This window comes from Nonomuraea sp. NPDC050556 (genome assembly GCF_044457355.1).
In the GTDB taxonomy this organism is placed as follows: domain Bacteria; phylum Actinomycetota; class Actinomycetes; order Streptosporangiales; family Streptosporangiaceae; genus Nonomuraea.
Genome location: NZ_JBITGU010000001.1, coordinates 3,747,044 through 3,803,362, shown reverse-complemented (window position 1 = coordinate 3,803,362; position 56,319 = coordinate 3,747,044). Strand labels below are relative to the sequence as shown.

53 protein-coding genes and 1 riboswitch (1 of these 54 running past the window's edge) are annotated in these 56,319 nt (G+C 69.9%); of the genes, 35 read left to right on the top strand and 18 right to left on the bottom strand.

Annotated elements, in window-relative coordinates:
- The 4 genes from ACIBG8_RS17980 to ACIBG8_RS17965 form a co-directional block, all read left to right on the top strand.
- On the top strand, window positions 1-606 hold the 3' end of the coding sequence (locus ACIBG8_RS17980; RefSeq protein ID WP_397343850.1) for an alpha/beta fold hydrolase. Its footprint begins 699 nt before the window's first position; only the last 606 of its 1,305 coding nucleotides appear in the window; its start codon lies off the left edge, out of view; its stop codon occupies window positions 604-606.
- A 17-nt stretch (window positions 607-623) separates the two neighbouring features.
- Entirely contained in the window at window positions 624-3,788 is a 3,165-nt protein-coding gene (lysX, locus tag ACIBG8_RS17975; RefSeq protein ID WP_397343849.1) for a bifunctional lysylphosphatidylglycerol synthetase/lysine--tRNA ligase LysX, read from the top strand.
- Between the two features lie 58 nt (window positions 3,789-3,846).
- The gene (locus ACIBG8_RS17970) at window positions 3,847-5,907 is read left to right on the top strand and encodes a protein kinase (RefSeq protein ID WP_397343848.1); all 2,061 of its coding nucleotides are present in this window, start codon (window positions 3,847-3,849) and stop codon (window positions 5,905-5,907) included.
- 67 nt (window positions 5,908-5,974) lie between these two features.
- A complete protein-coding gene (locus tag ACIBG8_RS17965) occupies window positions 5,975-6,697 on the top strand; it encodes an SIMPL domain-containing protein (RefSeq protein WP_397343847.1) in 723 nt (240 codons plus the stop codon).
- Here the strand turns inward: ACIBG8_RS17965 and nadA are convergent, their stop codons facing one another.
- Window positions 6,698-7,828, bottom strand: a complete 1,131-nt coding sequence (gene nadA, locus ACIBG8_RS17960; RefSeq protein WP_397343846.1) for a quinolinate synthase NadA — start codon at window positions 7,826-7,828, stop codon at window positions 6,698-6,700.
- 84 nt (window positions 7,829-7,912) lie between these two features.
- Here nadA and ACIBG8_RS17955 point away from each other — a divergent pair, with 84 nt between their 5' ends.
- Window positions 7,913-8,560 carry a hypothetical protein gene (locus tag ACIBG8_RS17955; RefSeq protein WP_397343845.1) on the top strand — a complete coding sequence of 216 codons (648 nt, stop codon included), beginning with the start codon at window positions 7,913-7,915 and terminating at the stop codon, window positions 8,558-8,560.
- Here ACIBG8_RS17955 and ACIBG8_RS17950 read toward each other — a convergent pair.
- Window positions 8,546-11,203, bottom strand: coding sequence for a TIR domain-containing protein (locus tag ACIBG8_RS17950; protein WP_397343844.1), 2,658 nt, complete (start codon window positions 11,201-11,203; stop codon window positions 8,546-8,548). The two genes, ACIBG8_RS17955 and ACIBG8_RS17950, sit on opposite strands and share 15 nt — an antisense overlap.
- 123 nt (window positions 11,204-11,326) lie before the next feature.
- Between ACIBG8_RS17950 and ACIBG8_RS17945 the strand changes: the two genes are divergently transcribed.
- The 3 genes from ACIBG8_RS17945 to ACIBG8_RS17935 all read left to right on the top strand — a co-directional run bounded on the left by ACIBG8_RS17945 (window position 11,327) and on the right by ACIBG8_RS17935 (window position 13,969).
- Window positions 11,327-11,680, top strand: a complete 354-nt coding sequence (locus ACIBG8_RS17945; RefSeq protein WP_397343843.1) for a HesB/IscA family protein — start codon at window positions 11,327-11,329, stop codon at window positions 11,678-11,680.
- A gap of 398 nt (window positions 11,681-12,078) precedes the next feature.
- Complete coding sequence (locus ACIBG8_RS17940) at window positions 12,079-13,065, top strand: carbohydrate kinase family protein (protein WP_397343842.1); 987 nt, start codon at window positions 12,079-12,081, stop codon at window positions 13,063-13,065.
- Window positions 13,066-13,129: 64 nt separating this feature from the next.
- On the top strand, window positions 13,130-13,969 hold the full coding sequence (locus ACIBG8_RS17935; RefSeq protein WP_397343841.1) for a hypothetical protein: 840 nt from the start codon (window positions 13,130-13,132) through the stop codon (window positions 13,967-13,969).
- 28 nt (window positions 13,970-13,997) lie between these two features.
- Here the strand turns inward: ACIBG8_RS17935 and ACIBG8_RS17930 are convergent, their stop codons facing one another.
- From ACIBG8_RS17930 to ACIBG8_RS17920, 3 genes are all read right to left on the bottom strand, one after another.
- Window positions 13,998-14,429, bottom strand: coding sequence for a CBS domain-containing protein (locus ACIBG8_RS17930; RefSeq protein WP_397343840.1), 432 nt, complete (start codon window positions 14,427-14,429; stop codon window positions 13,998-14,000).
- Window positions 14,430-14,772: 343 nt separating this feature from the next.
- Window positions 14,773-15,018 (bottom strand): sulfurtransferase TusA family protein, encoded by a 246-nt coding sequence (locus ACIBG8_RS17925; RefSeq protein WP_397343839.1) that lies wholly within the window; start codon window positions 15,016-15,018, stop codon window positions 14,773-14,775.
- Complete coding sequence (locus ACIBG8_RS17920) at window positions 15,015-16,148, bottom strand: cysteine desulfurase family protein (protein ID WP_397343838.1); 1,134 nt, start codon at window positions 16,146-16,148, stop codon at window positions 15,015-15,017. The genes ACIBG8_RS17925 and ACIBG8_RS17920 overlap by 4 nt, the downstream gene beginning before the upstream one ends.
- A gap of 299 nt (window positions 16,149-16,447) precedes the next feature.
- Between ACIBG8_RS17920 and ACIBG8_RS17915 the strand changes: the two genes are divergently transcribed.
- The 4 genes from ACIBG8_RS17915 (at window position 16,448) to ACIBG8_RS17900 (ending at window position 20,537) form a co-directional block, all read left to right on the top strand.
- Entirely contained in the window at window positions 16,448-17,131 is a 684-nt protein-coding gene (locus tag ACIBG8_RS17915) for a cytochrome c oxidase subunit II (RefSeq protein ID WP_397343837.1), read from the top strand.
- Window positions 17,128-18,795, top strand: coding sequence for a cytochrome c oxidase subunit I (gene ctaD, locus ACIBG8_RS17910; protein WP_397343836.1), 1,668 nt, complete (start codon window positions 17,128-17,130; stop codon window positions 18,793-18,795). The genes ACIBG8_RS17915 and ctaD overlap by 4 nt, the downstream gene beginning before the upstream one ends.
- Window positions 18,795-19,208 carry a cytochrome c oxidase subunit 4 gene (locus ACIBG8_RS17905; RefSeq protein WP_397343835.1) on the top strand — a complete coding sequence of 138 codons (414 nt, stop codon included), beginning with the start codon at window positions 18,795-18,797 and terminating at the stop codon, window positions 19,206-19,208. Before ctaD ends, ACIBG8_RS17905 begins: the two co-directional genes overlap by 1 nt.
- A 135-nt stretch (window positions 19,209-19,343) precedes the next feature.
- On the top strand, window positions 19,344-20,537 hold the full coding sequence (locus tag ACIBG8_RS17900; RefSeq protein WP_397343834.1) for an Ig-like domain-containing protein: 1,194 nt from the start codon (window positions 19,344-19,346) through the stop codon (window positions 20,535-20,537).
- Between the two features lie 201 nt (window positions 20,538-20,738).
- Here the strand turns inward: ACIBG8_RS17900 and ACIBG8_RS17895 are convergent, their stop codons facing one another.
- From ACIBG8_RS17895 to ACIBG8_RS17885, 3 genes are all read right to left on the bottom strand, one after another.
- Window positions 20,739-21,464 (bottom strand): sensor histidine kinase, encoded by a 726-nt coding sequence (locus ACIBG8_RS17895; protein WP_397343833.1) that lies wholly within the window; start codon window positions 21,462-21,464, stop codon window positions 20,739-20,741.
- A gap of 201 nt (window positions 21,465-21,665) precedes the next feature.
- On the bottom strand, window positions 21,666-22,712 hold the full coding sequence (gene trpD / locus ACIBG8_RS17890; RefSeq protein WP_397343832.1) for an anthranilate phosphoribosyltransferase: 1,047 nt from the start codon (window positions 22,710-22,712) through the stop codon (window positions 21,666-21,668).
- 6 nt (window positions 22,713-22,718) lie between these two features.
- Window positions 22,719-23,117, bottom strand: coding sequence for a hypothetical protein (locus ACIBG8_RS17885; protein WP_397343955.1), 399 nt, complete (start codon window positions 23,115-23,117; stop codon window positions 22,719-22,721).
- Between the two features lie 190 nt (window positions 23,118-23,307).
- Here ACIBG8_RS17885 and ACIBG8_RS17880 point away from each other — a divergent pair, with 190 nt between their 5' ends.
- Genes ACIBG8_RS17880 through ACIBG8_RS17865 form a run of 4 tightly spaced genes read left to right on the top strand, consistent with a single transcriptional unit; the run spans window position 23,308 to window position 27,531 of the window.
- A complete protein-coding gene (locus ACIBG8_RS17880) occupies window positions 23,308-23,955 on the top strand; it encodes a heme-copper oxidase subunit III (RefSeq protein WP_397343954.1) in 648 nt (215 codons plus the stop codon).
- A 14-nt stretch (window positions 23,956-23,969) separates the two neighbouring features.
- Window positions 23,970-24,779 (top strand): c-type cytochrome, encoded by an 810-nt coding sequence (locus tag ACIBG8_RS17875; protein ID WP_397343831.1) that lies wholly within the window; start codon window positions 23,970-23,972, stop codon window positions 24,777-24,779.
- On the top strand, window positions 24,776-25,885 hold the full coding sequence (locus ACIBG8_RS17870) for a Rieske 2Fe-2S domain-containing protein (protein WP_397343830.1): 1,110 nt from the start codon (window positions 24,776-24,778) through the stop codon (window positions 25,883-25,885). Before ACIBG8_RS17875 ends, ACIBG8_RS17870 begins: the two co-directional genes overlap by 4 nt.
- Window positions 25,886-25,890: 5 nt before the next feature.
- A complete protein-coding gene (locus tag ACIBG8_RS17865; RefSeq protein ID WP_397343953.1) occupies window positions 25,891-27,531 on the top strand; it encodes a cytochrome bc complex cytochrome b subunit in 1,641 nt (546 codons plus the stop codon).
- A gap of 316 nt (window positions 27,532-27,847) precedes the next feature.
- Here the strand turns inward: ACIBG8_RS17865 and ACIBG8_RS17860 are convergent, their stop codons facing one another.
- Window positions 27,848-28,135 (bottom strand): Lrp/AsnC family transcriptional regulator, encoded by a 288-nt coding sequence (locus ACIBG8_RS17860; RefSeq protein ID WP_397343829.1) that lies wholly within the window; start codon window positions 28,133-28,135, stop codon window positions 27,848-27,850.
- 36 nt (window positions 28,136-28,171) lie between these two features.
- Window positions 28,172-29,902: a DEDD exonuclease domain-containing protein gene (locus ACIBG8_RS17855; RefSeq protein ID WP_397343828.1), complete on the bottom strand. Its 1,731-nt coding sequence runs from the start codon at window positions 29,900-29,902 to the stop codon at window positions 28,172-28,174.
- A gap of 83 nt (window positions 29,903-29,985) precedes the next feature.
- On the opposite strand from ACIBG8_RS17855, the gene ACIBG8_RS17850 reads away from it, so the two are divergent.
- The gene (locus ACIBG8_RS17850) at window positions 29,986-31,170 is read left to right on the top strand and encodes a serine/threonine-protein kinase (protein ID WP_397343827.1); all 1,185 of its coding nucleotides are present in this window, start codon (window positions 29,986-29,988) and stop codon (window positions 31,168-31,170) included.
- A 78-nt stretch (window positions 31,171-31,248) separates the two neighbouring features.
- Here the strand turns inward: ACIBG8_RS17850 and ACIBG8_RS17845 are convergent, their stop codons facing one another.
- The 3 genes from ACIBG8_RS17845 to ACIBG8_RS17835 are packed head-to-tail and all read right to left on the bottom strand — an operon-like array spanning window position 31,249 to window position 33,364.
- Window positions 31,249-32,676, bottom strand: coding sequence for a PH domain-containing protein (locus tag ACIBG8_RS17845; RefSeq protein WP_397343826.1), 1,428 nt, complete (start codon window positions 32,674-32,676; stop codon window positions 31,249-31,251).
- Entirely contained in the window at window positions 32,673-33,155 is a 483-nt protein-coding gene (locus tag ACIBG8_RS17840) for a PH domain-containing protein (protein ID WP_397343825.1), read from the bottom strand. The genes ACIBG8_RS17845 and ACIBG8_RS17840 overlap by 4 nt, the downstream gene beginning before the upstream one ends.
- Window positions 33,152-33,364 carry a hypothetical protein gene (locus ACIBG8_RS17835; RefSeq protein WP_397343824.1) on the bottom strand — a complete coding sequence of 71 codons (213 nt, stop codon included), beginning with the start codon at window positions 33,362-33,364 and terminating at the stop codon, window positions 33,152-33,154. Before ACIBG8_RS17835 ends, ACIBG8_RS17840 begins: the two co-directional genes overlap by 4 nt.
- An 88-nt stretch (window positions 33,365-33,452) precedes the next feature.
- Between ACIBG8_RS17835 and ACIBG8_RS17830 the strand changes: the two genes are divergently transcribed.
- Window positions 33,453-34,616 carry a sensor histidine kinase gene (locus ACIBG8_RS17830; RefSeq protein ID WP_397343823.1) on the top strand — a complete coding sequence of 388 codons (1,164 nt, stop codon included), beginning with the start codon at window positions 33,453-33,455 and terminating at the stop codon, window positions 34,614-34,616.
- Complete coding sequence (locus ACIBG8_RS17825) at window positions 34,613-35,269, top strand: response regulator (protein WP_397343822.1); 657 nt, start codon at window positions 34,613-34,615, stop codon at window positions 35,267-35,269. The genes ACIBG8_RS17830 and ACIBG8_RS17825 overlap by 4 nt, the downstream gene beginning before the upstream one ends.
- On the opposite strand, the gene ACIBG8_RS17820 is transcribed toward ACIBG8_RS17825, so the two are convergent.
- Window positions 35,195-36,319: a phosphotransferase family protein gene (locus ACIBG8_RS17820; protein WP_397343821.1), complete on the bottom strand. Its 1,125-nt coding sequence runs from the start codon at window positions 36,317-36,319 to the stop codon at window positions 35,195-35,197. The two genes, ACIBG8_RS17825 and ACIBG8_RS17820, sit on opposite strands and share 75 nt — an antisense overlap.
- A 121-nt stretch (window positions 36,320-36,440) precedes the next feature.
- Here ACIBG8_RS17820 and ACIBG8_RS17815 point away from each other — a divergent pair, with 121 nt between their 5' ends.
- The 9 genes from ACIBG8_RS17815 to ACIBG8_RS17775 all read left to right on the top strand — a co-directional run bounded on the left by ACIBG8_RS17815 (window position 36,441) and on the right by ACIBG8_RS17775 (window position 44,548).
- Window positions 36,441-37,754, top strand: coding sequence for an NYN domain-containing protein (locus ACIBG8_RS17815; protein ID WP_397343820.1), 1,314 nt, complete (start codon window positions 36,441-36,443; stop codon window positions 37,752-37,754).
- A gap of 86 nt (window positions 37,755-37,840) precedes the next feature.
- Window positions 37,841-38,812, top strand: a complete 972-nt coding sequence (locus ACIBG8_RS17810) for an NlpC/P60 family protein (RefSeq protein WP_397343818.1) — start codon at window positions 37,841-37,843, stop codon at window positions 38,810-38,812.
- Window positions 38,813-39,120: 308 nt separating this feature from the next.
- A riboswitch (cyclic di-AMP (ydaO/yuaA leader) is annotated at window positions 39,121-39,281 on the top strand.
- Between the two features lie 77 nt (window positions 39,282-39,358).
- Window positions 39,359-39,859 carry a C40 family peptidase gene (locus ACIBG8_RS17805; RefSeq protein WP_397343817.1) on the top strand — a complete coding sequence of 167 codons (501 nt, stop codon included), beginning with the start codon at window positions 39,359-39,361 and terminating at the stop codon, window positions 39,857-39,859.
- Window positions 39,860-39,931: 72 nt separating this feature from the next.
- Window positions 39,932-40,585 (top strand): hypothetical protein, encoded by a 654-nt coding sequence (locus ACIBG8_RS17800; protein WP_397343816.1) that lies wholly within the window; start codon window positions 39,932-39,934, stop codon window positions 40,583-40,585.
- A 2-nt stretch (window positions 40,586-40,587) separates the two neighbouring features.
- Complete coding sequence (locus ACIBG8_RS17795; RefSeq protein WP_397343815.1) at window positions 40,588-41,844, top strand: M48 family metallopeptidase; 1,257 nt, start codon at window positions 40,588-40,590, stop codon at window positions 41,842-41,844.
- A complete protein-coding gene (locus ACIBG8_RS17790) occupies window positions 41,841-42,980 on the top strand; it encodes a glycosyltransferase family 4 protein (protein ID WP_397343814.1) in 1,140 nt (379 codons plus the stop codon). The genes ACIBG8_RS17795 and ACIBG8_RS17790 overlap by 4 nt, the downstream gene beginning before the upstream one ends.
- Window positions 42,981-43,006: 26 nt before the next feature.
- Complete coding sequence (locus ACIBG8_RS17785; protein ID WP_397343813.1) at window positions 43,007-43,543, top strand: toxin-antitoxin system HicB family antitoxin; 537 nt, start codon at window positions 43,007-43,009, stop codon at window positions 43,541-43,543.
- Between the two features lie 43 nt (window positions 43,544-43,586).
- Entirely contained in the window at window positions 43,587-44,372 is a 786-nt protein-coding gene (locus tag ACIBG8_RS17780; RefSeq protein WP_397343812.1) for a DUF4097 family beta strand repeat-containing protein, read from the top strand.
- Entirely contained in the window at window positions 44,369-44,548 is a 180-nt protein-coding gene (locus ACIBG8_RS17775; RefSeq protein ID WP_397343811.1) for a hypothetical protein, read from the top strand. Before ACIBG8_RS17780 ends, ACIBG8_RS17775 begins: the two co-directional genes overlap by 4 nt.
- A gap of 317 nt (window positions 44,549-44,865) precedes the next feature.
- Here the strand turns inward: ACIBG8_RS17775 and ACIBG8_RS17770 are convergent, their stop codons facing one another.
- The 4 genes from ACIBG8_RS17770 to ACIBG8_RS17755 form a co-directional block, all read right to left on the bottom strand.
- Window positions 44,866-45,678, bottom strand: a complete 813-nt coding sequence (locus tag ACIBG8_RS17770) for a carbohydrate ABC transporter permease (RefSeq protein ID WP_397343810.1) — start codon at window positions 45,676-45,678, stop codon at window positions 44,866-44,868.
- Window positions 45,675-46,547, bottom strand: coding sequence for a carbohydrate ABC transporter permease (locus ACIBG8_RS17765; protein ID WP_397343809.1), 873 nt, complete (start codon window positions 46,545-46,547; stop codon window positions 45,675-45,677). Before ACIBG8_RS17765 ends, ACIBG8_RS17770 begins: the two co-directional genes overlap by 4 nt.
- A gap of 33 nt (window positions 46,548-46,580) precedes the next feature.
- Complete coding sequence (locus ACIBG8_RS17760; protein ID WP_397343808.1) at window positions 46,581-47,885, bottom strand: ABC transporter substrate-binding protein; 1,305 nt, start codon at window positions 47,883-47,885, stop codon at window positions 46,581-46,583.
- 921 nt (window positions 47,886-48,806) lie between these two features.
- A complete protein-coding gene (locus tag ACIBG8_RS17755; protein ID WP_397343807.1) occupies window positions 48,807-50,534 on the bottom strand; it encodes an AMP-dependent synthetase/ligase in 1,728 nt (575 codons plus the stop codon).
- A 67-nt stretch (window positions 50,535-50,601) separates the two neighbouring features.
- Here ACIBG8_RS17755 and ACIBG8_RS17750 point away from each other — a divergent pair, with 67 nt between their 5' ends.
- The 7 genes from ACIBG8_RS17750 to ACIBG8_RS17720 are packed head-to-tail and all read left to right on the top strand — an operon-like array spanning window position 50,602 to window position 56,247.
- Complete coding sequence (locus ACIBG8_RS17750) at window positions 50,602-51,369, top strand: metallophosphoesterase (RefSeq protein WP_397343806.1); 768 nt, start codon at window positions 50,602-50,604, stop codon at window positions 51,367-51,369.
- 21 nt (window positions 51,370-51,390) lie between these two features.
- On the top strand, window positions 51,391-51,825 hold the full coding sequence (locus ACIBG8_RS17745; RefSeq protein WP_397343805.1) for an SRPBCC family protein: 435 nt from the start codon (window positions 51,391-51,393) through the stop codon (window positions 51,823-51,825).
- The gene (locus ACIBG8_RS17740; RefSeq protein ID WP_397343804.1) at window positions 51,822-52,991 is read left to right on the top strand and encodes an ArsA family ATPase; all 1,170 of its coding nucleotides are present in this window, start codon (window positions 51,822-51,824) and stop codon (window positions 52,989-52,991) included. The genes ACIBG8_RS17745 and ACIBG8_RS17740 overlap by 4 nt, the downstream gene beginning before the upstream one ends.
- The gene (locus ACIBG8_RS17735) at window positions 52,984-53,415 is read left to right on the top strand and encodes a hypothetical protein (RefSeq protein ID WP_397343803.1); all 432 of its coding nucleotides are present in this window, start codon (window positions 52,984-52,986) and stop codon (window positions 53,413-53,415) included. The genes ACIBG8_RS17740 and ACIBG8_RS17735 overlap by 8 nt, the downstream gene beginning before the upstream one ends.
- Before the next feature lie 12 nt (window positions 53,416-53,427).
- Complete coding sequence (locus tag ACIBG8_RS17730) at window positions 53,428-54,360, top strand: ROK family glucokinase (RefSeq protein ID WP_397343802.1); 933 nt, start codon at window positions 53,428-53,430, stop codon at window positions 54,358-54,360.
- A gap of 9 nt (window positions 54,361-54,369) precedes the next feature.
- Complete coding sequence (locus tag ACIBG8_RS17725; RefSeq protein WP_397343801.1) at window positions 54,370-55,062, top strand: endonuclease/exonuclease/phosphatase family protein; 693 nt, start codon at window positions 54,370-54,372, stop codon at window positions 55,060-55,062.
- A 42-nt stretch (window positions 55,063-55,104) separates the two neighbouring features.
- Complete coding sequence (locus ACIBG8_RS17720) at window positions 55,105-56,247, top strand: hypothetical protein (protein WP_397343800.1); 1,143 nt, start codon at window positions 55,105-55,107, stop codon at window positions 56,245-56,247.
- Window positions 56,248-56,319: the final 72 nt, after the last annotated feature.

The window sequence follows — 56,319 nt, the reverse complement described above, 5'->3', positions numbered from 1 at the left end:
CTGGCCAAGGACCACACGGTGATCCGCTTCGACCGCCCGGGACTGGGCGACAGCCCGGCGAGCCCCACCCCACCCACCCTGTACGGCGAGGCCGCCCGCCTGGCGGCGCTCGCCCCCGGCCACCCCCAGCGCGTCACCGTGGTCGCGCACTCCATGGCCGCCTGGCACGCCGAGGCGTTCGCCCGGCTGCACCCCCTGCGCGTCAGCGGCCTGGTCCTGGTGGACCCGAGCTGCGAGTCGAAGGAGCAACGCCGTACGACCAAGCTCGGCAGGGCCGTCGGCCGCTGGCTGCCCGCCCTGGGCGGCACCTGGGGCCTGCACGCGCTCGCCGTCCCCGCGGGCAAGGACGGCGCGCACCTGGCGGCGGGGGCGGGGGAGTGGCTCGCCTACCGCGACATGGCGGCCGACCTGCTGGAGATCCGGCAGGAACACCGTTTCCCCGACGTCAGGGCGGTGGTGATCAGCGCGGGCAGGCGCGACCGCTGCCAGGAGGCGCTGGCCCACGACCTGCGCGCCCGCCTGGTCAGGCTCCAGAAAGACGGGCACATGGTGCACGAGAGCAACCCGTCCGCCGTGGCCCAGGCCTGCCGATTTAACGCAGAGTAGTCGGGTATATCCGAACAATGACGGCGCGTTGGGGGTGGGTGCCGCGTGCCCTGGCGGGTGCGCTGGCGGTCCTCGCCGCCTACTCCGCCGCGATCGCGCTGTTCAGGCCGCTGCGCAGGCTGCTCGCCCCGGTCACCTCCTGGTTCGGCGACGTCGTCTTCCCCGTCGAGCCCAACCTCGCCTACGCCGTGTTCCTGGCGCTGCTCGCCGGTGCGATCGCCCGGCGCAAGCGCGCCGCCCACCGGCTGTTCGTCGCCTTCCTCATCCTCAGCCTTGTCGCGCTCGCCCTGTTCTTCCTGCTGGTCTGGTACGACCCGAGCCTGGCCGAGGGCGAGTCACTGGGCAGGAACGCCGCCAACGCGGTCGTCACCCTCGCCCTGCTGGTCGTGCTGGTCCTGGCCAGGAAGGAGTTCTACGCCAAGGTGCAGCGCGCCGCGTTCCGCAAGGCGCTGCTGACCCTGCTGGCCGGGCTCGGCGTCTCGTTCTGCGTCGGCCTCGCGCTCGTCGAGGTCTTCCCCGCCACGCTGAAGCCGTCCGAACGCGTGCTCTGGACCCTGGAGCGGACGCTCGGCGGCGCGCTCGACCTCGACCTCACGCGCCAGGGGCACGGCCACGCCTGGATCGCCTTCCTCATCGGCCTGATGAGCGCGATCGCCCTGCTGCTGGCCTTCGCCGTGCTGTTCCGCTCCCAGCGGGCCATCGCCGAGCTGCTGCCCGGCGACGAGGTCAGGCTGCGCGAGCTCCTGGCAGGGGAGGGCGAGCGCGACTCGCTCGGCTACTTCGCCACCCGCCGCGACCGCGCCGCGATCTTCTCGCCCAGCGGCAAGAGCGCGATCTCCTACCGCGTCGTCGCCGGGGTGAGCCTCGCGGGCGGCGACCCGATCGGCGACCCGGAGGCGTGGGAACCGGCGATCAGGAAGTGGATGGACCAGGCCACGGCCTACGGCTGGACCGCCGCGGCCATCGGCGCGGGCGAGGAGGGCGCGAAGGCCTACGACCGCGCGGGACTGAAGGTCCTGCAGCTGGGCGACGAGGCCGTCCTGCACGTGTCCGACTTCACCCTGCAGGGCAGGGACATGCGCGGCGTACGGCAGGCCGTCAACCGGGCCGAGCGCGCCGGGTACACGCTGCGCGTGCGCAGGCACGCCGAGCTGTCCCAGGACGAGATGCGCACCGTCATCGCCAGGGCGGACGCCTGGCGCGACACCGAGACCGAGCGCGGCTTCTCCATGGCGCTCGGCCGCCTGGGTGACCCGGCGGACGGCAGGTGCGTGCTGGTCGAGGCGCTGACGGCGGACGGAGACGAGGCGGCGATCCTGTCGTTCGTGCCGTGGGGCGAGCGCGGACTGTCGCTCGACCTGATGCGCCGCGACCGCGAGGCGGACAACGGGCTGATGGAGTTCATGGTCGCCGGGCTCGTCAAGAAGGCGCCCGAGCTGGGCGTCGAGCGCGTCTCGCTCAACTTCGCGGTGTTCCGCTCCGCGTTCGAGGAGGGTGCGCGCATCGGCGCGGGCCCCGTGCTGCGCGCCTGGCGCGGGATGCTGCTGTTCTTCTCCCGGTGGTGGCAGCTCGAGTCGCTCTACCGGTCGAACGTGAAGTACCGGCCCGAGTGGGTGCCGCGCTTCCTGGCCTATGCCGACACGCGCGACCTGCCCAAGGTGGGGCTGGCCTCGGCGATCGCCGAGGGCTTCCTGGCCGGGCCGAGCCTGCCGACGCTGCTGCGGCGCGGCGAGAGCCGTCCCCAGGAGCCCCTGCCCGTCACGGCGGAGGCGCCTGAGCCGCCGGTGAAGGTGAAGCAGCAGGCCGGGGTCCGTGCCGCCAAGCTGCTTCTGGTGCCGGAACCGTACCCGCCGGTCTTCGAGCGCACGCACACGACGGCGGAGGCGGACACGGTCGGCGAGCAGGTGGTGGTGGCGGGACGGGTCATGCGGGTGCGCGACCACGGCGGGGTGATCTTCGTCACGCTGAGGGACTGGGCGGGGGAGCGGCAGCTGATGCTGACCCGCCCGGAGGCGATGACGCGCTGGCGGCGCGTCGTCGACCTGGGCGACCTGGTCGGCGCGCGCGGCGAGGTGGCGCTGTCGGACAAGGGCGAGCCGTCGGTACTGGTGGAGGCGTGGACGATGACGGCCAAGTCCCTGCACCCGCTGCCGGGAAAGGTCAGCGGGGAGACGCGCGTCCGGCAGAGGCACCTCGACCTGATCGCCGACCCGGCCGCGCGCCGGATGCTGCGTACCAGGGGCGCGGCCGTGCACGCGCTGCGCGACGGGCTGGTCGGGCGCGGCTTCCTGGAGGTGGAGACGCCGATCCTGCAGCCCGTGCACGGCGGCGCCAACGCCAGGCCGTTCACCACCCACATCAACGCCTACGACCTGAAGCTCTACCTGCGCATCGCGCCCGAGCTGTATCTCAAGCGGCTGTGCGTCGGCGGGGTGGAGCGCGTGTTCGAGCTGGGCAGGACGTTCCGCAACGAGGGCGTCTCGCACAAGCACAACCCCGAGTTCACGATGCTGGAGGCCTACCAGGCCTACGCCGACTACCGGGTGATGCTCGACCTGGCCAGGGAGCTGGTCCAGGAGGCGGCGCTGGCCGCCACGGGCGGGCACGTCGTGCAAGGTGTTGATATTTCGGGACAGTGGCCTGTGGTCTCGGTCAACGACGCGATCTCGGCGGCGGCAGGCGAGGAGGTCACCGTCGACTCCAGCGCGAACGTGCTGCGCAGGTTGTGCGACCGGCTCGGCGTGCCGTACCACGCGAAATGGGGGCGCGGGCAGCTCGTGCTGGAGCTCTACGAGCACCTGGTCGAGGCGCGCACGACCGCGCCGACCTTCTACATCGACTTCCCCGCCGAGGTGTCGCCGCTGACCAGGCCGCACCGCCTGGACGCCAGGCTGGCCGAGCGCTGGGACCTGGTGGCCTTCGGCTCCGAGCTCGGCACCGCCTACTCCGAGCTGGTCGACCCGATCGAGCAGCGGCGCAGGCTGACCGAGCAGTCGCTGCTGGCGGCCGGCGGCGACCCCGAGGCGATGGAGCTGGACGAGGACTTCCTCGGCGCGCTCGAGTACGCGATGCCGCCCACCGGCGGGCTCGGGCTGGGCGTGGACCGGCTCGTCATGCTCCTGACCGGGGCTTCCATCCGCCAGACGCTGCCGTTCCCGCTGGTACGTCCGCAGAAGAGGTGACGCAGCGCGCTCGGACCCACCAGAATGGCGGAAAAGAAGCCATTTGTGGGGGTAGCAAATGCCGGACCTCATGGCCCTGCGGCCAGGGGATCCCGCCGCGGTCGGGGACTACTCCCTGAGCGGGCGCATCGGTGAGGGCGGGCAGGGGACCGTCTACCTCGCCACGGACAAGAACGGCGCCAAGGTCGCGGTGAAGCTGCTGCGCGCCGACCTGGCGGGGGACAGGGAGGCTTCGGAACGTTTCGTCCGCGAGGTGGCCGTCGCGCGGCGGGTGGCGCCGTTCTGCACCGCCCAGGTCGTCGAGACCGGACTGTTCGGCAACCGCCCCTACATCGTCAGCGAGTACATCGAGGGGCCCACGCTCACCGAGGTCGTCCAGCAGCAGGGCCCGCGCTCCGGCGCCTCGCTGCACCGCCTGGCCATCGGGACGATCACCGCGCTGGTCGCCATCCACCAGGCGGGCATCGTGCACCGCGACTTCAAGCCGTCCAACGTGCTGCTCGCCTCCGACGGGCCGCGGGTGATCGACTTCGGCATCGCCAGGGCGCTCGACCTGACCTCGTCGCTGACCGCCGCCGCGATCGGCACGCCGTCGTTCATGGCGCCCGAGCAGCTCACGGAGTCGAGCCCCGGTCCGGAGTCCGACATGTTCGCCTGGGCGTGCACGCTGCTCTACGCCGCCTCAGGGCAGGCCCCGTTCGGCACCGACAGCCTGGCCGCGGTATTCAACCGCATCATGAACGCCGAGCCGGACGTCGGTTCGGTCACCGACCCCGCCCTGCGCTCGCTGGTGGCCGACTGCCTGGCCAAGGATCCGATGCGCAGGCCCAGCGCCGGGGATGCGCTGCTGCGCCTCCTGGGGCACGCCGGCGCCCCCGCCCCTCAGTCCGTCCCGAATGCCGCGCCGCCATCCCTGCTGGCCCAGGGAACGGCTGTCGCAGCGCCCCCGCCGTACCAGCCTCAATACCAGCCCCAGCCTCAGCCGTACCCCTACTACCAGCACCAGCAGCAGCAGCAGCCACCGCCGCTCCCTCCGACGCGGCCGGTGCAGAAGGGCAGCCGGGTCGGGTGGATCGTCGCGGCGGCGGCCGTGGCCGTCGTGGTGTTACTGGTCGGCGGCGTGTTCGCCGCCGTGAAGCTGTCCACGCTCAACCTCGCCACCACCTCACCGACGCCCACGCCACCGCCGACCACCACGCGGGCGCCCACCCCGACCCCCTCGGCCGACGTGCCGGTGGCGACCAGGACGGTCACCCTGCCGGGCACCTCCGTCGTGATCGAGGAGAGCGACGACGACCCCGTCAAGCTGACCTCCTACAGCCTGGAGTACGGCAAGAGCGTCTACATCAGGCAGCAGGACTCCACCAGGTTCACCACCAGCAAGGCCTACTTCGAGTACACGCTCAACCGCGCGGGAACCTTCGCGCTGGGCACCGACGTCGACTACACCAGCGACTACTACGCCCAGGTGTCGATCATCAACCACCGCACCGGCGAGAAGACCAGCGTCAAGCTCACCGCCGCGCCCATCTACCCCACCACCCCGCGCTGGTCGCCCGACGGCGAGCACGGCCTCGTCACGCTCTACCGGGCCAGGAACAACAAGAGCGAGCCGTACGGCTACGCCATCATCGACGTCGCCAGCCACACCGGCCAGGCCTTCGAGGTCAAGGACAAGGGCGCGGGGGAGTGGCGCTTCTTCTGGAACGGCGACAGCCGCTCGGTAGGCACCTGGGTGGGCGGCAAGATGCGCTTCTACGACCTCAAGGGCTCCCTGCTGCGCACCCTGTCCAGCGGCGGCTCGCCCGTGTGGGTGGAGAGCGACGACGTCTCCCCGTCGGGCGAGCGGTTCCTGACCCACTGCGCCGCCGCGGGCAACAGCGTCTGCGCGAAGTCGACCACGGGCGAGTCCGGCCAGGAGGTGAGCATCCCGTTCATCAGCACCAGGCTCATCGGCTGGTGGGACGACGAGCACATCGCCGGGTGGCGCACCAAGGGCGCGGGCTACGAGGCGGTCGTCGTCGACATGAACGGCGAGGTGAAGCGGGTGCTGGCCACCGCGCCCAAGGCGGCCGACTTCGACAAGATGGGCGTCCGTTACACCAGGACGTCCCCCTAGGAATCAATCGGTCAAGTCACCGCGTCGGTTCCGGGCGGAAACGCCTGCCGATGGTGACATGGCGCTTATGATCAAGTTGACTCATGCCATAGCGGTTGCCGCCGCGGCCTTCGCGGGCATCGGGATGTTCGGCGGGGCCGCATCGGCGGACTCTGCGAGGGTGACGATGGACCACACGCACGAGCAGATCACGGTCGTCGGCGAGGGCGCCATCTCGGCCGCCCCCGACGTCATGCGGATCACGGCGGGAGTCGAGGTGCGCGAGGAGACCGCGGCCAAGGCGTTCAAGGGCGCCAGGGTGGCCGCGGCCAAGCTGCGCGACGCCCTGGTCGAGGCCGGGGTCGAGGAGAAGGACCTGCGCACGAACGAGGTGTCGCTGGGCCCGGAGTACGAGACCTACCCGAAGGTGGCCGGTTACCGCGCCGCCCAGGGGGTCGAGGCGGTCGTGCGCGACCTGACGAACGCCGACAAGGTGATCGACTCGGTCGCGAGCATCGGTGAGGAGGCCAGGCTCAACGGCATCTCCTTCGAGCTGTCCGACCCGGCCAAGGCGCTGAAGGCGGCCAGGGCCAGGGCGTTCAAGCAGGCGGCGGCCAAGGCCAAGCACTACGCCGAGCTGGCGGGCCGCCCGCTCGGCCAGGTCGTCTCCGTCGCCGAGGACGTGCAGGGCGGCGGCCCGCAGCCGCTGATGTTCGCCGCGGGCGCGATGGAGGACAAAGCGGCCTCCATCACCCCGGGGCAGCAGACCGTCGGCGTCAGCGTGAAGGTCGTCTACGCCTTCGCCGACTAGTTACGGAAGGGCCAGCATCCGGTCGAGCGCGACCTTGGCCCAGTGCGCGGTGTCCGGGTCGACCGTGATCTGGTTGGGGACCTCGCCCAGCACGAGCGACTCCAGCGCCCACACCAGGTGGGGCAGGTCGATCCGGTTCATCGTGGAGCAGTAGCAGACGGTCTTGTCGAGGAACGAGACGTTCTTGTCGGGGAACATCTGCCCCAGCCGCTTGACCAGGTTGAGCTCGGTGCCGATGGCCCAGCTCGACCCGGCGGGCGCCGCCTCCAGCTTCTTGATGATGTACTCGGTCGAGCCCACGTAGTCGGCCTTGAGCACGACCTCGTGCCTGCACTCCGGGTGCACCAGCACGTTCACGCCCGGGATGCGCTCGCGCACGTCGTCCACCGACTCGGCGGTGAAGCGGCCGTGCACCGAGCAGTGCCCGCGCCAGAGGATCATCCTGGCGTCCCGCAGGTCGTCGGCCTTGGGCGGCCGGTGCGGGTTGTAGAGGACGCAGTCGTCCAGCGACATGCCCATCTCCAGCACCGCGGTGTTGCGCCCCAGGTGCTGGTCGGGCAGGAACAGCACCTTCTTGCCGCGCTCGAACGCCCAGTCGAGGGCGCGCTTGGCGTTGGAGGAGGTGCAGACCACGCCGCCGTGCCGTCCGCAGAAGGCCTTGATGTCGGCGCTGGAGTTCATGTAGGTGACGGGGATGACGTCGTCGGCGATCCCGGCGTCCTCCAGGGCCTCCCACGCCTCCTCCACCTGGTCGAAGGTGGCCATGTCGGCCATCGAGCAACCGGCTGCCAGGTCGGGCAGGATCACCCGCTGGTCGGCCGTGGTCAGGATGTCGGCGGACTCGGCCATGAAGTGCACGCCGCAGAAGACGATGAACTCCGCCTCGGGCCGCGCGGCCGCCTGCTGGGCCAGCTTGAACGAGTCGCCGGTCACGTCGGCGAACTGGATGACCTCGTCGCGCTGGTAGTGGTGTCCCAGGATGAAGAGCCGCTCGCCGAGCGCCTCCTTCGCCTTGCGGGCCCGCTCGACCAGCAGCGGGTCGGAAGCCGACGGCAGCTCGCCGGGACAGTCGACGCCCTTCTCGCTGTGCGGATCGGCGCTCGTGCCCAGGACGAACAGTGGGAGTGTCATGACCGGACCCCTTATCGTCTAAGTGACGATACCTATTCTGGCACATCTTTTGGAGGGATTTATCCGGGGGTAGGGTGATCGTCCATGTGGATCAAGCTTGCCGCCGCAGCCGTCATCGGCGGGGTGGCCGGGCTGGCCGTCTTCGAACTCGCCTCGCTCGGCGGGCGGGCCGTCTTCGTCGCCACCGGCGTCCTGGCCGGGCTCGCCGCCGCCGGAGGGCTCGGCTTCTACCAGCGCTCGGCCAGGCTCACCGAGGTCAGGGTGAGCGTGCCGCAGCTCAGCGAGCTCACCTTCGTCGTCAACGACGAGAGCAGGCAGGTGGCCTGGCGGCTGTTCGTCGAGACCGTCACCCGGGTGTCCACCCAGCCGCTCGACGACGACGACGGCCTCGTGCGCGAGGCGCTCGGCTCGCTGCACGGGCTCTTCGTCACCACCCGCGACACGCTCAAGTCGACCAGGCCGTCCGCGCCGGTGCCCGGCGGGCAGACCGTGGAGCACCTGGCGATCACGATGCTCAACAAGGTCCTGCGGCCGTTCCTTTCCACGTGGCACCCGAGGCTGAGCGAGTTCGAGCGGGCCAACCCGCGCACGGCGGAGTCCGCCTGGCCGGACGCGCTGGCCTGCCGTGCGGAACTGCGTGCCGTACAAGCTGATCTGTACGGCTATGCCATGGGGTTCGCCAGGCTGGCCGGGGTGCGCGAGCCGGAGACGATCGTCTCAGCACGCCTGTAACCGGGCCTCCTGCTCCACGTCCGGCAGGTAGGCCGCCCACTGCGCCGCGTTGAGCGGGCGCGGCGCGCGGTGGCAGATCGAGGCGACAGGGTCGAGCATCGCCGACACGTCCCACGTCCGCACCTGGAAGTCCACGCCGCCCGAGGCCAGCGTCCTGCCGTCGCGGCTGAAGGCCAGCGTGGTCACCCCGTACCAGTGCGCGGGGAACGCCTCGCCGACCGGCCTGCGCGCCTCCACGTCCCACAGCCGCACGTCGCCGTCGGCGTCGCCGACCGCCAGCAGGCCGTTGACCGGGTTGAAGGCGAGCGCTTGCACGTCGGCGCCCGCGCCGATCCGCCCGGCCCGCTGCGCGCCCGTCGCCGAGTCCCACAGCCGCACGGTGTTGTCCGCGCTGCCCGTGGCGACGGTCGCGCCGTCCGGGCTGAAGGCGACCGTGTTCACCTGGCCCGCGTGCCCGGCCAGGGTCGCGAGCAGCGTGCCGCGCGCGGTGTCCCACAGCCTGGCCTGGTTGCCGCTGTCCGCGACGGCCAGCACATTGCCGTCGGCCGGGCTGAACGCCAGCGACGACGCCAGCGGGTTCTCCGCGTTTACCGCCAGCTTGCTGGTGACGGGCGCGCCCGTCCTGGCGTCCCACAAGCTCAGGCGCGAACCGGACGACGAGGTGGCGATCAGGTTCTTGCCCACCGCCACAGCCGTCACCGGTGCCCGCGCCCTGATCGCGGGGCCGATCCTCAGGCGGGTGACCGGGTCCCACGCCGACACCTGCCCGCTGTCCGCGCCGACGACCAGCCCGCCCTGCCGGGTGAACGCCAGGGCGTCGACGCTCTCGCCGCCGCCGAGCGCGATCACCCCGGCCGGCCGTCCGCCGCGCCAGAGCCTGACCTTGTCGTCCCTGTCGCCGCGCGGCAGCCCGGTGATCTGCGGGCCGAACCCGCCGCTGCCCGTGGCCAGCGTCCCGTCAGGGCCGAAGGCGACCGCGTCGACCTTCCCCTCGTGCCCCGGCTTCAGCGTCTGGCCGGACGGGATCTCCCACAGCCGCACCTCGCCGGACTCCTGCGCCGAGGCCAGCAGCCCGCCCGCGCCGAACGCCACCGACGTCACCGCGTCCGTGTGCCCGGTCAGCGGCGGCGTGGCCGGGCGCCAGGTGGCCATGTCCCACACCCGCACGGACTCGTCCGCGCTGGCCGAGGCCAGCAGCCGCCCGTCGCGGCTGAACGCCAGCGAGGTGACCTCGTCGGTGTGCCCGTCCAGGTCGCCGAGCCACTCGCCCCTCCTGACGTCCCACAGCCTGACGCGGCGGTCGTCCGGGCCGCTGTGGACCGTCACCGCGCCTGTGGCCACCGTCCGGCCGTCCGGGCTGACGGCCAGGCTCACCAGGCCCTGGCGGGCGACGTCGCGCATAGTCCTGATCTTCTTGCCGGTCTTCGCGTCCCAGACGACGAGCCTGTCCTCGCTCGCGGTGATCAGCCACCTGCCGTCGGGGGAGAAGGCCAGGGCGGTGCAGAGCTCGTGCTCCACGCTCACCTTCCCCAGCCGGACCCGGTCCTGGTCGAGTACGGCCAGCCGGGTCGCGTGAAAGGCGACCTCGGTGCCGTTCACGGTCTTCGTCCTGGTCCTGGTCCTCGCGTCCCAGACGCCGACCGTCCCGTCCTCCTCCACCGTGGCGAGCGTCACGCCCCCGAACACCACGCTCCCCTCGGTCGCCAGCTCCGCGACCGGCCGACGCGTGCCCACGTCCCACAGCCGCCCGCCCGTCGCCAGCGTCGTCCCCGCGGCGTCGAACGCCACCCGCCCCCGCTTCCCCTGGAGTACGGCCAGGCCGGGGCGGGACAGCGCGGACAGCAGGTTGGCCCGCGACTCGGCCGTCGGCGACAGCCGCCACGCCGTCAGCGCCAGCCGCCTGGCCAGCTCAGGATCGTTCTCGCCCAGCCGCTCCCCGTCCGCCACCAGCGCGCGGGCCACCGCCGCGTCACGCTGCCTGCTCACCGTGCCCGCCTCGCTCGCGAACAGCACCGCGAAGAGCGTGGCCGCCGTCGTCAGGGTCGCCAGCGCCGCGATCGCGCTCCTGGCCAGCCGCCTGACCCTGCGCTCCTGGTGGACGGCCTCGCTCTCCAGATCCTCCGGCGGCACGCCGTGCATCGGCGAGGCGATCTGCGCCACCGCCCGCCTGAACCGCGGGCCCTCCAGGGACTGCGCCTCCTTCGCCCAGCTCATGTCGATGTAGAGCGGCTCCTGCTCGAACGCCTTCACCAGCGCGGGATGGATCGCCGTCGAGTCGCCGTGGAACGCCCCGGCCTCGCCGTCCCACGCACAGGTGCCGCCGGTCAGGACGATCAGGATCCTGTCCGGGCCCTTCGTGTCGAGCCAGTGCCTGATCTCGTCGCCCACCCAGCGCGAGGCCGCGCTCTGCGGCGAGGCCAGGACGACCAGCCAGCCGGAGTCGTCCAGCGCCCGCCTGATGTCCGGCCACAGGTGCGGGGTCAGCGACAGGCCCGTGGAGTCGCGGAAGACCTCCAGCGCCCTGCGCCTGTTCCAGGGCTTGGCGAGCATCTCCAGCGCCTGCTCCAGCGCCGGGGCGAACGCGCCGTCGGCCGCCTGCGAGTAGGAGATGAAGGCGTCGAACCTCCTGGGGGAGTTCTCCATGATCCAGTTGTATAGGAGGGGCCGGGAATGTGTGGCATGGCCAAGGTGTTGCTACCGTCTAGGTAGGACGTCAGAAACAGACAGCCGTGACAGTGCGGCTGATCCAGACGCGGGAGTCAGCACATGACGGTTGAGAGCAGCGAGACCACGGCGCAGGGCCTTCTTCTTAGCGACGCGGCCGCAGCCAAGGTCAAGAGCCTGCTGGAGCAGCAGGGCGAAGAGGGTCTGCAGCTTCGCGTTGCCGTGCAGCCTGGCGGCTGTTCCGGGCTGCGCTACCAGCTCTTCTTCGACGACCGTTCGATGGACGGGGACGTCGTGTCGGACTTCGACGGGGTGGGTGTTGTCACTGACCGGATGAGCGCTCCGTACCTCATCGGCGCGACGATCGACTTCGTCGACACGATCGAGAAGCAGGGCTTCACCATCGACAACCCCAACGCCACTGGCTCTTGCGCCTGCGGCGACTCGTTCAACTAGGCGTCACCTCTGGAGGTCCCGCCCGCCACACCGGCGCGCGGGACTTTCGCACGCCCAGACCCCTCCCGGGGGTGCTTCCCCGAGGGACCTCAACCCCCTGAGGACCTCAACCCCCTGAGGACCTCAACTGCTTTGGGACCTCAACCCTTCTCTTGCAGTGGCCTCGCCCTCTGAGTGGTTGACCTCCGCAGGCTGCGAGCCCTCCGTGACGGATCCCTTCTTTAGGATCTTCTCTTCAGGGTCTTCTGGGATACCGGAGCTCAGGGGCCCGGGGGCTTGCGAGCGGGCTTCGCCGTACGAGAGAACTGCGCCTCCAACCGGGCAAGATGAAGGTTGTTGCGGTGTCGCGTATTCTCGTGTGGCTCATTGGCTTGCTGACAACGAGGAAGAAGAATCCCGTGCGCATCGCCGTCACCGGCTCCATCGCGACAGACCATCTGATGACCTTCCCCGGCAGCTTCGGCGACCAGCTCATCGCCGAGCAGCTCGACCGGGTCTCGCTCTCGTTCCTGGTCGACGACCTGCAGATCAGGCGGGGAGGTTGCGCGGCGAACATCGCGTTCGGCATGGGCTGCCTCGGCCTCAGCCCGGTCCTCGTCGGCGCGGTGGGGTCCGACTTCGCCGACTACCGCTCCTGGCTCGAGCGCCACGGCGTCGACTGCGACTCGGTGCACATCTCCGAGGCTCACCACACCGCCAGATTCCTGTGCACCACGGACGAGCACCACAACCAGATCGCCTCGTTCTACACCGGCGCGATGGCCGAGGCACGCAACATCGAGCTGCAGCCCATCGTGGACCGCATCGGTGGCCTCGACCTGGTGCTGATCAGCCCCAACGACCCCGACGCGATGCTCCGCCACACCGACGAGTGCCGCCAGCGCGGCATCCCGTTCGCCGCCGACATCTCGCAGCAGCTGGCCCGCATGGCCGACGAGCAGATCCGCCAGCTCGTCGACGGCGCCGCCTACCTCTTCTCCAACGACTACGAGAAGGGGCTCATCGAGCAGAAGACCGGCTGGTCGGACGAGGAGATCCTGGACAGGGTCGGCGTCCGCATCACCACGCTCGGGCCGAAGGGCGCGCGCATCGACCGCAAGGGCGAGCCGTCCATCCACGTGGTGCCCGCTCCCGAGCTGGGCAAGGCCGACCCGACGGGCGTGGGTGACGCGTTCCGTTCCGGGTTCCTGGCGGGGCTGGCGTGGGGGCTGCCGCTGGAGCGGTGCGGGCAGATCGGCAACCTGACGGCCACGCACGTGCTGGAGCGGGTGGGCGGCCAGGAGTACGAGCTGGGGCAGAAGGTCTTCCTGGAGCGCTTCGCGGCCGCCTACGGCCCGGACGCGGCCGCCGACGTCGCCGCCCACGTCAAGTGCCACTACGCGTGACCTCTTCCTGCCACTGTCCGTAACAGACCTGTGGCCCGCCGCCACCCCCGTCCTATCCTCACGTATGGCCTGGGACTTCAACGCGGCGGCGGCCACAGGTGGCGACCTCCTGCGGTTGGCGCAGGAGCGCATGCGCTGGCCGGAAGAGCCCGTCGCCGCTCCGTGGGGCGTCTCGATCTCCTACTTCCTGCGCCCCTACCTGCACGCTCCGCTCTACCTCACCCGCCACCTGGACAGGTTCGGCGGGCTGGAGTTCGCCCCGCACTTCGTCACCTTCGACAGCCACCGGGTGCAGTGGGTCCAGGTGGTGCAGGTGCGCACCGTCCCGCTGCTGGACGCGATCACGACCGCGGCCGTGGACACGGCGGCCGACCGGATCGGCGGGCTTCTGCCGCCCGTCCCCGGCAAGAAACTCGCCCTCGACTGGCTGGCGAGCAAGAGCACTGACCTGCTGCTGTCGCTCTGCCTGACCGCGCTGGGCGACCTGGGCGAGCAGGCCCTGTCCGTGCACGTGCCCACCCAGGTGGTCTACCTGAGGAAGGGCGGCAGGCCGAAGGTGCTCGAGTCGAGCCTGTTCAGCTCTGCCGTACTGGCGTTGCCGCAGGTGAACAGGAGCGTGCTGGCCACCGCCGCCGCGCATCGCCGGCAGATCCTCGTCCACCCCGACCATGCCGACTACCAGCAGCGGCTGTATCGGGCGCGGATGTTGCGCGAGCGGATCAGCTTCCATCTGGGCGCCGCGCGCAGGAAGGCGGCGGCGATCGATCCGGGCGCCGCTGTGGCCGCCCTCAGCGCGCAGCCTCCCCTCGGTTTCCCACCAGAACGGCCCGAGTACGGCAGGCCGTACCCGGACGTGGGGCCCCAACCGGGTGGCGGGTACGGCCCGCCGCCCGGTTGGCGGTGAGGTTCAGGACGCGAGACGCGGTGGAGGTTCAGGAAGCGTAGATGCGGTGGACGAACGAGGCGAGCTGGTCGTCGGGCAGGTGCTTGGCCAGGTCCGCCTCGCTGATCATGCCGATGATCCGGTGGTCCTCGATCACCGGCAGGCGCCTGATCTGGTTCTCCTCCATGCGCGACAGCGCCTCCTCGACCGTGGCGTCGGCGGCCACCCACACCAGGCCGGTCGCCAGGTCGCCCGCCGTCACCTTGGCCGGGTCGTGGCCCGCGGCGATGCACTTGGTGACGATGTCGCGGTCGGTGATGATGCCCTTGAGGCGGTCGTCGTCACCGCAGATCGGCAGCGCGCCCACGCCGCGGTCGCGCATCATCTGCGCGGCCCTGTCGAGCGTCTCGTGCGCGGCGATGCACTCGGCTCCCGGGCTCATGAGGTCGCGAGCGGTCTCGTGCGGATGTCCAGCGGTCATCGGATTCCCCCCGAAATGTGATGACATTCGGGGTGGTCCTACCCACATCACGCAGGTCACGACACCTCACGCCATACAGGTCAATACCTTCACGGGGCGTCACGGGCGGCGTCGCGGCGACCCGGCCGCGCGCCCGATGACCGTCACCCTGGACAGAGCCCGGCCACGGACGGCGAGTGGGCATCCCACGGCCCTGCCGTACCCCCAAGAAGGCCGCAACCCCAAGAAGGACCTCAACCCCAAGAAGACCCAACCCCCAAAAAGACCGCAACCACCGAGAGAGCGACACCCCAAGAAGGACGGGACTCCTCATGGGGGATGGGGCGCAGCGCCCCTCGCGGGGTCAGTAGTTGCGGCGGACGTGGATGGACCAGCCGCCCTGGGGGAGCTCGTAGGTGCCCACGTGCGGGTGGGACTTGAGCCTGCACCACGCGGGCACGTCGGTGAACGCCGCCGGGTCGTCGGCGAGGACCGCGACGATCGCGTTCAGCGGCACGAAGTTGATCTGCTCGGCGAGCATGATGATCGGGATCGGGCACTTCTTTCCCAGTGCGTCGATCGTCAGTGCCGGCTGAACTGCGGCAGTCATGCGACTCCTGCGTCTTGACGGATCCGGTGCACCACGTCGGGAAGGACGGCGAGGAATCGGTCGACCTCCGCCGCGGGAGTGCCCCTGGGCAGCGATACCCGGACGTTCCCATGGGTAAGCACGCCCATCGCCTCCAAAACGTGCGATGGACGAAGCGTACTAGCGGTGCAAGAACTCCCGGACGATACGGCAAAACCGAGCTTGTCCAGTTCTGTCAACATTACTTCGCCATCGACGTAAAGACAGGAGAACGTCACGATATGCGGCGCCCGATCGACGGGCTCGCCGATCACCTCCACGTCCGGGATCACCGAAGGCACCGTCTCCCTGATCCGGTCCACGAGCGCCGACAGCCGCGCGTTCTCCTGCGCCGCCTCGGCCCGCATCGCGCGCAGCGCAGCCGCTGCCGCCACGATCGAGGGCACGTTCTCGAAGCCAGGCACGCGCCGCCGCTCCCGCTCGTCCTCGGGCAGCGGCGACCTGAACCGCGTCCCCTTCCGTACGGCCAGCACCCCCACCCCGGCGGGACCACCCCACTTGTGCGCGCTCGCGGTCAGCACCGACCAGCCCGTGGGGATCGGCAGCCGACCGGCCGTCTGCGCGGCGTCGACCAGCAGCGGCACCCCGTGCTCCTGACAGGCCTGGGCTACGGAGGCGACCGGCTGCAACGTTCCGACCTCGTGGTTGGCCGTCTGGAGGCAGGCGAGAGCCGTACCCTCCACAGCGACAGCGGCCGCGAAGGCGGCGAGGTCGACGCGCCCGGTCAGCCCGACGCCGACCGTCTCCACGCTGCCGCCGTCCCGCTCGTGGACCCCCGCCGCGTGCAGCACGCTGGAGTGCTCCACCGCGCTGGTGACCAGATGTCGGCCCACCCGGCGCCTGCCGTGTAGGGTGCCGCCTACGCCGAGATGCACGGCCTGCGTGCCGGACGAGGTGAACGACACCTCGTCAGGGCGCGCGCCGAGCGCCTCGGCCACCTCGGTGCGCGCCTGCTCCAGCAGCAGGTGTGCCCGGCGGGCCTGGCCGTAAAGGCGAGCGGGGTCGGCCCAGCCGACGTCGATCGCGGCCAGCAGCGCCTCGCGCGCCTGGGGGTGGAGCGGCTCGGTTGACGCCGCGTCGAAGTACGCCACATGACGTATCGTCCCACTCCCGGCGCGCCATCGAGGGGTCGGGCAGGGGGGCGAAGGTCTTCCGCGCTAATGTGTCTGCAATCAGCTGTGCATATGAATACGAGCGCCCAGGAGTGACTCCTGGGCTTCATCTGTGGGGTAGGCGATCCGTGAGTCCGACCCGCCGTACGACGCGGCGTCCGTTGGCCCGGCGCAGAGTGCCCGGCGCCGCCGCTTTGGCGTTGCTGCTGGCCTCCGCGACGGCGTGTGCTAGTGACGTTCCGAGCCCTGACTGGTCGTCGGGTCTGCTTCCGGAGCACGTGACGACAGAGAGCAACATCGTCACAAATCTGTGGAACGGGGCCTGGATCGCCGCACTCGCCACTGGCGCGCTGGTGATCGCCCTGATCATCTGGGCGTGCATCTTCCACCGCAAGCGCAACAAGACGGCCGAGTTGCCGCCGCAGGTGCGCTACAACCTGCCGATCGAGATGCTCTACACGCTCGTTCCGCTGGTGATGGTGGCGGTGTTCTTCTTCTTCACCGCGCGTGACCAGAACACGATCACGCACGTGAGCGCCGGTGCTCAGGCCGCGAAGGTCAAGGTGAAGGTCGAGGCCTTCCAGTGGAGCTGGCGCTTCACCACCGAGTACAACGGCAAGAAGTCCGTCGTGGTGGGCAAGCCGGTCAGCAACTACACCCAGGGCCCGCAGCTCGTGCTTCCGGTGAAGTCCAAGGTGGAGTTCGCCCTGGAGTCGCCCGACGTGATCCACTCGTTCTGGATCCCGGCGTTCCTGTTCAAGCGTGACGTGATCCCGGGCGTGAAGCCGGAGAACAACCGCTTCGAGGTGAACACGCTCGACGTGAAGCCCGGCACGGTCTACGCGGGCCGCTGCGCCGAGCTCTGCGGCGTCGACCACAGCCGGATGCTCTTCAACGTGAAGCTCGTCTCGCAGGCTGAATTCGACCAGTACATCGCCACGCAGGCGGGGAGTGCCCAGTGACCGCCATCAACGAGCCAGTGCGAGCCGCCGTCACGGCGCGGCCGACCCCCAAGGGTCGCATCATCGCCAAGTGGATGTCCTCGACCGATCACAAGATCATCGGGCACCTCTACCTCATCACGTCGTTCGCGTTCTTCCTGATCGGCGGCGTCATGGCGCTGATCATGCGCGCCGAGCTCGCCCAGCCTGGTCTGCAGATCACCTCGAACGAGCAGTTCAACCAGCTGTTCACGATGCACGGCACGATCATGCTGCTGATGTTCGCGACGCCGCTGTTCGCGGGGTTCGCCAACGAGCTCATGCCGCTGCAGATCGGCGCTCCCGACGTCGCGTTCCCGCGCCTGAACATGGTCAGCTACTGGCTCTACCTGTTCGGCAGCATCATCGCGGTGTCCGGCTTCTTCACCCCGAGCGGCGCGGCCAGCTTCGGCTGGTTCGCCTACACCCCGCTGTCGAGCGCGATCAGCTCGCCCAGCGTCGGCGGTGACCTGTGGATCATGGGCCTGGCGCTGTCCGGCCTGGGCACGATCCTCGGCTCGGTCAACTTCATCACCACGATCATCTGCATGCGCGCACCTGGCATGACGATGTTCCGGATGCCGATCTTCACCTGGAACGTCCTGCTCACCAGCATGCTCGTGCTCATGGCCTTCCCGGTCCTGGCCGCCGCGCTGCTGGCGCTGGAGGCGGACCGCAAGTTCGGCACGCACATCTTCAGCCCGGAAACAGGCGGGGCCATGCTCTGGCAACACCTGTTCTGGTTCTTCGGCCATCCAGAGGTCTACATCATCGCGCTGCCGTTCTTCGGCATCGTCACCGAGATCCTGCCGGTCTTCAGCCGCAAGCCGATCTTCGGTTACATCAGCCTCGTCGGCGCGACGATCTCGATCGCCGGTCTGTCGATCACGGTGTGGGCGCACCACATGTTCGCGACGGGGCAGGTGCTCCTGCCGTTCTTCTCGTTCATGACGTTCCTCATCGCGGTGCCGACCGGTGTGAAGTTCTTCAACTGGATCGGCACGATGTGGCGAGGCCACCTGAGCTTCGAGTCTCCGATGCTCTTCTCGGTGGGCTTCCTCATCACCTTCCTGCTCGGCGGTCTGACCGGCGTCATCCTGGCCTCGCCGCCGCTCGACTTCCCGCTGTCCGACTCCTACTTCGTGGTGGCGCACTTCCACTACGTGGTGTTCGGCACGGTCGTCTTCGCGATGTTCGCGGGCTTCTACTTCTGGTGGCCCAAGTTCACCGGCAAGATGCTCAACGACAAGCTCGGCAAGCTGCACTTCTGGCTGCTGTTCATCGGCTTCCACACCACGTTCCTGGTGCAGCACTGGCTGGGCGTGCTGGGCTTCCCGCGCCGCTACGCCGACTACAGCGCGGCTGACGGCTTCACCGACCTGAACATGCTCTCCTCGGTGGGCGCGTTCGTGCTCGGCCTGTCGACGCTGCCGTTCTTCTACAACGTGTGGAAGACCGCGAAGTCGGCGCCCAAGGTCACCGTCGACGACCCGTGGGGTTACGGCGGCTCGCTGGAATGGGCGACCTCCTGCCCGCCGCCGCGGCACAACTTCACCTCGCTGCCGCGCATCAGGTCCGAGCGCCCCGCTTTCGACCTGCACTACCCGCACGTCTCCGCCAAGACATCGCAGGAGGTTGAGGCCTGATGAAGGTTCAGGGTTGGCTGTTCCTGTTGTGCGGCCTGTTCTTCGCGGCCGTCGACGTCGCCTACTGGTTCTGGACGAAGGCCTCGACCGGGCACGGTGAGCCGGTCGGCACGACCGCGATGGCGATCTCGGTCGGCTTCGCGTTCATGATCGGCTACTACCTCATGTTCACGGCGCGCCGCATCGGCAACCAGCCGGAGGACAACAAGCAGGGCGAGATCAGCGACGGCGCAGGGGAGATCGGGTTCTTCTCTCCGCACAGCTGGTGGCCGCTGTTCGTCTGCCTGGCCGCCGCGTTCGCCTTCGTCGGCTTCGTGATCGGCCTGTGGATGTTCTTCATCGGCGCTTTCATGATCATCATGGCGATGATCGGGTTCGTGTTCCAGTACTACCGGGGCAACTTCTCCCACTAGAGATCGCCCGAAAAGCGGATACGGCAGATGCCGTATCCGCTTTTGGCGTTTTTTACCGCGTGTCGAATGTGGCGAAACGATCACTCAGGGTAGTAAGTGGAGGTAAGCGGATCGATCGCGGATGGGGGAGTTCCCGTGGGGCGCAGGACACGTGGAGCGGCCGGGTTGCTGGCCTTGTCGACGTTGGTCGCCTGTTCGGCGAGTAACGCGGCAGAAGAAGGCGGGAACCCGGTGCCGGTGGCGGACGCCGCGGTGACCGTCATCCCGCTCGACAAGGCGGGCAAGGTGGGCACCGACGAGCCGGTGCTGGTCGCCGCGACGGGCGGCACGCTCAAGAGCGTCGCGGTGAGCGGCAAGAACGGCAGCCTGCCCGGCGAGTTCAGCGCCGACAGGACCCGCTGGCGCAGCAAGAAGACCGCCAGGCCGGACAGCACCTACACCGTCACGGCCGTGGCGACGAACCCGCAGGGCAAGGCGACGGAGAGCACCAGCACGTTCTCCACGGTCGACGCGGACAAGTCCTTCGAGATCGAGGAGATGCTCCCCAACAGGGACGACACCGAGCTCACCGTCGGCGTCGGCATGCCGATCATGGTGACGTTCAACAAGGACATCACCGACCGGGTCTCCGTCGAGCGCAACCTCGTGGTGCGCAGCTCCAAGCCGGTCGAGGGCGCCTGGCACTGGTTCGACGACCGCAACGTGCACTTCAGGCCGCTCACGTACTGGCCTGCGCACACCAAGGTCCGCCTGGAGGCCAAGCTGGCCGGGGTGCGCGGGGCCGAGGGGATGTACGGCAAGCGGGACTACACGCTCGACTTCAGGATCGGGCGGTCGCAGATCACCAAGGGCAGCACGGACAACCACTACCTGACCGTGAAGCGCGACGGGAAGAAGATCCGCGAGATCGCGATGAGCGCGGGTCAGGGCGGGGCGTGGAAGTACTACACGACCTCGGGGATCCACCTGGCGATGTCGCGCGAGCCGGTGACCATCATGGTCTCGCCGGGCATCGGGCCGGGGTCGCCCGGTTACTACAAGAAGACGGTCTACAACACCGTGCGGATCTCCAGCAGTGGTGAGTACGTGCACAGCGCGCCGTGGTCGGTTGGGTCGCAGGGGTACTCGAACGTGAGCCACGGGTGCGTGAACGTCTCGCCGTCGAACGCGTCGTGGTTCATCAGGAACACGCTGATCGGGGACCCGATCATCATCACGGGGTCGCCGCGCGAGCTGGAGCCGACGAACGGGTGGGGGCACTGGCAGGAGTCCTGGAAGCAGTGGCTCAAGTGGAGCTCCATCAAGTCCGCACCCACCGAATCCCTCTGACCTTCATCGCCCCGCCCCGGATGCGCTTTCCTTAGCTTTCCGGGGCGGGTGCTCTTTTTCCGGCTGCTCTCTCTTTGGGGGTACGGCAGGCCGGGGGACGCCCAGTCGCCGCACGGGGCCGGGCTCCGTCCAGGGGCACGGCCGACGAGCGTGCGTGGCCGGCCGCCGCGACGCCGCCATCCCACCTCTTCGTGCTGCCTTTCACGACGGTAGTGACAGCCTCGCGTGGACCAGCAGTGCGCCTTCGACGAGCGTCGTGGTCAGGGTGCCGTGGTGGAGGGCGGTGCGTTCGCGGAGGTTCAGGAGGCCCTTGCCCTGGGGGAGGGGGAGGGTGGCGTGTCCGTCGTCGTGGACCAGGATGTCCACGTGGCCGGAGCGCCAGCGCAGCGTCACCGTCGCTGATCGCGCTCCTGCGTGTCTGAGGGTGTTGTCCAGGCACACCTGAACGATCCGGTACGTGGAGAGCTCCACGGACGTTCCCAGCGCCGCGGGGCGGCCTTCCTGGATCAGCTCGACGCTCAGCCCGGCCCGCCGTACGCACTCCAGGAGGTCGTCGAGGTCGGTCAGGCCCGGTTGCGGGGTGGTGGTCGGCGCGGCGCCGCTGAGGACGGCGAGCAGGCCGAGCAGGCGCTGCAGCTCCGACAGCGCCAGGCGGCCGGACTCCTCGGCCACCCGCAGCGTCTCCCTGGCCCGGTCGGGATCCTTGGCCATGATCATGCGTCCTGCGCCCACGCCGAACGTCATCACGCTCACCCGGTGCGCGGCGACGTCGTGCAGCTCCTGCGCGATCCTGGCCCGTTCCGCGGTGACGGCGTGGCGCGCGGACAGGTCCTCGTGCGCTCTGCGGAGCGCGGCCGACCGGTGGTGCGCGCGCAGCAGCAGGAGGGCGAGCGCGGCGCAGGCCGCCGCCAAGATCCATGACGCCATGCGCTGCACGGTAGGTCCAGGGGAGTTCCCCTGACATCCCCTCCCCGGATGACGCCAGATCCCCCCGTCAGGTGACCCACCCCCAAGGAACCCCAGCCCTCCGAAAAGCGCAGCCTCTCAAAGGACCTCAGCCCCGTGAGACCTGAGGTCCCTCGAAGATCCTCAACTCTTCAGAGGGGTGGTCAAAAGACGCTCAACCCCTCAAGGGCGGCGGACGGAGCGGCTTACCTCGATCCACCGGTCCAGCGTCGAGGCGGCGCGGCCGGAGTCGACCGCCTGCACCGCGCGCGCATACCCGTCGATCATCGCCGAGTCCAGATCGTCCCCGGCCCCGTCGGCGGCCACCAGCGCCGCCGCCGCGTTGAGCAGCACCGCGTCACGCACCGGACCCGCCTTCCCCCGCACCAGGTCGTGCACCGCCTGCGCGTTGAAAGCCACGTCCCCGCCACGCAGCGCGTCCGCCCCCGCCCGAGCGATCCCCAGCACAGCCGGGTCGAACACCGTCTGCGTGGCCGTGCCGTCCCGCACCACCCACACCGTGGACGTCGTCGCGATCGTCAGCTCGTCGAGCCCGTCGTCCCCGCGGAACACCAGCGCCGACACCCCACGCTCGGCGAACACCCCGGCCAGCACCGGCAGCATGCGCGCGTCGTAGACACCGATCGCCTGCGCGGCAGGACGGGCCGGGTTGGTCAGCGGCCCGAGGAAGTTGAAGACCGTCGGCACGCCGAGCTCCTTGCGCGGCGGCCCGGCGAAGCGCAGCGCCGGGTGGTAGACCGGCGCGAAGCAGAACGCGATGCCCGCCTCGCGGGCCACGTTGGCGGTCTGCTCGGGCGTCAGGTCGAGCAGGATGCCCAGGTGCTCCAGCACGTCGGCAGCGCCGCAGGCGGAGGAGGCCGCCCGGTTGCCGTGCTTGACGACCCGCTCGCCCGCCGCGGCGGCGACGATGGCGGCCATGGTCGAGACGTTCACCGTGTGGGCGCGGTCGCCGCCGGTGCCGACGATGTCGACGACAGGGCCGTCGACGTGGAGCGGCGTGGCCAGCTCCAGCATCGTCCTGGCCAGGCCGGTGACCTCGGCCACCGTCTCGCCCTTGGCGCGCAGGGCCACCGCGAAGCCCGCGATCTGGGCCGGGGTGGCGGAGCCCGACATGATCTCCCGCATCGCCCACGCCGTCTCGTCGGCGGTCAGATGCTCACCGGACAGCAAGGCGGACAGCAAGGTGGGCCAGGTCGTGCGGGAGTCCATGGGTACCTACTTGGCGTTGAGTCGGGAGGAGGATCGCTTACGCATGAGGTCGGCCACGGCGTCGGCCAGGACCATCGGGTCGAGCGGCTGCGGCACGACGGCGTCGGCGCGCGACCAGTCGGCCAGCCAGCGGTCGTCGCGCCTGGCGATGAGCAGCAGGATCGGCGGGCAGTCGTAGACCTCGTCCTTGGCCTGCTTGCTGACGCCCATGCCGCCGGCCGGCTGGGTCTCGCCGTCCAGGATCGCGACGTCGATGTCGCCTGAGCCGAGCCACTGGTGGACCTTGGGCTCGGTGGCGCACTCCACGATCTCGACGAACGGGACGTCGGCAGCGGGGCGGCGGCCGATGGCCAGCCGTACCTTCTCCCTCGTGGCTGCGTCGTCGCTGTAGACGAGGACCCTCATCGTGTCGTCGGTGGTGGTGCTCACGGTCGCAGCTCGCTATCGCTCGTAGCAGTATGGTCAAGGGGATCGTACCGGTGCGGCACGACGGAAACCCAGGCCGGGTGATTTGTACTAATTATCCCAGGTTAGTGGCGCGTTTATGCCCTCTAACGGGGGGTCGTGCGCCGACCCGACCATGGGAACCGCAATAATGCTGCCCGTGGCGACAGCATCCGCAATAACTTCGACGACGACAGCACATTCGTCGCGCAGACCCAACCTGGTCAGCGTCGGGACGATCGTGTGGCTGTCCTCTGAGCTCATGTTCTTCGCGGCGCTGTTCGCGATGTACTTCACCATCCGGTCGGTGAGTCTCGGCGAGGGCTTCACGTGGGCACCTTCGTACCCGCCTGCGCCCGAGTTGGGTGAGGCTCACCTGAACATCCCGTTCGCGACGGTCAACACGATCATCCTGGTTCTGTCTTCTGTGACGTGCCAGCTGGGCGTGTGGGCCGCGGAGAAGGGCCAGGTCGGCAAGCTCCGCTTCTGGTACTTCGTGAGCTTCCTGATGGGCGCCGTCTTCGTCGCCGGTCAGATCTACGAGTACATGGAGTTGGCAAGCGAGGGCGCCACCCTGTCAGCCAACCCCTTCACCTCGGTGTTCTACCTCACGACGGGCTTCCACGGCCTGCACGTGACCGGTGGCCTGATCGCGTTCCTGTTCATGCTGGGACGCACGTACGCCGCGAAGCGCTTCACGCATGAGCAGGCCACCAGCGCGATCGTCGTGTCCTACTACTGGCACTTCGTCGACGTCGTCTGGATCGGTCTTTTCGCGACCATCTACATCATTCGATAAGGAACGGGATCTCTGTGACTTGGATCACCGCTCGACGGCGGCATCCCCTCGCGAGATATGCCGTGCTCCTTCTCGCGCTGGCGGTCTTCGGCATCGGCTACACCGCCTTCGCGCAGTTCACCAGGCCGGCTGACGCCGCGCTCGCCGCTGGCAAGCTCGACGACGTCGCCGAGGGCAAGAGCCTTTTCCAGGCTCACTGCTCCAGCTGCCACGGCCTGAACGCGGAGGGCACCCAAACAGGCCCCACGCTCGTGGGCGTCGGAGCTGCCGCCGTGGACTTCCAGGTGAGCAGCGGCCGCATGCCGATGGCGCAGCCGGGGCCCCAGGCCCCGCGCAAGCCGACGGCACCGTGGGTCAACGACGAAACCACCCGGCAGCTGGCCGCGTACGTCCAGTCGCTGGGCGGCGGTCCGCAGATCCCGGGGAACGAGCAGGTCGACCCCAAGCTCGGCAACATGGCGAAGGGTGGCGAGCTGTTCCGCGCGAACTGCATCCAGTGCCACAACTTCGTCGGGGCCGGCGGCGCGCTCACGCAGGGCAAGCACGCGCCCGACCTGAACCAGGCCTCCGACAGGCAGATCTACGAGGCGATGATCACCGGCCCGCAGGCCATGCCGGTCTTCAACGACACGACGATCACCCCGGAGGAGAAGCGCGACATGATCGCCTACATCACGGGCGTTCGTGAGCAGAAGGACCCCGGAGGTTTCGGGCTCGGACGTATAGGCCCGGTCACCGAAGGCCTCGTAGTGTGGGTTGTGGGCATCAGCATCATGGCCCTCGCCGCCATCTGGATCACCGCGAAGAAGCGACAGAAGTCATGACTGACAACGAGCACGAGATCGAGCAGCCGGACGAGCGCGTCCCCAAGCGCGTGATCGGCACGCCCGCGCCCGGGGCCGCGGCCCTCGGCACGGCGGAGCCGGATGAGGACGTCGAGGTTCCCGGCGTCACCTACCCGGACGAGGCCAAGGCGCGCAAGGCGGAAAGGATCGTGGCCCTCTGCTTCCTGGCCACGTTCGCCGCGGGCATCGCGTTCATCATCTTCTACGTGCAGCTCCAGGTCGGCTCGCCGGAGAACACGGGGCTGTCCAACCTGGCGCTGGGCGGCACGCTGACCGTGGCGCTGCTGGGCCTCGCGGTCGGCATCGTGGTCTGGGTCCGCCAGATCATGCCGAAGTACAACCTCGTGCAGGAGCGCCACCCGATGGCCTCCGACGAGCCCACCCGCGAGTACGTCGGGGAGACGTTCCTCCAGGGCGCGAAGGAGAGCGGCTTCGTCAAGCGCAAGCTGCTCCGCCGTACGCTCCTGCTGGCCGCCGCGCCGCTGGGCCTGCTTCCTCTGGTCCTGCTGCGCGACCTCGACAACTCCGACATGCCGGGCGCCGACTTCAACAAGGAGCTCCGCCACACGGTGTGGGGCACCAAGAGCAAGGACGGCAAGCCGCTCAAGCTGGTCGTCGAGGGCACGGGCCAGCCGATCCGCGCCGCCGACTTCAACTCGCCCGGCGGCATCCTGTCGGTCGTCCCCGAGGGCTACGAGCACGACCTCAACGCCCTCGCCAAGGCCACGCTCATCCTGATCAAGTTCCGCCCGGAAGAGATCAAGTCGGGCGTCAACCTGAACTGGACGCACGACGGCATCGTGGCCTACTCCAAGATCTGCACGCACGTCGGCTGCCCTGCCGCCCTCTACGAGCAGACCACCCACCACATCCTGTGCCCGTGTCACCAGTCGACGTTCGACGCCGCCGACGGCGCCAAGGTCATCTTCGGCCCGGCCGCCAGGCCGCTGCCGCAGCTGCCGATCGCGGTCGACGAGCAGGGCTTCCTGATCGCCCAGGGTGACTTCGCGGTGCCGCCTGGCCCCAGCTTCTGGGAGCGCGGCGACGCCGAGGCCGAGGCCAGGTCCAAGGGAGGCCACGCGTGAGCGACATGAATGCGGTCCCGAAGGGCATCGCCGGCCCGTCGAGCTTCCTCGACGACCGGCTCGGTGCGGGCAACTTCCTCAAGCGCAACCTGCGCAAGATGTTCCCCGACCACTGGTCGTTCCTGCTGGGCGAGATCGCTCTCTACTCGTTCATCATCATCCTGCTGACCGGTACGTTCCTGACGTTCTGGTACAAGCCGGGCATGGGCCACGTGATGTACGACGGGTCCTACGCCCCGCTCAAGGGCGTCATGATGTCCGAGGCCTACGCATCGTCGCTGGAGCTCAGCTTCGATGTCCGTGGTGGGCTGCTCATGCGGCAGATGCACCACTGGGCGGCCCTGCTGTTCATCGCCGGCATGATGGTCCACGCCCTGCGTGTGTTCTTCACCGGCGCCTACCGCAAGCCGCGCGAGCTCAACTGGCTCATCGGCGTCCTGCTGCTCACCCTGGCCCTGGCCGCGGGTCTGACGGGCTACTCGCTGCCCGACGACCTGCTGTCCGGCGCGGGTCTGCGCATCACCGAGGGCGTGGCGATCTCGCTGCCGCTGGTCGGCACGTACATCACGTTCTTCCTGTTCGGTGGGGAGTATCCGGGCGAGGACGTCATGTCCCGCTTCTACTCGCTGCACATCCTGCTCATCCCGGGCATCATCCTGGCGCTGGTCTCGGCCCACATGGTCCTCATGTGGGTGCAGAAGCACACCCAGATGCCCGGCAAGGGGCGCACGAACAAGAACGTGGTGGGCGCGCCGTTCTACCCGGCTTTCATGGCCAAGGCGGGCGCGTACTTCCTGTTCACCTTCGCGGTGATCGCCGGGCTCGGCACGTTCGCCCAGATCAACCCGATCTGGCTGTTCGGCCCCTACACCCCGGCGGACATCTCGGCGGGTTCGCAGCCCGACTTCTACATGGGCTTCCTCGAAGGCTCGCTGCGGCTCATGCCGTCGTGGGAGATCAACCTCGGCGGCACCAGCCACTGGGGCACGCTCCCGATGTCGGTGATCATCCCGGCGCTGGTGCCGATGGGCATCATCATGACGGGCCTGGCGCTGTATCCGTTCCTGGAACAGTGGATCACCGGTGACCGGCGCGAGCACCACATCGCCGACCGCCCGCGCAACAACCCGCACCGCACCTCGATCGGCATCTCGGCGATCACGTTCTACGGTGTGCTGTGGCTGCTGGGCGCCAACGACGAGCTCGCGTCGTTCTTCCACGTGAGCCTCAACTGGACGACCTACATCGGCCGGGTCATGATCTTCGTGGGTCCTGCGCTGGCCTATATGATCACCTACCGCATGTGCCTGGGGCTGCAGCGTTCCGACGCTTCGGTCATCGGGCACGGGGTGGAGTCCGGTGTCATCAAGCGGCTGCCGCACGGTGAGTTCATCGAGGTCCACACGCCTCCGGCGGACGACATCGAGGCCCACATGCGCGGCAAGGAGCCGGTGCGGCAGGTCGAGGTGGACGAGGACGCGGCGGGGATCCCCCCGAAGGGCATGCGCGGGCCGCTCGGGAAGCTGCGCGGTCGCATGTCGAAGGCGTACGGCGGGGAGAAGATCCCGCTGGACGACGGCGACGGCCACGGTCACGGCCACGCGGAGATCGAGTCGGGCGACGACGACAAGTCGCTGACTCACTAGCTCATCTACGGCAAAGGCCCGGACGGTTTCTCCGTCCGGGCCTTTCCGTCTTTCAAGACCTTTGGGGTACGGCTGTCGCCAGGGGACAGCTACCCGCCGCACGGGGCTGGTGTCCCTCTTTCATGGCACTCCAGGCCCGTCGGCTCACCGCCGTCACATCGCCCGTATGAGCCCCTCCTGTGGCCTCTCAGCCCCTCGTGTCGACGTGGTGCCGCCGTACCCGGGAAGGAGGGCCCACGGGGGAGGGGGAGTGGCATGCGAAGACGCCCCTTCAGGCCCTGGCTTCCAAAGGGGCGGAGAGCGGCGTGTGGTGGGGCTAGTCGGACTCGGTGAGGCCGATGGAGAAGGCGGCGTCGAGGTCGTGCGTGGAATACGTGCGGAACGCGATGTGCGTCTCCGTCTTCAGCACGCCCGCCACCTTGTTGAGCCGCCCAGGGATCACCTCGGCGATCTCCTCGTACGTGGCCACCCGGACCATCGCCAGCAGGTCGTATTCGCCGGTGATCGAGTAGACCTCGCTGACCCCAGCCAGCTCGGCGATCGTCTGGGCGACCTCGGGGATGCGGTCCACCTCGGCGTTGATGTGCACGATGGCCGTGACCACGTGAGACCTCCTCGATGAGTTGCGCTGATCAGCACTCTAGTGCAGCGGCCGCCCCTCCTTTGAGCCGGGACGCCGGTGGTCGAACCCGCGGTAGGCCAGGTCGATGCGGGCCTTGTGGCGGGCGGCGCCGTACACGGGCAGGCTCCACTCGCCGTCAACCTCCACCAGGCGAATCCCAGGGGATTCGAGCCACCGCAGGATGCACTCGGTCTCCTCGGCGTTGGCCGCGGGCGTGGGACCCGGGCCGGGGACGACGGTCTCGGCCGTCGCGACCAGGGCCTCGACGAACGGGGTCGGGTGGGCGCCGCGCGGCATCATCCCGGCCGCGCACAGGCGGCCGTGGCGGATCACGTGGATCTCCCACCCGCCGTCGAACGCCGGGCTGGCCGCCACCATCTGCGGGATGCGCGTCAGGGCCGTCAGGCGCTGCATGCGGGCCGCCGTGCGCACGTAGGAGGCGAGCCGGTCGCGGTCGACGGAGGCCTCCTCGTAGCGCTGCTCGACCGAGAGCCGCTCCATGCGGGCGGAGAGGGCGGTGTAGACGAGCGAGACGTCGCTCTGCATGGCGCGCTTGGCGTTGTCGACGTGCAGCGCGTAGTCGGCCTGCGACTGCCTGCCCTCGCAGGGCGCGCCGCACCTGCCCATCTCGGCCAGCGCGCACGCGGGACGGCTGATCTTGAGTGACAACCGGTCGTTGCACTGGCGCAGCGGCAGCGCCTCGTGCATGGCGATGCGCGCGTCGTCGGCGGCCCTGCTGCTGGAGAACGGGCCCAGGTAGGTGCCGCCGTCGTCGCGGACCTCGCGCACGATCGACAGCCGGGGGAAGACCTCGTCGGTGAGCTTGAGCCAGACGACCTTCTCCGGGTGGCGCGAGCGGCGGTTGTAGCGGGGCTTGGCGCCGCCGATCAGCCGTAACTCCCTGACCTCCGCCTCGAGGTTGGTGGCGCAGACGATGTGGCGCACCCGCTCGGCGATGCCGATCATCTCGCGGATGCGCGGCCTGGTCTCGCTGGCGGTGAAGTAGGAGCGGACCCGGTTGCGCAGGTTGGTGGACTTGCCGATGTAGAGGACCTCGCCGCGCTCGTCCTCGAACAGGTAGACGCCCGGCGCGTGCGGCACGTGCTCGGCGAGGTGGCGCTTGCGCTGCTGCTCCGGGGTGGGGGCGCGGACGAACGACTTGAGCTCTTCGAGCGTGTGCACCTGGAAGGACCCGGCCCGCTCGATGAGGCCGTGCAGCACGTGGACGGTGGCCTGCGCGTCCTGCAGCGCCCGGTGGATGGGCTCGACGCGGCTGCGGAAGAACCTGGCCAGGGTGCCGAGCTTGGCGTTGGGCACCTCGTCGCGGGTCAGCACCCTGCGGGCCAGGTCGACGGTGTCGACGATCGGGTTGAGCGGCGGCGGATAGCCGAGCGCGGCGCAGGCCGCCTTGATGAAGCCCATGTCGAAGCTGGCGTTGTGGGCGACCACGACGGCGCCCCTGATGAACTCGAGGAAGCTCGGCAGCACGGACTCGATGCGCGGCGCCGCCACGACCATGGCGTCGGTGATGCCGGTCAGCACCGAGATGAACGGCGGGATCGGGCTGCCCGGATCGACGAGGGTGGCCAGCTCGCCCAGCGTCTCGCCCGCGCGCACCTTGACGGCGCCGATCTCGGTGATCGCGTGCTCGGCCGCGGAACCCCCGGTCGTCTCGAGGTCGAAGACCACGAAGGTGACCTCGGACAGGGGGGTGCCGAGCTCGTCGAGAGTGCCTTGAACCGCTTCCACGGGCAAGACCATAGAGGGCGGGACCGACAGTCTGGGCTACCCTCCTGCGTATGCCAGGGGGATTACTCGCTGACCGATATACCTTGATCGAGCCGTTGGGCAGCGGCGGGATGGGCCGGGTGTGGCTGGCCAGGGACGAGCTTCTGGGCCGCGAGGTCGCCGTCAAGGAGCTCACCCTTCCGGAGGGGGACCGGGCCGAGGCCGTCACCAGGGCCGTGCGCGAGGCGCAGGCAACCGCGCAGCTCAGGCACACGTCCATCGTGGCGCTGCACGACGTGGTCGTGGCGGACGACCGCCCGTGGCTGGTCATGGAGCTCCTGCGCGGCCGCACGCTGGCCGAGCAGATCACCGCGTACGGACCACTGCCCCCCGGGGAGGTCGCCCGCGTCGGGGCCGACCTGCTGGATGCGCTCACCGTGGCGCACGGGCGCGGCCTGCAGCACCGCGACGTCAAGCCGGGCAACGTCTTCCTCACCGACGGCGGCCGGGTGGTGCTGACCGATTTCGGCATCTCCAGGCAGGAGGGCCAGGAGACGCTCACCCAGGACGGGCTGACGATCGGCTCGCCCGGCTTCATCGCCCCTGAGCGGCTGGACGGCGAGCGGGGCGGCCCGGCGAGCGACCTGTGGTCTCTGGGCGCCACGCTCTACGTCGCGAGCGAGGGCAGGCCGCCCTACGAGGGATCGCCGTCCGACCGCGTCAGGGCCACGCTGACCGGCCAGCCGCCGCCCGCGCGTCCACCGATCGGCCCGCTGCTGGCGGCGATGATGGCGCGCAGACCGGCGGCCAGGCCGCATCCGGACACCGTGCTCCGTACGCTCAGGCAGCTCGCCCGGGGAGACGAGGTCCCGACGCAGCCCGTCAGCCGCCGCAGGAAAGTCGGCGTCACGGTGGGGATCGCGCTGGCGGTGGTGGCGGCGACGACGGCGTTCCTCGTCGTGCGGAAGGAGGCAGCGCCCGCCCCCTTCACGCTGCCCGTCGACGTGTGCTCGCTGCTCGGCACGGCGTTCTTCCAGCTGCAGGAGATCAAGGGCGTCGGGGACGAGGCGGCGTTCCAGTACAACACCGGCAAGTGGCAGGACCAGCCGTACGGCGGCTGCCGAGCGCTGGTCAGGGCGGGAGCCACCACGATCACCGTCGAGGCCGTCGGCTCGACGGTGCCCGCCGGGCCCGAGGCGAAGGTGATGGAGCTGAGGGAGTCGTGCACCGGGGCGCTCAAGGTGGCCAGGGCTATCGCGCAGTCGCTGGCGGCCAATCCGGGCAGCTAGCTGCAAGTGCGGTGCAAGTGCCGTCCTTATGGTGGAAAACGGATCACCCAGCGCAGGGGCATGGGTGATCCGTAGACCTCAGCGCAGGAACGGCTCCAGCAGGCCGGGGACGGCACGGGCCGCCAGGTCGAGCCCCTCGTCGCCGCCCGCGTCGAGCACGTCGTAGTGACCGTCGCCAGCGGCCGTCGTCGCGGACACCGTCAGCAGGCCGAGTCGCCGCTGGAAGAACGACTGGCTGATCGTCCAGCCCACGATGCCCGACCGGTCGAGCGCCACGGTGCCGCGCATGGCCGAGCCCGAGCGGGTGACGAGGTGGCGCTCGCCGAGCGCGTGGCCCAGACCGTGGTAGGTGTCGGCCGCGTACCAGAGGGCGAACGGCAGAGCCGCCAGCGGCAGCGTCCACCACCAGCCAGGGACCACGGCCAGCAGCGCCGCGAGGACGACCATCGTGACCACGGCCCGCCGGAGCCGCTTGTGCAGCGCGGCCCTCGGGTGCTTTCTGAGCTGCTGGAAGGCGCCCGGCGCGATCCGCTCCGCCACGGCGTACGCCTCGGTGCGCGGCATCGGCGGGGTGAGCGCGGCGACGTCCTCGGTCTCGTCGTCCTTCGCCTTGCGCAGCCCCGTCGCGACCGCCTTGACCCGCGCCCCGCCGCCCAGCCGGAGCAGGAGCGACTCGCCCACGTGCACCCCGCGCAGCCGCCGCTCCTCCAGGGTGAGCGAGCGCTTCGTCAGCAGGCCCCTGCGCAGGCGCAGCCGTCCAGGCTCGCGCTCCAGCCGGTAGCCGCCCCACGACTCGGCGTACACCGCCACCGCGCCCACCACCCCCACCAGGACGTTGGCCAGCAGGACCAGGGGGATCGCCAGCCACAGCCGGTCGCTCGCCCACGCCCAGGCCCGCTCGGCCGTATCGGTGGTGAACAGGTTCACGCCGAGCATGTCCAGCAGTTTGGAGATCGCGCCGACCGCCACGGCGCCGCCGACGAACGACCACACGGTCAGCGGGGCGAACCTGATCCACGACCAGTCCAGCGTGGCCAGCGCGCCGTCCTGCCCGGGAACCTCCTGCTGGAGCAGGGTGCGGCGCAACTCTTCCGCATCCGCCCTGGTCAGCGCGTCCAGAGTCAGATCGCCCTCGTGCTCTCCGGTGCCGACCTTCACCACCGCCAGGCCGAAGGCCCGCCGTACCGGGTCGGCCTTGAGGTCGACGCTGCGCACCCGCTCGAGCGGGACAGAGCGGTGCTCGCGTACGGCGATGCCGGAGCGGAGCTCCAGCCGCTCGCCGGTCAGCCGCCAGCTCGTGTTACGCAGCCTGATCAGGTCGTAGACGACCACGCCGCCCACGATGAGCAGCACGGCGCCCACGCCCGCCGCGGCGATCGCCAGAGGCGGCCAGTCGAGGCCGAGCATGATCTTGCCGAGCACGACCAGCGCGGGCACGACCAGCCAGATCGACAACACGGCGGCGGCGCCGAGGCTGCGGCGGCTGAGGGCGTTCCACTCGCTCACGTGGCATCCCCCGGCGTCGCCTGGGTGATCTTGGTGAGCCGTTCCGCGAGGTCGGCGGCCAGCTCGTGGTCCAGCGCCTCGATCTTGATCGCCCCGGCGGAGGACGCCGTGGTCACCGTCACGTCGGCCAGCCCGAACAGTCGCTGCACCGGCCCCCGCGCGGTGTCGACCGTCTGGATGCGCGACATCGGCGCCACCCGCCAGGTGTGGGTCAGCCAGCCCTTGCGGGTGTAGACCGCCTCGTCGGTGACCTCCCAGCGCTGCACCCGGTAATAGGCGCGCGGCGCCACCAGCGCCAGCACCAGGCCCAGCACGGCCACGGCCCCGGCGAGCACCCCCAGCCACAGCGGCCGGTCGGTGAAGAACCAATAGGCGGCCACGACACAGATCGCGACGGGTACGGCCAGCATGAGCGCCTGCGCCGTCCACCACGGGACCGCGCGCGGATCCGCCTGGTTGCGCGGTGGTCGCAGTCTCATGAGTCCCCCTTCTTCAACGAGCCGGCGGCGGCCAGGAGCGCGAAGCCGAGCACGCCCAGGGCGATCGCGGCGAAGATCCGGTAGCCGTCCAGCAGGTTGACGACCAGCAGGCCGTGCGCCCAGCCCCACCAGCCCCACAGATTGTTGATCACTCCGCCGATGCCCTGGAGCAGCAGCAGCCACCCCGACACCTCCACAACCGTCTTCATGCGTCCAGCGTCGTTCACCGCGTCCAGGTCACGACACCGACTTTGGTCGGTGTCGCCGGGCCGTAGGTAGGCCGTAACCTCGGGAAATGTGACGGAGTATCGGTGGTTGCTGCCCTCGGTGCTGCTCGGGGACGGCCAGGAGGGGCGGCCCGTGCGGCGCTCCACCCGCGACTGGTTCGTCGACACGCTGATGTTCGTGCTCGCCTGCACCGCCGCGCTGCTGACCGCGCCCGACCTCGCCGGGCAGCCGGACGCCGTGGTCCTGACCGAGCAGGTCATGGGCGCGCTGTCGTGCGCCGCCATCTGGCTCAGGCGCCGGTGGCCGGTCACGCTCGCCATCGTCACCGCGCTGCTCAGCTCGGTGCTCAGCCTGGTCGGCGGCGCGGCTGGGGTGGCGCTGTTCACCGTGGCCGTGCACCGGCCCTTCAAGATCTCCGGCCCGATCCTGGTGCTGAACCTCCTCACCGTGATGCCGCTGGTCTTCTGGCGTCCCGACCCGGAGCTCGGCGTGGGCGGGACGTTCGTGCTGACGGTGGCGCTCGCCACGCTCGTCTTCGGCTGGGGCGTGCTGATCAGGGCCAGGCGCCAGCTCGTCTGGTCGCTGCGCCTGCGCGCGGACGGCGCGGCCGACGAGGCCAGGCGGCTCGAGCGCGAGCGCATCGCCCGGGAGATGCACGACGTGCTGGCGCATCGCATCTCCATCCTCAGCCTGCACGCGGGGGCGCTGGAGTTCAGACCGGACGCCTCGCCCGAGGAGATCGCCAAGGCGGCCGGGGCCATCAGGGGGAGCGCGCACCAGGCGCTGCAGGACCTGCGTGAGGTGATCGGCGTGTTGCGCGGGCCCGGCGACGACCCCGTTCCCGAGCGGCCGCAGCCCACCCTGGCCGACCTTCCGGTGCTGGCCGAGGAGTCGCGTCAGGCGGGCATGGACGTACGGCTCAGCCTGGCCGTACAGGAGGTGCCCCAGAGTCTGGGGCGCAACGCCTACCGCATCGTGCAGGAGGCGCTGACCAACGCGCGCAAGCACGCGCCGGGCGCGGCGGTGACGGTGAGCGTGACGGGCGCGCCGGGGGACGGGCTGACGATCGAGGTGAGCAACCGGGTCACCGGGCGCGCCCATCCGGGCATTCCCGGCGCGGGCGCCGGGCTCATCGGGCTGACCGAGCGCGCCGAACTGCTCGGCGGGCGGTTGCGACACGGGCGGGAGCAGGACCACTTCGTGCTGGAGGCGTGGCTACCGTGGGCACCATGAGTGAGCAGATCCGCGTCCTGATCGTCGACGACGACGCGCTCGTGCGTGCGGGGCTGTCGATGATCCTGTCCGGCGCGCCCGACCTGGCGATCGTGGGGGAGGCGTCGGACGGCGACCAGGTGCCCGCGATGGTGGCCGAGCACCGGCCGGACGTCGTGCTCATGGACATCCGCATGCCCAACGTCGACGGCCTGACCGCCACGGAGGCGCTGCGCGCGACGGCCAAGCCGCCGGAGGTGGTGGTCCTGACCACCTTCCACGCCGACGCCCAGGTCCTGCGCGCGTTGCGGGCGGGCGCCGCTGGCTTCCTCCTGAAGGACATCCCGCCCGCCGACCTGGTGGCCGCGATCCGCAAGGTGGCGGCGGGCGAGCCCATCCTCAGCCCGGTGGTGACCCGTCAGCTGATCACCCACGTGTCGGACGGCGGCGCCGACACCAGACGCGAGCGGGCACGGCGGCTGCTGGACCGCCTCAGCGAACGCGAACGCGAGGTCGCCGAGGCGGTGGGGAAGGGCCGCTCGAACGCCGAGATCGGGGCTGACCTTTACATGAGCGTGGCGACCGTGAAGGCCCACGTCTCACGCATCCTCACCAAGCTCGACCTCAACAACCGCGTCCAGATCGCCCTCCTCGTCTACGACGCCGCCCCCTAACAGCTGCTCCAGGGCGGCTCTGTGCATGACGAGGTCGTCGGGGTCGTCTGGCATGGGTTGTTCGCCGAAGTGGATGCGGCGGTGCCAGACGCGGGCCATGACGATGCCGTGGCGCAGCGCCGCGTACGTCTCGTAGAAAGGCATGTCCTTCGGGGTGTAGCCGGTCAAGGAGGTGTATCTGGCGCAGACGTCCTCCGTGCGCATGAAGTCCGGCAGGCCGGGGAGTTCGAAGACCTCGGCGATGTCCTGGAAGAAGCGGTGGAGGAAGATCATCCAGCCCAGGTCGAGCTCGCGCGGGCCGATCGCGGCCATCTCCCAGTCGAGCACCGCCACCGGAGTGAAGTCGCGGTACATCACGTTGCCGATCCGCGCGTCGCCCCAGCACAACACGTCAGGACCCGGGTCCTCCGGCCAGTGGGTCTCCAGCCAGTCGAAGGCGCGCTCCAGCAACGGGATGCGCATCGCCCCGTGCGCCCACTCGTAATAGGCGCGCTGCTCGTCCACGTGCCTGCGCAGCCCGCCCTCGCCGAGCACCGCCAGCTCCTCCTTCGCGAACGGCGCGTCGTGGAGCGCCGCCACGATGGCCACCGTGTGGTCCTGCAGCCGGCGGCGATCGGCGGGAGCGGCGTCCAGCAGCCACCCCTCGAAGGTGTAGGGAGCCACGTCGAGCGGGACGTCGCCGTCCTCGCGCTCCATCACGAAGAACGGCGTGCCCAGCGGCCCCGCGTCGGGCTCGAACCACAGGGCGCGCGGCGCGAGCACCCCGGCCCGCTCCCTGGCCAGCCGCATGACCTCGAACTGCGTCCCCAGGTCGTAGGTGGGGAAGACGGGCACGGCCTCGGCGGCCGGCGCCATGCGGGCCACGCACCGCGTCTGCCCTCCCTGCCACGAGGCGGTGAAGAAGAGCGTCTCGCTCGACATCCCGTTGCCCGAGGGGCGCGACAGCTCCGACACCGTCACCGCGCAGCCGAGCCTGCCCTCCAGCCAGGCGTGCACCCGGTCGTGGAGTTCGTCGAGATCGCGGGTCGATGTGCGCATCTGCTCCGACATGGCACAGTCGTATACCTCCAACCAAGCGCTTGTCCATATGCACCCGGACACGCCCATGCCCGCGACAGCCGTACCCTTGTCTGAAAGACAGCACGCGAAGGGTCAGTTGAAAGGCAGTGGGATGAGCTCAGCCGGTGAAGGCCTGTCTCGCCCGCTTCCCGAGCAGGTGCGGATCAACGTGGTCGACCTGGCCGCTCAGGTGCTCGGGTCGATGCCCGCTGCCACGATCCCGCCGCCGCTGCGCGGCATCGCCAAGTTCGATCCGCGAAAACGGGCCAAGCTCGGCAGCGCGCCCATCGCGGCCCAGCTGGAGAACGACAAGGAGTTTCGCGAGGCGGTCGCCGAGTCGGTGGCGGCCGGGTGGCCGGAACTCGTCTCAGCGCTGGCCGAGGGCAACGTGCCGCCGGCCGCCGACCCCGTCCTGGTGGCTGCCGCAGCTTATCTGACCCGCCCGCCCGGATGGGCGGAGATGGTCGAGACGGCCCGCGTGGATCTCGAGCAGACGGCCGCCGCAGCCGAGGGCTCCGCCCAGGAGCAGACCGTCACCCGCCTGCGCGAGCAGCTCGCCGCGCAGAAGACCTCGGCCAAGGAGGAGGTCGAACGGTTGCGCGAGCAGCTCAAGACCGCCCGCTCGGAGAACTCCGACCTGCGGCGCAAGCTCCACGAGGCGCGCGAGCGGATGAAGGCGGCCGACTCCAGGGCGGCCGAGTTCGAGCACGCGGCCCAGCACGCCAAGGAGTCGAAGGCCGCCGCTTCGTCGGCGGGGGAGTCCGAGGTCAGGCGGTTGCGCGAGCGGCTCAGCGACGTGGAGCGCCAGCTTGAGGCGTCGCGCCGGGCCGCGCGCGAGGGCAGGAGCATCGAGGACGCGCGCATCAGGGTGCTGCTCGACGCGCTCCAGGACGCCTCGGCCGGGCTGCGCAGGGAGCTCGCCCTGCCCACGACGATCAGCCGTCCGGCGGACTCGGTGGCCGCGGTCGCGCCGGGGCAGCCGGGCGTCGCCGCCCGCGCACTGGCCGACGACGACCCGCAGCTGCTCGACCAGCTGCTGGCGCTGCCGCAGGTGCACCTGATCATCGACGGCTACAACGTCACCAAGACCGGCTACGGCACGCTCACCCTCGCCGACCAGCGGGCCAGGCTGATGACCGGGCTCGGCGGCCTGGTCGCGCAGACCCGCGTCGAGGTGACCGTGGTCTTCGACGGCGCGGAGCTCAACGCGCCCGTCCAGGTGGTGGCGCCGCGCGGGGTGCGGGTGATGTTCAGCGCCCCGGGCGAGATCGCCGACGACCTCATCAGGCAGCTCGTGCGGGCGGAACCGCAGGGCAGGGCCATCGCGGTGGTGTCGTCCGACCGCGAGGTCGCCGAGTCGGTGCGCAGGATGGGCGCGCGCGCCGTACCCTCGTCGATGTTGCTCAGGCGGCTCGGCCGGGCTTAGGTCACAAATCAGACTTTCTGGTTAGCTGGCCCTTCCCTTTTCTGTACTATTTCCCCCCAGGTGTGATCACTGGGAGGGCGTGCGCTGTGAGGTTTGGCCGGGTACCGCTGGCCGCGGGCATGGCGGTGGTGGCTCTTCTGCTGCCCCTTGACGGGGCGATGGCCGATCCCAAGCCGACCATCAAGCAGGCCAAGGCCAAGCTCGAGAAGCTCAACGACAAGGCCGACAAGGTCGTCGAGAGCTACAACCAGGCCACCGAGCGGTACAAGAAGGCGAAGAAGGCCTACGGCACGCTCAACGACACCTACAAGCGCAGGCTGGCCACCGTCGCCGGGTTACGCACCCAGATCGTCACCATGGCCGTCAACGAGTACCAGACCGGCGTCATGGGCCACCTGCCCGCGCTCATGGGCGGGGGCGACCCGACGGGCAAGCTCAACGTCATGGCCCTGGTCGACCAGCTCGCCGACGAGCGGTCCGAGCAGCTCACCGCGTTCGACAACCAGAACCGCGAGCTCGTGGCCGACCGCGACAAGGCCAAGACGGCGCTGGCGTCGGCCGACAAGGAGCGCGACGCGGTCGCCAAGGACCGGGCCGACGTGCTCAAGCTGGTCGCCCAGCAGAAGAAGCTGCTGGTGAAGCTCGGCGCCTACCGGGCGGGCGACCCCAACAGCACGGGCGTGGAGTACACGGGCTCGGCGTCGGGCAACGCGGCGGCCGTCCTGGAGTTCGCCTTCGCGCAGGTGGGCAAGCCGTACCAGTTCGGCGGTACGGGGCCGGGCAGCTGGGACTGCTCGGGGCTGACGCAGGCGTCGTGGCGGGCCGGTGGCGTGTCGCTGCCGCGCACGACGTGGGAGCAGTGGTCGTGGGGGGCGAACCGCAAGGTGCCGCTCGACTCGCTGCAGCCGGGGGACCTGATCTTCAGCGAGGGTCTGGGGCACGTCAGCATCTACGCGGGGGACGGCAAGATCGTCCACGCGCCGCAGACGGGTGACGTGGTCAAGATCGTCGCCCTTTCCGACTACGGCAGGCCGCTCGTCGGCGCTATCCGCCCGTAGTCCCTTTTCACCATCTTTCCGGTACGGCGCGCCGTACCGGAACTCAGCCATGCCCTGAAACGGATGTGACTGGAGTGACGGATGGGGTTTGACAGACCCTGTGAGGGGCGCGATGTGAGCAGGGTCACATATCGATAACAGAGCCCCATGTCCAGCAGGGGTATCTCGTCTTACTGACGGAAAGATGGATCTTTACTCTTTGCTTACGCTTTGCCGAGCCGTGGCGAGACGAGTACCTTCTGGCTCCGCGGCGGCAAGCCATGACGCCCGCGAAGTGAATCCGTTGGCCGCCGCCCACCAGAACGACCCCCGGCGGCCTGCCGAATTCGTGCAGCCAGGAGGCACGGAGCCGGGGAACCATCGATCCCATTCCCCCGGGATCAGGGGTGAATCGGCGCATCACGCGCCGTAGGGCGACTTCCACGCCCGAATCCGTCAGCTAACCCGGTAGGCATTCGTGGAAGTCCCAAGGAGACAATCCTGTCTACCTCCCTGCAATTCCCCCGTTTGTCGCGCCTAGCCCGCATCTCTCTGAGCGGGATCGCCATGACGATGACCGTGACAGCCGGGGGCGTCGCCCTCCAGGCTGCCTCGGCCCAGGCGGCGACGGCGAGCACCACCACCACGACCGCGAAGCCCGCCAAGGTGACGCGGTCGGCGAAGGCGGCGAAGGCCGCCCGGCAGAAGGCGAGGGCCGGCAAGGCCGTCGCCGTGGCCAAGAAGCAGCTCGGTGACCCCTACCGCTACGGCGCGACGGGCCCAGGCTCCTTCGACTGCTCCGGACTCGTCCAGTACGCCTGGAGGAAGGCCGGAGTGAAGATCCCGCGCGTGACGAACAGCCAGTACGCACGCATCAGGACCAAGGTCTCCTGGGGCAACCTCCGCCCGGGCGACCTGATGTTCTTCCACGGGAAGGGCCACGTGGGCATGTATGTCGGCAACGGCAAGATGATCCACTCGCCGAGCTCGGGTAAGACGGTCCGCATCGAGAAGCTCAGCGGATGGCGGAAGTCGTCGTTCGCGGGAGCGGTGCGTCCCGGCGCGTGACCCCTTCGTGCAGGCCCCGTCCCGACGTGGGACGGGGCTTTCACGCGTACGGCCCGGCTACGCTCTTTGAGCGTGTCCCTCCTCCTCAGAGCATCGCTGGCGGCCCTCGCCGTCCTGGCGGTCTGCGTGGGGAGCGCACCACCGCCGACCAGTGACCTGACCCGGCGCGCCGAGCTCGCGGCCGAGCGGGTGTCGGCCATCCTGGGGGTCCCCGTACATCCCGTCGTGGTGGTCCCGTCCTCCGACGGCGAAGCGGCGAGGCTCGCAGGGGTCGGGTCCGTCGACGGGCTCGCCGCGCTGGCCGACCGCGGCCGCGTCATCGTCGTGCCGGGCAACTTCGCCAAGCTCACCCCCACCGGCCGCGACGTCGTCCTCACCCACGAGCTCACCCACGTCGCGGCGGGCACCGGCGGCGTCCCCGCCTGGCTGCGCGAGGGTTTCGCCGACTACGTCGCCTACCGCGACGCCGGGCTGCCGGTGAAGGTCGCGGCGGCGGAACTGGCCGGAGACGTGCGCGCCGGTCGCCTGCCGTACGAGCTCCCAGGACCTCAGGACTTCGCCCCGGGCGCCGTGCGGCTGGCCCAGGCGTACCAGGAGGCGTGGCTGGCGTGTCGCTTCGTCGCCGAGCGCTTCGGTGAGGACAGGCTGGTGAGGCTCTATCGTGATCCGACGTCGCTCGGCATCACCCGAGGATGGCGTGAGTACGTGCTCGAACAACTGGGGTGACTATGGGCGAAGTGAGAGAACGGCGGCAGCTCGGGGTCGCGCTCGCGGGGCTCGGCGCGGTGATCCTCGTCGTGGTGTGGCTCACCACGCCCTGGCGGGTCCTGCCGCCCGGCGCCCCCTACGTCGCGCCGGACCCGGCGCGTGACTTCACCCCGGCCGAGATCGCCAGGTCCGTGGCGTTCGACGCGGCGACCGGCACGCCCGCCTACCTGTCGCTGGGGCTGACGATCCTGTTCGCCGGGATCCTGGTCGCCACCCCCTTCGGCGCGCGCCTCCTGGGCAGGCTCAGGGGCCCCTGGTGGGTGCGGGCGATCCTGGGCGTCCTCGTGCTCACCGTGCTCGTGGAGGCGGTCAGGTGGCCGCTGGGGATCTGGTTCGAGGTGCAGCTGCGCGCGTTCGGCCTGTCCACGCAGAACTGGGCGAGCTGGAGCCTCGACCGCGTCAAGAGCATCGGCGTGCGGGTCGTGCTGCTGTCGATCATGGTCGTCGCGGTGATCGCGCTGGCCAGGCGGTTCAGGCGCTGGTGGATCCCGGCGGCCGTCGGCGCCTTCGCGCTCACCCTGGCCGCGTCGTTCGTCTATCCGGTGGTGTTCGAGCCGCTCTTCAACGACTTCCGCCCGATGCCCGCCGGTCAGTTGCGCACCGACCTGCTCGCGATGGCGCAGCGCGACGGCGTCCCGGTCGAGGACGTGCTCATCGCCGACGCCTCGCGCAGGACCAACGCGCTCAACGCCTACGTCTCCGGCTTCGGCGCCACCCGGCGCATCGTCGTCTACGACACGCTGCTGAAGGCTCCGGAGGACGAGATCGAGCTGGTCGTCGCGCACGAGCTGGGCCACGCCAAGTACGGCGACGTCCTCAACGGCACGCTGATCGGCGGGCTGGGGGCCGCGTTCGGCGCGGGCCTGCTCTTCCTGGCCTTCTGGCTGGTACGGCGGCGCGCGGGCGTGGAGGCGATCTCCGATCCACGGGCGGTGGGAGTCGTGATGGGGCTGATGAGCATCGCCACCGTGCTCTCTGGACCTGCCCAGAACGTCGTGAGCCGCCACGTCGAGGCCAGGGCCGACGTCCATGCCCTGGACCTCACCCGTGACCCGAAAACGTTCATCGCGATGCAGAAACGACTCGCGACGACCAACATTTCCGATTTGGCACCGGATGTCATGGAGTATGTCCTCTATGCATCCCATCCCACGGCTCCCGAGCGCATCGCCATGGCGCGCTCGTGGGCTCGCTTGAACCGCCTTCCAGAGCCGTGACCAGAGTCGTCATCGTCACGAACGACTTCCCGCCGAGGCCGGGCGGCATCCAGTCGTTCGTGCACGGCCTCGCGCTGCGCACCCCGGGCGTGGCCGTCTACGCGCCGGCCTGGCGCGGCAGCGAGGCCTTCGACCGCGGCCAGCCGTACCGGATCGTCAGGCACCCGACCTCGCTCATGCTGCCGTCGCCCGCCGTCGCCCGCCGGGCCGCCGCGCTCGTCGCCGAGCACCGCGCCGACACGGTCGTCTTCGGCGCCGCCGCGCCGCTCGGGCTGCTGGCCCCGCGGCTGCGCGCGGCCGGCGCGCGGCGGGTGGTGATGCTCACGCACGGCCACGAGGCCTCATGGGCGAGCGCGCCGGTGTTCCGCGGGGTCCTGCGCAGGATCGGCGCGCACGCGGACGTGGTCACCTACCTGGGGGCCTACACGCACGCGCGGCTGCTGTCGGCGATCCCGCGCCACCGGCTCGAACGGCTGGCGCCCGGCGTCGACACCACCGTCTTCCACCCGGGCGTGGACGGGTCGTCCGTACGGCTGGCGCACGGGCTCGGCGACGCGCCGGTGGCCGCGTGCGTGTCGCGGCTGGTGCCGCGCAAGGGACAGGACCAGCTCATCAGGGCCTGGCCGCTGGTACGGCGGGCCGTGCCCGGCGCGCTGCTGCTCGTCGTGGGGGACGGGCCTGACCGGCGCAGGCTGGAACGGCTGGCCGCCTCTGCCGGGGTGCTCGGGTCGGTGCGGTTCGCGGGCGGGGTGCCGTCCGAGCGGCTGCCGCAGTATTACGCCGCCGCCGACGTCTTCGCGATGCCCTGCCGTACCCGGTGGAAGGGGGTCGACGTCGAGGGGCTCGGCATCGTCTTCCTGGAGGCGGCGGCCACCGGGCTGCCCATCGTGGCGGGCGCGTCGGGAGGGTCGCCGGACGCCGTCAGGCACCGCGAGACCGGCCTGCTCGTCGACGGGACGTCGGTGGAGGAGGTGGCGTCGGCGCTGGTGGAACTGCTGTCCGACCCCTCGCTCGCGGCCAAGATGGGCAGCAGGGGGCGCGAGTGGATCGTCAGGGAATGGGACTGGGAGCGGGTGGCCGCGCGGTTCATGACGCTGCTCGACGGCAATCTGATGTCGGACCCCCCCTTGCGGTGACGTCACTCTGATGTCATGATGGCGTCATGGAGTTGACGACGTACATCGAGAGTCTCCGCCGCGAGCTGACCTCGGCGGCGGAGGTGGCGGGTGCCGACGCCGGCGTCGCCGCCGAGCGGCTGGTCTCGGCGCTCGACTCCGCGGTCAGGCTGACCCTGATCGAGGTCCTGTCCGACGCGGCCGACGAGCTGAGCAGGGAGATCGATCCCGGCGTCGTCGAGGTGCGCATCCGCGGCAGGGAGCCGGAGTTCGTGGTGAACATGCCGCTCCGGCACCGCTCGGGGCCGCCAGGCCCCGGCTTCCCGCCGGCGCCGCCCCGGCCGCCGGAGCCGCCGACGCCGCCGGGCGAGGAGAGCACGGCCAGGATGACCCTGCGCCTGCCCGAGACGCTCAAGTCGCGCGTCGAGGAGGCCGCGAGCAGCTCAGGGGTGTCGGTCAACGCCTGGCTGGTCAGAGCGCTGAGCGCGGCCGTGTCGGGCGACGGCGGCGAGGACGCCTACGAACCCCACGAGCCGCCACGGCGCCCGCCGATCGGACAACGCCTCAGCGGCTGGGTCCGCTGACTTCCCAGCACCATCCCCTTCTTTCGCCGAACGGAGCTTTGTCATGCCCACTTTCTCAACCCCCGAGCCCATCACCCTCCGGGCGACCGTCGCCGCGGGTCACCTCGCCGTCAGTGCGAGCGACCGTGACGACGCCCACGTCGAGGTGCGGCCGCGCAAGCCGTCCGACGCCGACTACGCCGCCTCCGTGACCGTCGAGTTCGACGACGGCACGCTCGTCGTGACCACCCCGGACGGCGGGTGGCTGCGCCGCACGCCCGAGGTCATGGTCACCGTCGCGCTGCCCACCGGCTCCAGGGTCCAGGCCAAGACGGCCGCGGCCGACATCTCCGTCTCGGGCCGCGTGAGCGACGTCGAGGCGGGGACGGCGGCCGGAGACATCCGCGTCGAGCACGCCGCGCACGTGCGCGTCAAGTCGGCGTCAGGTGACGTCGTGTGTGACGTCATCGACGGCGAGGGCGTCGTGGAGTCGACGTCCGGTGACGTCAGGGTGGGCTCGGTGCGCGACGCCCTGGACGTGCGGAGCGCGTCAGGCGACGTCGTCGTCCGTGAGGCGCTGGGGGACGTCACGGGGAAGACCGTCTCCGGCGACCTCGAGTTCGGCAGCGTGGCGCGGGGGCGGATGACCCTCAACTCCGCGTCGGGGGACATCACGGTCGGCGTGGCGCAGGGGCCGGCGGTGTGGCTGGACGTGTCGTCGCTGTCCGGCAAGACCATCTCGCGGCTGGAGCGCAGCGGGCAGCCGGGGGAGGGCGAGGAGACGGTCGAGATCAGCGCCCGCTCGCTGAGCGGGGACATCACCATCACGAGAGCAGGAGTCGCCCGATGAACGAGGACCTGATGATCACATATGCGCGGCAGCGGCACGCGGAGTTCGTGGCGGACGCGGACCGGCATCGCGAGCTCGCCCGGTTCAGGCAGCCGTTACGCCACCGCCTGGCCGTCCATCTGCACCGCCTGGCCGACACGATCGACATCCGCCCCCGCCCCCACCTCACCCAATGACCAACCCGGCCACCACGGCCCTCACCACCAACGGCCTGGCCCCCACGGCCCGGCCCCCACGGCCCGGCCCCCACGGCCCGGCCACCGCGGCCCGGCCACCATCGGGCCCACCACTCAACGGCCCCGCTCGTGTGGTCCCAGAGCGGGTCTCTTCCGCCCTTCACTGCGCGGAGCACCCCCGATGGGGCCGCGGAGGTCGAAGGGGCCGGGTTACGTGGGTCGAGGGGATGCGGAGCCGTAAGGAGGCCGCGGGGTGGCCAGGGGTCACGAGGTTTCGTGAAAAGACGGGTTGTGCGAGACGGGGGGACGTGGGGTGGTCAGCCCTTGGTGGCGCCGCCGGTGAGGCCCTTGACGAAGTGTTTCTGCAGGAACAAATAGAAGACCAGCACGGGGATCGTCCCCATGAGCATCAGCGAGAAGATGGTCCCGAAGTCGGTCCGCCACAATCCCACCGACCGGTAGATCCCCGTGGTGATCGTCGTCCCCCGGCTGGGCCCGAGGATGATCAACGGGTCGATGAAGTCGTTCCAGATCCACACCCCCAAGAAGATCAGCACGCTCGCGCTCGCCGGCCGCAGCAGCGGGAACACGATCCGCCAGAAGATCTGCCCCCGCGACGCCCCGTCGATCGCCGCGGCCTCCTCCAGCTCACGCGGGATCCCCCGCATGAACCCGGAGAACACGAACACCCCGAACGGGATGTAGTAGCCGACGTTGAACAGCACCAGCCCCTGAACCGTCTGCATCAGCCCGAGCGACCCCAGCACGTACGTGACCGGCGCCAGGATCACCTGCGGCGGGATCATCAGCCCGCACAGCAGGAGCAGCATCAGCGCCCTGCCCCAGATGCTCGCCGTACGAGCCAGGTAGTGCCCCAGACAGGCGGAAAGCACCGTGAGCACCAGGATCGACACCGACGTGACGAGCACGCTGTTGGCCAGGCTCGCCCAGTAGAGCAGGTCGGGCCGGGTCAGCAGGTTGACGATGTTGTCCAGCGTCGGCGGATGCGGAAACGCCATCGGCTCCTGCGCGATCAGGTCGGGATCGCGGAAGGTGTTGATCAGCCCGATGTAGAGCGGGATGAAGAAGATCGCGCCGACCACGATGCCGGCGACCGGACGCAGCTTCACAGGTCCACCTCCCGCCTGCGCAGGAACCGCAGCGCCACGGCGGCGAGCACCGCGATGACGACCAGCATCACCACGGCCATCGCCGAGGCGTACCCCTGCTTGTTCTCCACGAAAGCCGTCTGCAGCACGAGGAACGCGATCGTCGCCGTGCTGCCCACGCCGGGCCCGCCGTTCGTGATGACCTGGACGTGGTCGAACACCTTGAACGCCGAGATCAGGAGCACCACCGTGTTGATGGTCAGCGACGGAGCCAGCAGCGGCCACGTGACCCGCCAGAACCTGCGCACCGACCCCGCCCCGTCGATCGAGGCCGCCTCCATCAGCTCCTGCGGCACGCCCTGCAGCCCGGCCAGGTACACCACGACGCAGAACCCCAGCATCTGCCAGCACAGGATCGACGCGATCGAGTAGAGCGCCAGGTCGGGATCGGACAGCCAGCCGGGCGGTTCGGCGATGCCGATCGCCCGGAGCCCCTGGTTGAGCGGTCCGTCGTCGGCCAGGATGCGCGTCCAGATGACGCTGATCACGACGGAGCTGAGGATCATCGGGGTGAAGAACACGCTGCGCAGGGCGTTGTAGAGCCAGCCTTTCCTGTCCAGGAGTACGGCGATGCCGAGGCCGAGCAGGTTCGGCACCACGACCACGATGACGGTGACGATCGTGGTGATCCCGAGCGAGGTGAGGAACGCCTCGTCCTGGACGAGCAGCTGGTAGTTGCGCAGTCCCACGAACTTCGTGCTGGAGCGCAGCGGGTTGTAGTTGGTCAGGCTGTATCCGAGGCTCACCAGGATCGGGGCGAGCACGAAGCAGACGTAGACCGCCACGCCCGGTGCGCCGAAGCTCAGGAAGTGCCAGAGCCTCGGCCACACCGGTCTGCTACGCCGTACATGAGAGGTCACAGGTCAGCTCGCCTTGTCCCACTCCGTGTCGAGATATTTCGCGACGTCTTCCGCGGACTTCTTGCCGGTGATGAGGTCCTGGGAGGACAGCGCCCACTTCTCCTGCATCCCGGCGATCATGCCGTCGTCGCCCTGCTCCCAGCCGAACGACGGGACCAGCGCGTTGGCGTCGCGCGCCTGCTTGTAGAGCTCGTAGGTACCCTTCATCACGGTGCCGATGTCACCCGGCAGCTCGTACCCCTTGATCGCGGGGAACAGCGCGTCGGCGACGGCCGAGGTGTCGAGGTAGGCCTTGTCGGTCTGCCACGCCAGCGCGAAGCGCTTGGCCGCGTCGACGTTGGGGGACTGGGCGTTGACCGACAGGCCGCCGCCGGTGAAGGCGGGCAGCTTCATCGAGCCGTCGTCGGCGGGCCAGGCGAAGATCCCGATGTCATCCTTGATGGCGGACTTGTCGCCCGCGCTGGCGAACCAGCTGCCCATCATGTACATCGCGCCCTTGCCCGCCAGGAAGGCGGCCTCGCCGGACGGGTAGTCGCGGCTGATCTCCTTCTTGTTGAGGTAGCCCTTGGCGGCCAGGTCGGCGAACTTCTTCGTCGCCTTGAGGAACTCCGGCGAGTCGAACTTCGTCTTGCCCTCCCGGCGCTGGTGCATCCAGTCGGGGTTGCCCGCGTACAGGTCGGTGGTCAGCTCGCCGGTCCAGGTGAGCGAGGACGCCCAGGGCGTCGGACCGCCGGCGATCACGAACGGCTGGACGCCCTTGGCCTTGAGCAGGTCGGCGTCCTTGAGGAGATCCGCGTAGGTCTTGGGGGCTTCCTTGATCCCGGCCTTCTCGAACAGGCTCTTGCGGTAGTAGACCTGCCAGGTCTGCGTGTTGGCGGGCAACTGGACGACCTTGCCGCCGATCGCGCTGCACTTGGCGCAGACGAAGTCCTTGAGCTCCTCGTCGGTCCAGGCGTAGAGGTGGCCGCCGTCGGCGAACGACGGCAGGTCCTGGAGGCCGATCTGGATGTCGGGGAACTGTCCCGACGCGAGGAGCTGTTTGGCGAACGGCGTACGGTCGCCGGTGGCGACGATCTTCTTGACGGTGACGTCACCGAGCTTCTCGCTGACGCGCTTGATGTTGTCGTCCCAGAACTGCGGCGTGAGGTTCGGCGTCTCGAAGACCAGGAAGCTGATCTCCTTCTTGGCGGCCGCCGCGCTGCCACTGGGCTGACTTGTACTGCCCCCGGTGCTGGTGTCCTTGACGGAACACGCGCCCACGGCCACGAGGACCACGAGGGACGCGCCGGCCAGGAGGGACTTTCTCACAACGCCACCTGCCTTCACTCATCCGACCACTGGCATGTGCAGGAGAGATCTTCGTTGGTAAGTAATGGTATTTACCATCGATTCGTAGGATCACTACTATGGGGGTGGGGTTGTGGCTGTCAAGGTGTGGAGGGGTTGGCAGGTCGGCTGATACCGAGGTGTGACCGGGCTGGACGGGCGGCGTGACCGCTCCGATGTCTCATCTGCCGGGGGTTGACCAGCTCACCAAAGGTAGGAGGTTCCCGCGTGAGCTTCCGCTCATTATGGAGGCGCCCCTTCGATGTCGGACGGTCCCTAGGGAGCGACGAGCCGCAACTCTTGGAGGACGCGCGGCAAGATCGGCGAGCTGGGGATTGACCGCACCCTACTTGGCACGCCGGGTCGCTTCGGGCACGAAACCGCCGTCACCGGCCGGATCGTCGGTCGGCGGGCTCTCCGACAGCCAGGGCGACGCAGTACGCCGGGGGACCTCGACGGTCTCCGCCGAATGCCTCAGTGCTGACGCCTATGGTTCCTGGGGCCTTTCGTGGCCCAAGCCCTCTCGCACGGGAGGGGCCTGAGACCTCGGGGGTCCGGGGGCCGGTAGGCCGCCCGGCTGGGGGTCTTGGGGGGCTCGGCCCCCCAATGAGGGGAGTCCAGAGGGTAATTCGGGCGTAGCGCGCTCACCCCCGAAGGCCCATGCGCTTTACAGATGCCCCTGGGCCTGGGGGCTGCAGTGGTCATGACCCCGGCGCATTCCGGCGTCCCCTGGGGAGGGGCCTGAGACCTCGGGGGTCCGGGGGCCGGTAGGCCGCCCGGCTGGGGGTCTTGGGGGGCTCGGCCCCCCAATAAGGGGAGCCCGGAGCCCACTCGCGCGAAGCGCGTAATTTGGCGAAGGCCCTTGCCCGCGCGGGAGACGACGCCCTGTCTTCCGACAGTGTGTCAGCTGGCTGGGGTGTCGTAGAGGTTGTCGATGTCCTTGGCGAAGTCGCGCATCACCAGGTTGCGTTTCACCTTGAGCGTGGGCGTCAGATGACCGCTTTCCTCCGTCAGATCCGTCTCCAGGATCACGAACTTCTTGATCTGCTCAGCCTTGGAAACCGACCGGTTCGCGTTGTCCACCGCCCTCTGGACCTCGGCCAGAACCGACGGGTCCGCCGCCGGCGAGCCGTTGGCCGCCACCGCCTCCGGGTCCAGGGTGATCAAGGCTGCCACGAAAGGACGCCCGTCACCCACCACCATCGCCTGCGAGATCAGCGGGTTCGCCCGGATCGCGTCCTCCAGCGGCCCAGGGGCCACGTTCTTCCCCGCCGCCGTGACGAGGATCTCCTTCTTGCGGCCCGTGATCCGCAGGTACCCGTCCGCGTCCAGCTCGCCCACGTCGCCCGTGTGGTACCAGCCCTCCGGGTCCAGCGCCGGCGTGGAGTTGTTCCAGTACCCGTCGAAGATGTGCCGCCCCTTCGCCAGCACCTCGCCGTCGTCCGCGATGCGCAACGTCACCCCGGGAATCGGCTTGCCGACGGTGCCGATCTTGTTGGCCCCCGGCATGTTGACCGCGCACGGCGCCGACGTCTCGGTCAGGCCGTACCCCTCGTAGATCTCGATCCCGGCCCCGCGGAAGAAATGCCCGAGCCGGTCACCCAGCGCCGACCCGCCCGACACGGCGGCCCGCAGCCGCCCCCCGGTCGCCGCGCGGAGCTTGCCGTACACCAAGCGGTCGAACAGCGCGTGCTGCAACCGCAGGCCGATCCCGGCGGAGACGCCCGCCCGGCTCCAGGCCTCGGCCACCGCCGCCGCGCGGGCGAAGATGGCGCCCTTGCCGCCGCTGATGGCCTTCTGCTCGGCCCCGTTGTAGACCTTCTCGAAGACCCTCGGCACGCCGAGCAGGAACGTGGGCTTGAACGCCTCCAGGTCGGGCGCGACGTTCTTCATGTTCGGCGTGTGCGCGAGCACGGCCCCGGTCTCGACGAAGACGAGCTGGATCAGCCGCGCGAAGATGTGCGCGAGCGGCAGGAACAGCAGCGCCGCCGGATCCTGGACGGTGAACAGCGGCTCCAGCGGACCGAAGGCCACGTTGCGCGCGGTGAAGAGCAGGTTGTCGTGGGTGATCCGGCAGCCCTTCGGCTTGCCGGTGGTGCCCGAGGTGTAGACGATCGAGGCCAGGTCGGCCGCGCTCACCGCGGTCCTGCGTTCCTCGAGCTCCGGGGTCGAGACCTCGCCGGGCGGAGGAGGTTCGGAGACGCGCCACACCGGCAGCTCCGGGGCGACCTCCCTGACGGTGTCGAAGTGCCCGTCGAGCTCGACGAACGCGGCGCGAGCCCCGCTGTCGGACAGGATCCACGCGACCTGCGACGCCGACGAGGTCTCGTAGATGGGTACGGTCACCGCCCCCGCCGCCCAGATCGCGTAGTCGATGACGGTCCACTCGTACCGGGTGCGCGACATCAGCGCCACCCGGTCACCGGCCGAGATGCCCGCGGCCATCAGCCCCTTGGCCACGGCCGCGACGTCGTCGCGGAACTCCAGGGCGGTGACCACCGGCCAGGCGTCACCGTCCTTGCGGCGCATGACGACACGGCCTGGCTCTTCCACTGCGCGCCGGAAGACCGTGTCGGCGCAACTGGCCGAGGCAGGCACATCCACCAGCACGGGGACGCTGTACTCGCGCACGAATCACTCCTGAAAGGGACGGCTACCGCGCGATGTTACCAACCGGTCACCACCGTAGGATCGCACCATGCGGGTTCATGTCGTGAGCGACGTGCACGGAAGAGCCGATGCCCTCGCCAAGGCGGGTGACGGCGCGGACGCGTTGATCTGCCTGGGCGACCTGATCCTGTTCATCGACTACGAGGACAACGCGCAGGGCATCTTCGCCGACCTGTTCGGCGAGGAGCGGGCGCGGGAGTTCATCGCGCTGCGTACGGCCAAGCGGTTCGACGAGGCGCGCGCCATGTCATCGCAGCTGTGGGCGAGCCTCGACGGCGACCCCCGCGAGCACATAGAGCGAAATGTCCGCCAGCAGTACAGGAACCTGTTCGCCGCCATGCCGGAACCCGCCTACCTCACCTACGGCAACGTCGACATCCCGCGCCTGTGGAGCGAGTTCACCAAGGACGACCACCACGTCCTCGACGGGCAGACCGTCGAGATCGGCGGCTGGACGTTCGGGTTCGTCGGCGGCGGGCTCAGGACCCCGTACCGCACGCCGTACGAGATCGACGACGAGGAGTACGCGGCCAAGGTCGAGGCGGTCGGCGCGGTGGACGTGCTGTGCTGCCACATCCCGCCCGCGGTGCCGGAACTCCTCTACGACGTCGTGGCCAGGAGGTACGAGCGGGGGAGCGAGGCGACCCTCGCGGCGATCAGGCGGACCCAGCCCAGGTACGCCCTGTTCGGGCACGTGCACCAGCCGCTCTACCAGCGCACCCGCATCGGACGCACCGAATGCGTGAACGTTGGTCATTTCCGTGGAAAGGGCGTTCCATACGTCCTCGAATGGTGACCCGACCGATACTGTGGTCGCATGGCTGATCGCACCACTTCGAGCATCACCATCGACGCCGACCGCGCCAGCGTGATGGCGGTCATCGCCGACTTCCCCGCATACCCGCAGTGGGCGGGACAGGTGAAGTCCGCCGAGGTCCTCAAGGAGGACGGCGGCCGGGCGGTCGAGGTCCGCTTCGTCCTGGACGCCGGCGTGATCAACGACGCCTACACCCTCGGCTACACCTGGGACGACGACGAGAGTGTCGCCTGGAAGGTGGTCGAGGCAGGGAAGATGGTCTCCCAGCTCAACGGGAGTTACCGCCTCGCGGAAACGGGCAGTGGCACCGAGGTGACCTACGAGCTCGCCGTCGACCTGAAGGTGCCCATGATCGGCATGATCAAGCGCAAGGCCGAGAAGGTCATCGTGGACACCGCCCTGAAGGGGCTGAAGAAGCGAGTCGAAGGCCGATGAACCCTCGCGTCCTGCTGTTCACCGGCAAGGGCGGTGTGGGCAAGACCACCGTGGCGGCGGCCACGGCCACGCTGGCTGCCAGGCGCGGGCTCAAGACCCTCGTCGTGTCCACCGACACCGCCCACTCGCTGGCCGACGCGCTCGGCGTCGACCCCGGCGAGGAGCCCGTCGAGATCGCTCCCGGCCTGCACCTGCACCAGGTCGACACCCAGCGCGCCATGGAGCGCCAGTGGGGCGAGCTGCAGGCGTACGCCAGAGGCGTGCTGTCCGACCTGGGGCTCGACGAGATCACCTCGGAGGAGATCACCGTCCTGCCCGGCGCCGAGGAGCTCATCGCCCTGCTGGAGCTGCGCGACCAGGCCAGGAACGGCAGCTGGGACGTCATCGTCATCGACTGCGCCCCCACCGCCGAGACGCTGCGCCTGCTGGCCCTGCCCGAGGCGCTGGAGTGGCACGTCAACCGGCTGCTGCCGATCGGCCGCAAGATCATGAAGGTGATCGGCCCTGTGGTGCGCAGCGTCGCGCACATCAGCACGCCCGGCGACGACGTCATGAGCGCGGGCGAGCGGTTCCACCGCGGGCTGATGGAGGTGCGCGAGCTGCTGTCCGGCGGCGACGCCACCGTGCGCCTGGTGTTCACCCCCGAGGCCGTCGTGCTCGCCGAGGCCCGCCGTACGCTCACGTCTCTCAACCTGTACGGCTACCGCGTCGACGCGGCCATCGCCAACCGGGTCTTCCCCGCGGACGGCGCGGACGAGTGGCGCAACCAGTGGGTGGCGGCGCAGTCCAAGCTGCTCACCGAGGCCGAGCAGTCGTTCTCGCCGCTGCCGATCCTCACCGTGCCCTACCTGCCGGGCGAGCCGGTGGGCGTCGACGCGCTCGCCGAGGTCGGCGAGGCGATCTACGGCGAAGCCGACCCGTTCGCCGCTCCCAGCGTCGAGCCGCCGCTGCGGATCACCGCCGACACGCTGGAGCTCTCGCTGCCCGGTGCCGACCGCGACGACGTCGACCTGGCACGCAAGGGCGAGGAACTGATCGTCACGGCCGGGCCGTACCGGCGGATTCTGGCCCTTCCCACCGCCCTGGCCCGCAGGAAGATCAGTGCGGCCGCGCTCCGCGACGGCGTCCTGCGGGTACGGTTCGTCTCAGGAGGGCCAGATGACTGAGAACAATGACAGGGACCCGATCGGGACGGTGGCGGACGAAGCGCGCAAGCTCTTCGACAGCATTCAGGGGCGTGCCACCCGCCAGATGGGTAAGACCGTCTTCAACTCCTTCACCGGAGGCGGAGGCGGGCGTAAGGAACAGGACGTCTGGAGCGAGGCCGTGGCCGAGCCCCAGCACGACGAGTACATCTGCCGCGCGTGCCCCGTCTGCCGGGCGATCGCGGCACAGCGGGAGTCAGGCGGCGGCGACGTCACCGGGCATCTCGTGGCAGCGGGCGGCGAGCTGGTGTCCGCGGGTGGCGAACTGTTCGCCGCCTTCCGCGGCGCGCTGGACGCGCTCAGCCGCCCGGCCTCCCCCCAGAGGTCCCGTGACGAACGCGGTCGCGAGGACCGGCAGGATGTGGAGCACATAGACCTGGGTTAGGGGAGTTGGGGCATGCTGACGATCGGTGTGGACATCGGCGGGACCAAGGTCGCGGCCGGCGTGGTGGACGACGAGGGCAAGATCGTCGAGCACGCGCTGCGCCCGACCCCCGCCGACCGGCCCGACCTGGTCGCCGAAACGGTGGCTGACGTGGTCAAGGAGCTGTCGCGGGACAGGAAGATCGAGGCCGTGGGTGTGGGCGCGGCCGGCTTCGTGGACGAGACCCGCTCCGTCGTCCGCTTCGCCCCCAACCTGGCCTGGCGCGAGGAGCCGCTGCAGAAGAAGATCGAGCAGCTCGTCGGCCTGCCGGTGATCATCGAGAACGACGCCAACGCGATGGCGTGGGGCGAGACCAAGTTCGGCGCGGGGCGCGGCCAGACGCACGTCGTGTGCATCACGGTCGGCACCGGCATCGGCGGCGGCCTCGTCTTCGACGGCAAGCTGTTCCGCGGCCGCTGGGGCATGGGCGCCGAGCTCGGCCACATGCAGGTCGTGCCCGAGGGCAGGCTGTGCGGGTGCGGCAACCTGGGCTGCTGGGAGCAGTACGCCAGCGGCAACGCCCTGGTCGCCGACGCCCGCGAGATCGCCCAGGCCCAGCCGGAGCGCGCCGCGATCCTCATGGGGATGGCCAACGGCACGATCGAGGGCGAGGAGGTCACCGAGGCTGCCCGCCAGGGCGACGACGCCTCGCTGGCGGCGTTCGCCTCGCTCGCCGACTGGCTCGGCCAGGGCATGGCCGACCTGGCCGCGATCCTCGACCCCGGCTGCTTCATCATCGGCGGCGGCGTGTCCCGCGCCGCCGACCTCTTCCTCGACCGGGCGCGCGAGACGTTCGCCCGCCAGTTGACCGGAAGAGGACACCGCCCGGTCGCTGACGTGCGCCTTGCCGAACTGGGCGCGGCGGCGGGCGTGGTGGGGGCTGCCGACCTCGCCAGGCAGCGCTAGATTGCGCGTGTGACCGTCAGGATCGGCACCTACAACGTGCGGGGCATGCAGGACGACGTGCCCGCTCTCGTGCGCGTCGTCACGGCCATGCGGCCGGACGTGCTCTGCGTCCAGGAGGCGCCGCGGTTCCTGTGCTGGCGGAGCAAGCGCAGGCAACTCGCCGACGCCACCGGGCTGAGCGTCGCTTCAGGACGCAGGCTCGGCGGCGTCGCCGTCTACGCCGGGCCCCGGGTGAGCGTGATCCACGCCGAGAGCCACATCCTCAAGATCTTCCCGCCTCGCGAGATCCGGGGGCTGGCGATCGCCGTCGTCGAGGTCGACGGGAAGCGCGTCGCGGTCGGGTCGATCCACCTCGACCTGGTGGAGTCGATGCGGCTCTACCACGCCAACGAGGCGGTGGCGCTGGTGGAGGCGGCCGCCGCCCGCTTCGGCGCGATCCCGGTCGTGGCCGGGGACATCAACGAGCAGTCGCACCAGGAGACGTGGCGCTACATCGCGGGCAAGCTCGTGGACAGCTACCCGTGCGCTCCCAGGGGCGACGGGCTCACCTTCACCGCCAACAACCCGCGCGAGCGCATCGACGGGATCTTCGTCGGCGCGGGCCTGTCCGTGGTCGCCTGCGGCGGCGTGGACGCGGCGCCGCTCGACCTGGCGCGGGCCACCGATCACCTTCCTGTGGTGGCTGACCTGGCTTTCGGGTAATGCGCCGGGCGGCGGGCCGCCGACAACCCGTACCATTTGCTCATGACCCGTCGCCTCCGGCGGCGTGCGCTGTCGGTGTGCGCGACGATCTGTCTGCTCGTCCTGCCTGTAGTCCCTACTGCGTACGCCGACCCACGCCCCGTCTCGATCGAGGCGTGGCAACGCTCCACGAGCGCGCGCCTGGAGGCCGACGGCTCCCTGTCCGACGTGCTGGCCCTCTCGGCGGGCGACGTGTGGGCGGTCGGCCAGCAGCAGATCTGGGACGCCTGGAAGAACCGCGGCACCATCCGCCACTGGAACGGCAGCGCCTGGGCGGAGATCCCGGTGCGCGACAGCGCGGCCGCGGGCAGCCTGCGGGCGGTCGCGGCGGCGGGGCCCAATGACGTGTGGGCGATCGGCGACGCCAGCGACGGCCTGCCGTACCTCGCTCACGGCGACACTGGCGGGTTCGACCGGGTCGAGGTGCCGCTCAAGACGCGGGCCGGCGGCGGGTACGACGGGTTGCAGGTCGGCGACTGGCTCGGCGGGGTCGACGCGCGGCCGGGCAAGGTCGTCGCGGTCGGCAGCCGCGACAGCCGCGGGCTGATCGTCACCGGGCAGGGCAACGCGTGGACGATCCAGGTGCTGGAGCGCAAGAGCACACTGCACGCTGTGGCGAACGGCTTCGCGGTCGGGGACGCGGCTGGGCGGCCGCTGGTCATGCATCTGTCCGGTGGTTCGTGGAAGGCGGCCTCGCTGCCGGACATCCCCGGCGGGTACCTGCGGGACGTGCAGGTCGACGGGCCCAAGCGGGCGATCGCCGTCGGCGGGGTCTACCGGGGGGACGGGCGGGTCGCGCCGCTGGTGCTGTCGTGGAACGGCAAGCGGTGGCACCGGGAGACGTTGCCCGCCTCCAACGCCTTGCTGTACGGCGTGGCCGGGGACGGTAAGGGGCGTTACTGGATCTCGGGGTATGACCCGGACGAGCCTGAGCGTGCCTATCTGGTGCGGATGGGCAAGGGGAGCACCCAGGTGATCAGGGGTGGGACCGTGTCGGGACGGCGTGCCGTACGGCTGCAGGCGGTCGCCTACGTGCCGGGGAGCGGGGCCGTGTGGGCGGTCGGGCACGCGGTGGACGCGGCCGACAAGTACACGGACGTCGTGGAGACCTTCGGCCCCAAGGGCCCCACAGCCGCCGACTCCTGACCACCCACCCAACCCCCAAGAGACCTCAACCCCCAAGAGACCTCAACCCCCAAGAGACCTCAACCTCCAAGA

Excerpts from the sequence above, each read along its gene's own strand:
- lysX (WP_397343849.1), top strand. The coding sequence starts at position 624 with ATGACGGCGCGTTGGGGGTGGGTGCCGCGTGCCCTGGCGGGTGCGCTG.
- ACIBG8_RS17970 (WP_397343848.1), top strand. The coding sequence starts at position 3,847 with ATGCCGGACCTCATGGCCCTGCGGCCAGGGGATCCCGCCGCGGTCGGG.
- ACIBG8_RS17965 (WP_397343847.1), top strand. The coding sequence starts at position 5,975 with ATGATCAAGTTGACTCATGCCATAGCGGTTGCCGCCGCGGCCTTCGCG.
- nadA (WP_397343846.1), bottom strand. The coding sequence starts at position 7,828 with ATGACACTCCCACTGTTCGTCCTGGGCACGAGCGCCGATCCGCACAGC.
- ACIBG8_RS17955 (WP_397343845.1), top strand. The coding sequence starts at position 7,913 with ATGTGGATCAAGCTTGCCGCCGCAGCCGTCATCGGCGGGGTGGCCGGG.
- ACIBG8_RS17950 (WP_397343844.1), bottom strand. The coding sequence starts at position 11,203 with ATGGAGAACTCCCCCAGGAGGTTCGACGCCTTCATCTCCTACTCGCAG.
- ACIBG8_RS17945 (WP_397343843.1), top strand. The coding sequence starts at position 11,327 with ATGACGGTTGAGAGCAGCGAGACCACGGCGCAGGGCCTTCTTCTTAGC.
- ACIBG8_RS17935 (WP_397343841.1), top strand. The coding sequence starts at position 13,130 with ATGGCCTGGGACTTCAACGCGGCGGCGGCCACAGGTGGCGACCTCCTG.
- ACIBG8_RS17930 (WP_397343840.1), bottom strand. The coding sequence starts at position 14,429 with ATGACCGCTGGACATCCGCACGAGACCGCTCGCGACCTCATGAGCCCG.
- ACIBG8_RS17925 (WP_397343839.1), bottom strand. The coding sequence starts at position 15,018 with ATGACTGCCGCAGTTCAGCCGGCACTGACGATCGACGCACTGGGAAAG.
- ACIBG8_RS17905 (WP_397343835.1), top strand. The coding sequence starts at position 18,795 with ATGAAGGTTCAGGGTTGGCTGTTCCTGTTGTGCGGCCTGTTCTTCGCG.
- ACIBG8_RS17895 (WP_397343833.1), bottom strand. The coding sequence starts at position 21,464 with ATGGCGTCATGGATCTTGGCGGCGGCCTGCGCCGCGCTCGCCCTCCTG.
- trpD (WP_397343832.1), bottom strand. The coding sequence starts at position 22,712 with ATGGACTCCCGCACGACCTGGCCCACCTTGCTGTCCGCCTTGCTGTCC.
- ACIBG8_RS17885 (WP_397343955.1), bottom strand. The coding sequence starts at position 23,117 with ATGAGGGTCCTCGTCTACAGCGACGACGCAGCCACGAGGGAGAAGGTA.
- ACIBG8_RS17880 (WP_397343954.1), top strand. The coding sequence starts at position 23,308 with ATGCTGCCCGTGGCGACAGCATCCGCAATAACTTCGACGACGACAGCA.
- ACIBG8_RS17870 (WP_397343830.1), top strand. The coding sequence starts at position 24,776 with ATGACTGACAACGAGCACGAGATCGAGCAGCCGGACGAGCGCGTCCCC.
- ACIBG8_RS17865 (WP_397343953.1), top strand. The coding sequence starts at position 25,891 with ATGAATGCGGTCCCGAAGGGCATCGCCGGCCCGTCGAGCTTCCTCGAC.
- ACIBG8_RS17840 (WP_397343825.1), bottom strand. The coding sequence starts at position 33,155 with ATGAGACTGCGACCACCGCGCAACCAGGCGGATCCGCGCGCGGTCCCG.
- ACIBG8_RS17835 (WP_397343824.1), bottom strand. The coding sequence starts at position 33,364 with ATGAAGACGGTTGTGGAGGTGTCGGGGTGGCTGCTGCTGCTCCAGGGC.
- ACIBG8_RS17825 (WP_397343822.1), top strand. The coding sequence starts at position 34,613 with ATGAGTGAGCAGATCCGCGTCCTGATCGTCGACGACGACGCGCTCGTG.
- ACIBG8_RS17820 (WP_397343821.1), bottom strand. The coding sequence starts at position 36,319 with ATGTCGGAGCAGATGCGCACATCGACCCGCGATCTCGACGAACTCCAC.
- ACIBG8_RS17815 (WP_397343820.1), top strand. The coding sequence starts at position 36,441 with ATGAGCTCAGCCGGTGAAGGCCTGTCTCGCCCGCTTCCCGAGCAGGTG.
- ACIBG8_RS17805 (WP_397343817.1), top strand. The coding sequence starts at position 39,359 with ATGACGATGACCGTGACAGCCGGGGGCGTCGCCCTCCAGGCTGCCTCG.
- ACIBG8_RS17795 (WP_397343815.1), top strand. The coding sequence starts at position 40,588 with ATGGGCGAAGTGAGAGAACGGCGGCAGCTCGGGGTCGCGCTCGCGGGG.
- ACIBG8_RS17785 (WP_397343813.1), top strand. The coding sequence starts at position 43,007 with ATGGAGTTGACGACGTACATCGAGAGTCTCCGCCGCGAGCTGACCTCG.
- ACIBG8_RS17780 (WP_397343812.1), top strand. The coding sequence starts at position 43,587 with ATGCCCACTTTCTCAACCCCCGAGCCCATCACCCTCCGGGCGACCGTC.
- ACIBG8_RS17775 (WP_397343811.1), top strand. The coding sequence starts at position 44,369 with ATGAACGAGGACCTGATGATCACATATGCGCGGCAGCGGCACGCGGAG.
- ACIBG8_RS17750 (WP_397343806.1), top strand. The coding sequence starts at position 50,602 with ATGCGGGTTCATGTCGTGAGCGACGTGCACGGAAGAGCCGATGCCCTC.
- ACIBG8_RS17745 (WP_397343805.1), top strand. The coding sequence starts at position 51,391 with ATGGCTGATCGCACCACTTCGAGCATCACCATCGACGCCGACCGCGCC.
- ACIBG8_RS17740 (WP_397343804.1), top strand. The coding sequence starts at position 51,822 with ATGAACCCTCGCGTCCTGCTGTTCACCGGCAAGGGCGGTGTGGGCAAG.
- ACIBG8_RS17735 (WP_397343803.1), top strand. The coding sequence starts at position 52,984 with ATGACTGAGAACAATGACAGGGACCCGATCGGGACGGTGGCGGACGAA.
- ACIBG8_RS17730 (WP_397343802.1), top strand. The coding sequence starts at position 53,428 with ATGCTGACGATCGGTGTGGACATCGGCGGGACCAAGGTCGCGGCCGGC.
- ACIBG8_RS17720 (WP_397343800.1), top strand. The coding sequence starts at position 55,105 with ATGACCCGTCGCCTCCGGCGGCGTGCGCTGTCGGTGTGCGCGACGATC.